54 protein-coding genes (2 of these 54 running past the window's edge) are annotated in these 56,810 nt (G+C 70.3%); 15 read left to right on the top strand and 39 right to left on the bottom strand.

What is annotated here, in order from left to right; translation table 11 throughout:
• Positions 1-376, top strand: partial view of an alpha/beta hydrolase gene (locus AB0F81_RS02710; RefSeq protein ID WP_360189805.1) — the end only. 551 nt of this gene lie to the left of the window's left edge; only the last 376 of its 927 coding nucleotides appear in the window; its start codon lies beyond the left edge, outside the window; its stop codon occupies positions 374-376.
• Between the two features lie 4 nt (positions 377-380).
• Here the strand turns inward: AB0F81_RS02710 and AB0F81_RS02705 are convergent, their stop codons facing one another.
• From AB0F81_RS02705 to AB0F81_RS02690, 4 genes are all read right to left on the bottom strand, one after another.
• On the bottom strand, positions 381-746 hold the full coding sequence (locus AB0F81_RS02705; protein ID WP_360189802.1) for a hypothetical protein: 366 nt from the start codon (positions 744-746) through the stop codon (positions 381-383).
• Positions 743-1,903, bottom strand: coding sequence for an SseB family protein (locus tag AB0F81_RS02700; RefSeq protein WP_360189799.1), 1,161 nt, complete (start codon positions 1,901-1,903; stop codon positions 743-745). Before AB0F81_RS02700 ends, AB0F81_RS02705 begins: the two co-directional genes overlap by 4 nt.
• Before the next feature lie 3,209 nt (positions 1,904-5,112).
• Positions 5,113-5,406: a WXG100 family type VII secretion target gene (locus AB0F81_RS02695; RefSeq protein ID WP_360189796.1), complete on the bottom strand. Its 294-nt coding sequence runs from the start codon at positions 5,404-5,406 to the stop codon at positions 5,113-5,115.
• Between the two features lie 18 nt (positions 5,407-5,424).
• Positions 5,425-5,742 (bottom strand): WXG100 family type VII secretion target, encoded by a 318-nt coding sequence (locus AB0F81_RS02690; protein WP_360189793.1) that lies wholly within the window; start codon positions 5,740-5,742, stop codon positions 5,425-5,427.
• Positions 5,743-6,045: 303 nt separating this feature from the next.
• On the opposite strand from AB0F81_RS02690, the gene AB0F81_RS02685 reads away from it, so the two are divergent.
• The 3 genes from AB0F81_RS02685 to rarD all read left to right on the top strand — a co-directional run bounded on the left by AB0F81_RS02685 (position 6,046) and on the right by rarD (position 9,760).
• On the top strand, positions 6,046-8,154 hold the full coding sequence (locus AB0F81_RS02685; RefSeq protein ID WP_360189790.1) for a type VII secretion protein EccE: 2,109 nt from the start codon (positions 6,046-6,048) through the stop codon (positions 8,152-8,154).
• A gap of 100 nt (positions 8,155-8,254) precedes the next feature.
• Positions 8,255-8,632 carry a phage holin family protein gene (locus tag AB0F81_RS02680; protein WP_360189787.1) on the top strand — a complete coding sequence of 126 codons (378 nt, stop codon included), beginning with the start codon at positions 8,255-8,257 and terminating at the stop codon, positions 8,630-8,632.
• 174 nt (positions 8,633-8,806) lie between these two features.
• A complete protein-coding gene (rarD, locus tag AB0F81_RS02675; RefSeq protein WP_360189784.1) occupies positions 8,807-9,760 on the top strand; it encodes an EamA family transporter RarD in 954 nt (317 codons plus the stop codon).
• 15 nt (positions 9,761-9,775) lie between these two features.
• On the opposite strand, the gene AB0F81_RS02670 is transcribed toward rarD, so the two are convergent.
• Both AB0F81_RS02670 and AB0F81_RS02665 read right to left on the bottom strand, forming a co-directional pair.
• Positions 9,776-10,456, bottom strand: a complete 681-nt coding sequence (locus AB0F81_RS02670) for a zf-HC2 domain-containing protein (protein ID WP_360189781.1) — start codon at positions 10,454-10,456, stop codon at positions 9,776-9,778.
• Positions 10,457-10,571: 115 nt separating this feature from the next.
• Positions 10,572-11,366, bottom strand: coding sequence for an IclR family transcriptional regulator C-terminal domain-containing protein (locus tag AB0F81_RS02665; protein WP_196417033.1), 795 nt, complete (start codon positions 11,364-11,366; stop codon positions 10,572-10,574).
• Positions 11,367-11,519: 153 nt separating this feature from the next.
• Between AB0F81_RS02665 and AB0F81_RS02660 the strand changes: the two genes are divergently transcribed.
• Complete coding sequence (locus AB0F81_RS02660; RefSeq protein ID WP_360189777.1) at positions 11,520-12,713, top strand: MFS transporter; 1,194 nt, start codon at positions 11,520-11,522, stop codon at positions 12,711-12,713.
• Between the two features lie 123 nt (positions 12,714-12,836).
• Here the strand turns inward: AB0F81_RS02660 and AB0F81_RS02655 are convergent, their stop codons facing one another.
• The 21 genes from AB0F81_RS02655 to mqnC all read right to left on the bottom strand — a co-directional run bounded on the left by AB0F81_RS02655 (position 12,837) and on the right by mqnC (position 35,808).
• A complete protein-coding gene (locus AB0F81_RS02655) occupies positions 12,837-13,796 on the bottom strand; it encodes a polyprenyl synthetase family protein (protein WP_360189991.1) in 960 nt (319 codons plus the stop codon).
• A 279-nt stretch (positions 13,797-14,075) separates the two neighbouring features.
• Positions 14,076-14,309, bottom strand: coding sequence for a hypothetical protein (locus AB0F81_RS02650; RefSeq protein WP_360189774.1), 234 nt, complete (start codon positions 14,307-14,309; stop codon positions 14,076-14,078).
• 66 nt (positions 14,310-14,375) lie between these two features.
• The gene (gene nuoN / locus AB0F81_RS02645) at positions 14,376-15,908 is read right to left on the bottom strand and encodes an NADH-quinone oxidoreductase subunit NuoN (protein WP_360189771.1); all 1,533 of its coding nucleotides are present in this window, start codon (positions 15,906-15,908) and stop codon (positions 14,376-14,378) included.
• A 3-nt stretch (positions 15,909-15,911) separates the two neighbouring features.
• Complete coding sequence (locus tag AB0F81_RS02640; RefSeq protein WP_360189768.1) at positions 15,912-17,450, bottom strand: NADH-quinone oxidoreductase subunit M; 1,539 nt, start codon at positions 17,448-17,450, stop codon at positions 15,912-15,914.
• Complete coding sequence (gene nuoL, locus AB0F81_RS02635; protein WP_360189766.1) at positions 17,447-19,375, bottom strand: NADH-quinone oxidoreductase subunit L; 1,929 nt, start codon at positions 19,373-19,375, stop codon at positions 17,447-17,449. The genes AB0F81_RS02640 and nuoL overlap by 4 nt, the downstream gene beginning before the upstream one ends.
• A gap of 11 nt (positions 19,376-19,386) precedes the next feature.
• Positions 19,387-19,686: an NADH-quinone oxidoreductase subunit NuoK gene (gene nuoK / locus AB0F81_RS02630; RefSeq protein ID WP_360189763.1), complete on the bottom strand. Its 300-nt coding sequence runs from the start codon at positions 19,684-19,686 to the stop codon at positions 19,387-19,389.
• Positions 19,683-20,423, bottom strand: a complete 741-nt coding sequence (locus AB0F81_RS02625; RefSeq protein WP_360189760.1) for an NADH-quinone oxidoreductase subunit J — start codon at positions 20,421-20,423, stop codon at positions 19,683-19,685. Before AB0F81_RS02625 ends, nuoK begins: the two co-directional genes overlap by 4 nt.
• Positions 20,423-21,004 carry an NADH-quinone oxidoreductase subunit NuoI gene (gene nuoI / locus AB0F81_RS02620; protein ID WP_360189757.1) on the bottom strand — a complete coding sequence of 194 codons (582 nt, stop codon included), beginning with the start codon at positions 21,002-21,004 and terminating at the stop codon, positions 20,423-20,425. The genes AB0F81_RS02625 and nuoI overlap by 1 nt, the downstream gene beginning before the upstream one ends.
• Before the next feature lies 1 nt (position 21,005).
• Positions 21,006-22,382 (bottom strand): NADH-quinone oxidoreductase subunit NuoH, encoded by a 1,377-nt coding sequence (nuoH, locus tag AB0F81_RS02615; protein WP_360189988.1) that lies wholly within the window; start codon positions 22,380-22,382, stop codon positions 21,006-21,008.
• Positions 22,383-22,393: 11 nt separating this feature from the next.
• Entirely contained in the window at positions 22,394-24,892 is a 2,499-nt protein-coding gene (locus tag AB0F81_RS02610; protein ID WP_360189755.1) for an NADH-quinone oxidoreductase subunit G, read from the bottom strand.
• Complete coding sequence (nuoF, locus tag AB0F81_RS02605; RefSeq protein ID WP_360189752.1) at positions 24,892-26,208, bottom strand: NADH-quinone oxidoreductase subunit NuoF; 1,317 nt, start codon at positions 26,206-26,208, stop codon at positions 24,892-24,894. Before nuoF ends, AB0F81_RS02610 begins: the two co-directional genes overlap by 1 nt.
• The gene (nuoE, locus tag AB0F81_RS02600) at positions 26,205-27,341 is read right to left on the bottom strand and encodes an NADH-quinone oxidoreductase subunit NuoE (RefSeq protein ID WP_360189749.1); all 1,137 of its coding nucleotides are present in this window, start codon (positions 27,339-27,341) and stop codon (positions 26,205-26,207) included. The genes nuoF and nuoE overlap by 4 nt, the downstream gene beginning before the upstream one ends.
• The gene (locus AB0F81_RS02595) at positions 27,341-28,666 is read right to left on the bottom strand and encodes an NADH-quinone oxidoreductase subunit D (RefSeq protein WP_360189746.1); all 1,326 of its coding nucleotides are present in this window, start codon (positions 28,664-28,666) and stop codon (positions 27,341-27,343) included. Before AB0F81_RS02595 ends, nuoE begins: the two co-directional genes overlap by 1 nt.
• Positions 28,663-29,382, bottom strand: a complete 720-nt coding sequence (locus tag AB0F81_RS02590) for an NADH-quinone oxidoreductase subunit C (protein ID WP_360189743.1) — start codon at positions 29,380-29,382, stop codon at positions 28,663-28,665. Before AB0F81_RS02590 ends, AB0F81_RS02595 begins: the two co-directional genes overlap by 4 nt.
• Positions 29,379-30,050: an NADH-quinone oxidoreductase subunit B family protein gene (locus tag AB0F81_RS02585; RefSeq protein WP_360189740.1), complete on the bottom strand. Its 672-nt coding sequence runs from the start codon at positions 30,048-30,050 to the stop codon at positions 29,379-29,381. Before AB0F81_RS02585 ends, AB0F81_RS02590 begins: the two co-directional genes overlap by 4 nt.
• 5 nt (positions 30,051-30,055) lie before the next feature.
• Complete coding sequence (locus AB0F81_RS02580; protein ID WP_360189985.1) at positions 30,056-30,415, bottom strand: NADH-quinone oxidoreductase subunit A; 360 nt, start codon at positions 30,413-30,415, stop codon at positions 30,056-30,058.
• 89 nt (positions 30,416-30,504) lie between these two features.
• Complete coding sequence (locus AB0F81_RS02575; protein WP_360189737.1) at positions 30,505-31,800, bottom strand: geranylgeranyl reductase family protein; 1,296 nt, start codon at positions 31,798-31,800, stop codon at positions 30,505-30,507.
• A 121-nt stretch (positions 31,801-31,921) separates the two neighbouring features.
• Positions 31,922-32,179, bottom strand: coding sequence for a hypothetical protein (locus tag AB0F81_RS02570; RefSeq protein ID WP_360189734.1), 258 nt, complete (start codon positions 32,177-32,179; stop codon positions 31,922-31,924).
• 50 nt (positions 32,180-32,229) lie between these two features.
• Complete coding sequence (locus AB0F81_RS02565; RefSeq protein ID WP_360189731.1) at positions 32,230-32,925, bottom strand: demethylmenaquinone methyltransferase; 696 nt, start codon at positions 32,923-32,925, stop codon at positions 32,230-32,232.
• Between the two features lie 337 nt (positions 32,926-33,262).
• Entirely contained in the window at positions 33,263-34,498 is a 1,236-nt protein-coding gene (locus tag AB0F81_RS02560) for a hypothetical protein (RefSeq protein ID WP_360189728.1), read from the bottom strand.
• A 68-nt stretch (positions 34,499-34,566) separates the two neighbouring features.
• On the bottom strand, positions 34,567-35,808 hold the full coding sequence (mqnC, locus tag AB0F81_RS02555) for a cyclic dehypoxanthinyl futalosine synthase (RefSeq protein ID WP_360189725.1): 1,242 nt from the start codon (positions 35,806-35,808) through the stop codon (positions 34,567-34,569).
• A 106-nt stretch (positions 35,809-35,914) separates the two neighbouring features.
• Between mqnC and AB0F81_RS02550 the strand changes: the two genes are divergently transcribed.
• From AB0F81_RS02550 to AB0F81_RS02540, 3 genes are read left to right on the top strand one after another with little or no spacing between them, the layout of a single operon-like run.
• Positions 35,915-38,959, top strand: coding sequence for a DEAD/DEAH box helicase (locus AB0F81_RS02550; RefSeq protein WP_360189722.1), 3,045 nt, complete (start codon positions 35,915-35,917; stop codon positions 38,957-38,959).
• The gene (locus AB0F81_RS02545; RefSeq protein WP_360189719.1) at positions 38,959-39,780 is read left to right on the top strand and encodes an SWIM zinc finger family protein; all 822 of its coding nucleotides are present in this window, start codon (positions 38,959-38,961) and stop codon (positions 39,778-39,780) included. The genes AB0F81_RS02550 and AB0F81_RS02545 overlap by 1 nt, the downstream gene beginning before the upstream one ends.
• 21 nt (positions 39,781-39,801) lie before the next feature.
• The gene (locus tag AB0F81_RS02540; protein WP_360189716.1) at positions 39,802-40,758 is read left to right on the top strand and encodes an aldo/keto reductase; all 957 of its coding nucleotides are present in this window, start codon (positions 39,802-39,804) and stop codon (positions 40,756-40,758) included.
• 53 nt (positions 40,759-40,811) lie between these two features.
• Here the strand turns inward: AB0F81_RS02540 and AB0F81_RS02535 are convergent, their stop codons facing one another.
• The 4 genes from AB0F81_RS02535 to AB0F81_RS02520 all read right to left on the bottom strand — a co-directional run bounded on the left by AB0F81_RS02535 (position 40,812) and on the right by AB0F81_RS02520 (position 45,090).
• The gene (locus AB0F81_RS02535) at positions 40,812-42,350 is read right to left on the bottom strand and encodes a hypothetical protein (protein ID WP_360189714.1); all 1,539 of its coding nucleotides are present in this window, start codon (positions 42,348-42,350) and stop codon (positions 40,812-40,814) included.
• 61 nt (positions 42,351-42,411) lie between these two features.
• Entirely contained in the window at positions 42,412-43,263 is an 852-nt protein-coding gene (locus tag AB0F81_RS02530) for a menaquinone biosynthesis protein (protein WP_360189711.1), read from the bottom strand.
• Entirely contained in the window at positions 43,260-44,480 is a 1,221-nt protein-coding gene (locus tag AB0F81_RS02525) for an MFS transporter (protein WP_360189708.1), read from the bottom strand. Before AB0F81_RS02525 ends, AB0F81_RS02530 begins: the two co-directional genes overlap by 4 nt.
• Before the next feature lie 40 nt (positions 44,481-44,520).
• Positions 44,521-45,090, bottom strand: a complete 570-nt coding sequence (locus AB0F81_RS02520; protein ID WP_360189706.1) for a helix-turn-helix domain-containing protein — start codon at positions 45,088-45,090, stop codon at positions 44,521-44,523.
• Between the two features lie 227 nt (positions 45,091-45,317).
• On the opposite strand from AB0F81_RS02520, the gene AB0F81_RS02515 reads away from it, so the two are divergent.
• Together AB0F81_RS02515 and AB0F81_RS02510 are read left to right on the top strand one after the other, a co-directional pair.
• Positions 45,318-47,324, top strand: coding sequence for an AAA family ATPase (locus AB0F81_RS02515; protein WP_360189703.1), 2,007 nt, complete (start codon positions 45,318-45,320; stop codon positions 47,322-47,324).
• Positions 47,324-48,190, top strand: a complete 867-nt coding sequence (locus AB0F81_RS02510) for an LLM class flavin-dependent oxidoreductase (protein ID WP_360189700.1) — start codon at positions 47,324-47,326, stop codon at positions 48,188-48,190. Before AB0F81_RS02515 ends, AB0F81_RS02510 begins: the two co-directional genes overlap by 1 nt.
• A 9-nt stretch (positions 48,191-48,199) precedes the next feature.
• Here AB0F81_RS02510 and AB0F81_RS02505 read toward each other — a convergent pair whose 3' ends face one another.
• Complete coding sequence (locus AB0F81_RS02505; protein WP_360189697.1) at positions 48,200-48,667, bottom strand: GNAT family N-acetyltransferase; 468 nt, start codon at positions 48,665-48,667, stop codon at positions 48,200-48,202.
• 53 nt (positions 48,668-48,720) lie between these two features.
• Here AB0F81_RS02505 and AB0F81_RS02500 point away from each other — a divergent pair, with 53 nt between their 5' ends.
• The 5 genes from AB0F81_RS02500 to AB0F81_RS02480 are packed head-to-tail and all read left to right on the top strand — an operon-like array spanning position 48,721 to position 52,105.
• Complete coding sequence (locus AB0F81_RS02500) at positions 48,721-49,353, top strand: transporter (protein WP_360189694.1); 633 nt, start codon at positions 48,721-48,723, stop codon at positions 49,351-49,353.
• A complete protein-coding gene (locus tag AB0F81_RS02495) occupies positions 49,350-49,667 on the top strand; it encodes a transcriptional regulator (protein WP_360189692.1) in 318 nt (105 codons plus the stop codon). The genes AB0F81_RS02500 and AB0F81_RS02495 overlap by 4 nt, the downstream gene beginning before the upstream one ends.
• Entirely contained in the window at positions 49,664-50,542 is an 879-nt protein-coding gene (locus AB0F81_RS02490; RefSeq protein WP_360189689.1) for an ABC transporter ATP-binding protein, read from the top strand. The genes AB0F81_RS02495 and AB0F81_RS02490 overlap by 4 nt, the downstream gene beginning before the upstream one ends.
• An 11-nt stretch (positions 50,543-50,553) precedes the next feature.
• On the top strand, positions 50,554-51,294 hold the full coding sequence (locus AB0F81_RS02485; protein ID WP_360189686.1) for an ABC transporter permease: 741 nt from the start codon (positions 50,554-50,556) through the stop codon (positions 51,292-51,294).
• A gap of 52 nt (positions 51,295-51,346) precedes the next feature.
• Positions 51,347-52,105 (top strand): VOC family protein, encoded by a 759-nt coding sequence (locus AB0F81_RS02480; protein ID WP_360189683.1) that lies wholly within the window; start codon positions 51,347-51,349, stop codon positions 52,103-52,105.
• A 43-nt stretch (positions 52,106-52,148) separates the two neighbouring features.
• On the opposite strand, the gene fliQ is transcribed toward AB0F81_RS02480, so the two are convergent.
• The 7 genes from fliQ to mqnE all read right to left on the bottom strand — a co-directional run.
• On the bottom strand, positions 52,149-52,418 hold the full coding sequence (fliQ, locus tag AB0F81_RS02475) for a flagellar biosynthesis protein FliQ (protein ID WP_360189680.1): 270 nt from the start codon (positions 52,416-52,418) through the stop codon (positions 52,149-52,151).
• 63 nt (positions 52,419-52,481) lie between these two features.
• Entirely contained in the window at positions 52,482-53,249 is a 768-nt protein-coding gene (locus AB0F81_RS02470) for an ABC transporter ATP-binding protein (protein WP_360189677.1), read from the bottom strand.
• Entirely contained in the window at positions 53,246-54,487 is a 1,242-nt protein-coding gene (locus AB0F81_RS02465; protein ID WP_360189675.1) for an iron ABC transporter permease, read from the bottom strand. Before AB0F81_RS02465 ends, AB0F81_RS02470 begins: the two co-directional genes overlap by 4 nt.
• Entirely contained in the window at positions 54,484-55,410 is a 927-nt protein-coding gene (locus AB0F81_RS02460) for an ABC transporter substrate-binding protein (protein WP_360189672.1), read from the bottom strand. The genes AB0F81_RS02465 and AB0F81_RS02460 overlap by 4 nt, the downstream gene beginning before the upstream one ends.
• Positions 55,411-55,755: 345 nt before the next feature.
• Positions 55,756-56,088: a DUF4229 domain-containing protein gene (locus AB0F81_RS02455; RefSeq protein WP_360189670.1), complete on the bottom strand. Its 333-nt coding sequence runs from the start codon at positions 56,086-56,088 to the stop codon at positions 55,756-55,758.
• Positions 56,089-56,100: 12 nt separating this feature from the next.
• On the bottom strand, positions 56,101-56,529 hold the full coding sequence (locus tag AB0F81_RS02450) for a hypothetical protein (protein WP_360189667.1): 429 nt from the start codon (positions 56,527-56,529) through the stop codon (positions 56,101-56,103).
• A gap of 21 nt (positions 56,530-56,550) precedes the next feature.
• Positions 56,551-56,810 carry the end of an aminofutalosine synthase MqnE gene (gene mqnE / locus AB0F81_RS02445; protein WP_360189664.1) on the bottom strand. The gene runs 910 nt beyond the window's last position, so 260 of the gene's 1,170 nt are visible here — the last part of the coding sequence; its start codon lies beyond the right edge, outside the window; it ends in the stop codon at positions 56,551-56,553.

The following is a 56,810-nucleotide window of genomic DNA, read 5'->3' as shown; positions in this document are numbered from 1 at the left end:
GACCGGCTGGAGCAGCCCGCGGTGGGCGGTCACGCCCGAGTTCGGTGAGTACTCGGCACGCTGCCGGCAGGCCATGCAGATTCCGCAGGCGGCGTTCTGCGCGCTGGAGGCATACCGGTGGGTGGCGCGCAGCGCACTGCGGTTGCAGGGATACCGGTTCGTCAAGCTGATGCAGCGGCCGTCAAGCGTGCCGACGCTGCAGTTGCACGGAGCCCTCGACACGGCAGTGCTGCCGCGCACCGCGCAGGGCTCAGGCCGTTACGTGACCGCGCCCTACGAGTGGCGGCTCATCCCGGAAGCCGGGCATTTCCTGCACCAGGAGGCGCCGGACGTGGTGACCGGGGAGATCCTCCGGTGGCTCAAGACCCCGACCTGACGTCTCAGATGCGGTGCTCGTAACGGTCGCGCACCTCGTGGGCCGGAGCCCAGCCCTGGTAGACGCCGTAGTCGAACTCCTCCAGCCCCAGCCGGCGGGCCACCGGCGCGCGGCCACCCGTGTACTCCAGGCGCAGCCAGCTGTCCGCCTCGGCGAGCACGATGAACGGCTCACCGCGCCACGTGCAGAGCGTCCGCACGTACGCGATCTCCTCGTACTCGTCCGGCTCCAGCACCCGCACGTAGCGGCCCGGCTTGACCTCCTGGAAGCCCTCGGCCGGGTTGGTCGTGTAGACGCGGACCCGGTCGCCGTCGGGAGCGGCGTCGTACTCCTGCCCCTGCCAGGTCACCACGTAGCCGTCACGCATCACTGCTCACCCACCCGGCGCCACAGCGGGCCGTCCGCGTCGAAGATCGCCATCATCCGCTCGTTGCCGTCCGCATCGACGCGCCACAGCTGCGCCCCGTGGGGCAGCCGGACGCTGTCCACCTTGAACTCGGCGATGACGTCGCGGCCCTCGCCCGGCGCGAACCCGTTGCCCCGGAACGGCGGCCGCTCGATCACCCAGCCGTCCATCGCCCGCAGCGCCTGCTCGTTCTGCCCGCCGTACGGAATCCGGTACAGGCTGGGCCGGTAGGCCGGCCAGCGCAGCACGAACGCCTCCTTGGCGTCCGGCTGGAACGGCGACGAGTCGTAGTAGAGACCGAGCGCGCCGAACAGTTCCGACGGCGTCCGCAGATGCTCGACCTCGGAGGCCCGGTGCACGAACCCGGCGACCCGGTCGTAGCCGCGGTCCAGGTAGTAGTCGACCTGCTCGGCCGAGATGGTCTTCTGCATGACCGTCGCGGACTGCGCCTCGTCGCTGGCCGGCTCCGGAGCCGGGATCGGCGCCGTCATGTCGTCAGCGATCGGGCCGTCGGCCGGCTCGGCGCCCAGACCGGCCTCGGTGGCCCAGTTGGCGAGGGCGATGATCTGCGTCCCCGGGTACTTCGCGCCCACCGGCGTGCCCGGGTTGACCGCGAACGACCAGGCCGGGTCCGGCCAGTTGCGGATCAGCTCATAGAACCGCACCCCGACCGTACGGGTGGGCTCGCCGAAGTGCTCGGAGAGCCGGTCCTTGCTGGTGAAGACGATCAGGAAGCGTTCGCCGTTGACCTCCTCGGGCAGGAACGCGAAGCCGGACTCGCCGGGCGCACTGCCCGGGCGGGAGTGGTTCGCGACCGGCACGAGAACGTTCGCCAGCAGCAGCGTGGAGAGGAAGACGTCGGTGTTGCCGGCGTCGGCGGCCTCCCGGAGGTCCCGCTCGACGTCGTTGGCCGGCACGAAGTCGGCCACCATCTGGTCCCGCTGCGCGGAACTGGGCGCCTGCCCCCGGGAACCGGTCGCCGAACCGTCGATGCCCATGCCGGAGGTCGCCCCGGCCTGCCCGTAGCCACCGGCCGCGATCGGCAGAGCCTGGGTGGCGAAGGCGTTGGAGCCGTAGGACTGCGTCGCGTAGGCGGCGGCTGGGCTCCCCTGCGGAGGCATCCCGGGTATGGAGGGCGCGGGGTTGCTGTAACCGGCCGCGGCGCCGGCCTGAGCCGCACCGAACGCCCCACCAGCAACTTCCCCACCATGCGGCGAGGCACCGGCCGGCGCGCCGAAACCAGGCGCCGAACTACCCGAAGCCGCACCACCGAACCCGGACGCCGGGCTCCCTGAAGCCGAACCGCCTGTCGCCGGGCCTCCCGAGGACGGGATGCCGGAGACCGGCGAGCCGTAGCCGGCGGCCGGGCTGCTCGAAGCGGGACCCACGAAGCCAGCGGCCGGGCTGCTCGAAGCGGGAGCCCCGAAGCCAGCGGCCGGGCTACCCGGCGCTGAGCCGTTTGAGGCCGCACCATAGCCCGCAGCGGGGCTACCCGGCGCTGAGCTGGTCGGAACCGGGCCGTAGCCCGCGGCAGGGCTACCCGGAGCCGGGCTCGCGGAGACGGGCGAGCTGTGGCCGGAGCTTCCCTGACCGCCTGATGCCGAGCCGCCGAAGCCGGAGTCAGCGCTTCCCGGACCACGGCCACCGGGCGCCGGACTTCCCGGCGCGAAGCTTTCCGGGCCGGCACTACCAGCCGACCCACCGGGCCCGAAGCCACCAGCAGGACCGCTCTGACCGAAGCCGCCAGCAGGTCCGGACGCACCAGCAGCGGATCCACCCGGCCCGAAGCCGCCCGCCGACGCGGCGGGGCTGTCCGCACCGAAGCCACCAGCCGGACCGCCGCCGTAGGCCGGGCTGTTGGGACCGAAGCCGCCGCCCCGGCTCGCCGATCCGCTCGGGCCGAAGCCTCCAGCCGGGCTACCTGGCGAAGCTGAGCTGCCGAGGCCGCCAGCCGGTGCGCCATAGGAAGGCGTTCCGTACCCGGGCGTGCCGGGCCCCTGCCCGGGATAGCCGGCGCCACCGGAGACCGGCGCGTTCCGGTCCACTCCGGGAGCGCCCGGAATGACCGGCGGCACCAGCGCCGGCTTGACGGCCGGCGCGGGCGGCTGCTCACTACCAGGAGCCGTGGAGTGCGGCTGGATCGAGGGCGCCGGGCCGGACGGACCGAACCGATCGTTTCCGGTCGACGACCCCTGGCGATCTTGCGGATTCGCGGTCGGTTCGGAGGTCGGCTGACGGCCTGAGCCGAGCGCCTGGGCCGCGGCGGCCATCGTGGTCGGCCGCTCCGACGGCGGGGTCACCTGGCGCCGCGGCAGCGGACTGCCGGGACCACCCGAACCCGGAGCACCGGAACCGCTGGTGGGCGCAGACCCACCGTGGGCGGCAACCGCCTGCGGCGAGGCCGGCCCCTGCGGGAAGGACGGCTCCGACGGAGGAGTCTGAGGCGTCGCGGCATTACCCGATCCGGTGGGCACGAAGCCCGCCATGCTGGAGAACTGCCCCGCACCGGCCGACTGACCCGGCTGACGCCGTGGGAGAGCGTCGCGTGCGGCACCCCCGGCGGCCGAACCAGCGCCAGACGCCCCGCCCTGCCCCGAAGCGGAGGCCCCGCCGGGCATTGACGACGGGGTTCCGCCGGGCATTGACGCGGAAGTTCCGCTGGGCAGCGCCCCCGAGGCTCCGCTCTGCCCCGGCCCGGAAGCGCCGGCCTGCCCCGACGTAGCGGCGCCGACCGGTCCCGCCCAGGTCGGGGCGAACGACGTCTCCGCCGGGTCATACGGCGTCACATGCTCGGGCACCGGCGGCGTGTTGGCCATCGGAGTCCGGACCGGCAGCGGCCCCTTGGGGTCCTGCAGCGGCCCACGCGGATCCTGGTCAGCGTTGAACGGCATGCTCGGCTTGTCCCAGCCGGGCGTCGCCATGCTCGCCCCAGAACCGGGACGCGTGGCGCCCGGCCCGCCCGCGGGCATCGGCGCACCGCTGGACGGCATCGCAGCAGACGACGAACCACTGGGCGGTCCCGCGAACGAGGGCCGGCCGCTGGGTGGCAGCGCCGACGGAGGACCGCTCGGGGGCGCCGCAGGCGAGGACGGGCCGCTGGGCGGCACCGCGGGTGGCTGGTATGCCGCAGGCAAGGACGGGCCGCTGGGCGGCACCGCGGGTGGCTGGTATGCCGCAGGCGTGACCAGCCCAGACGGATCGACCGGGGCCGGCGACCGCAGCGACGGACCTGCCGGGTCAGCGGGAGTACGCGACGGCAGACCGCTCGGCGCTGGAGTTCCGGGGGTCCGCAACGGCAACCCGCCCGGCCCGACCGGCGGCTGGCCGCCGGTCGGAGCGCCCGGGCCAGGGAAGCCACTCGGAGCACCCACACCCGGACCAGCCGGGATAGCGGACACCGGTGGCGCACTCATCGGCGCGGCAGGAGCACCACCCGGCGGGACCGGAGCGATTGCCGGAGAGACCTGAGGAACACCCCCCGGCCCGGGCATCGCAGCCGCACGAGCCGGGCCGGCAGCAGACGGCGCGGGTGCACCGGACGCTGCCGGATCGTAGGTGGGCCCACCGGAAGCATCGGTGCCCCGGCTTGCCGCGAGGGCCGCCGCACCGATCTCCTGGATCTTCGAGCCGCCCTGGGCATCCCGACCCGGACCCCGGGTAGGCAGGCGCAGGTCACCGCGAGCGAGCTGAGCGACGAACCAGGCCGGCAGGTAACCCTCGATCGGCAGGCCGGGGTTGACCGCCAGCCACCACTCGAGGTTGGGCCAGGTGTTGGCAAGCTCCGCATATGGCACACGGCGGGCTGAGCCGGTGTAGTCGGAGAGGCACGACCGAAGCGCCTCCTGCGAGGTGAACGCCAGCACATGCGTGCGCCCACCTGTACTCCATGTCCCCCAGCCCAGAGGTGCCAAGCCGGCTAGCGCATCGGCCGAGACTGGTAACAGGAGGTCGACACCGGCGAGAATACGGAAGTAGGACTCCTGGTCATCGGTGCGCAACGCATCGCGCATCGCGACCTCGGCGTCCGTAGCCGGTTCCCACTCGGACACGTCCACCTCTCCCCACGCGTGCGAACGAGCCAACTCAACGCGTATAACCTACAAGGTCAGGCCGCAATCACAATGGGCGGCGGCATGCTGACGGCCGAGTCGGAAGTATGGCCCACCCGGTACGAGATCGCGCAGGGCCCGCAGGCACCTATCAGCCACTCGCAGCGATCATCCAACAACCGATGGTAGCCGTGACACGCGCCCCGGCCATTACGCGAACGGGCGACCTCAACCCCAACGGAACGGACCAAAACGGATCGCCCGTGAGGGTACGGCAAAGCTCACAGGAACCGCTGAGTGGCCGCCCGCTCGGTGTCGACATAATCCGCCGCCGACTCGTGCACCGCCATCTTGATCTGCCGCAGAATGTTCTGCAGATCCTCGGACGCCGCCCGCCAGGTCGCCTGACGCTGTGAATACGCCTCACGGGCCTCGCCGGCCCAGGACTCGACCAGCGGACCAGCGTCACGCTCGAGCTGGTCGAGCTGGGTCCGCAGAGCGTTCAGAGCCTTTTCGATGTCGGCGCCCGCCTGCTGCAGGGCACCGAAGTTGACCAGTAGAAGACCGTCGTTCATCGATTTCTCCAGGAGAGTTCAGAGCGGGAGCGTGAAGGTGCCACCGGTCCGGGTGACGCGGGAGGCGGCGTCGGTGTCAGCGGCCTCGTAACTGGCTCCGGACGAGCGGATGGCGGTGGCGGTTTCCGCGAGCGCGTCGTTGAGGCTTTTCAGGTCTGCCGCATACTGCGTCTTGACCTGCTCGAACGCCGTCGCACCCAGCCCTTTCCAGGCGCTGCTGAGAACCGACAACTCGGTCATCAGTGTGTTCAACATGCCTTGAAGGTCGGTGTTGACCTGTTCGAATTTCGTGGCCGTATTCGCCATCACCGCGGCTTCAGCCTTGGTTTGCGCCATCGGCGGATGCACCCCCACTCTTCTGCAGATCTGTTGTGGACTGTGGAATTCATCGATGTGGGTCACTAGGTTAGCCGCTCGGCAACGCCCGCGTAGCCCGCCACGAACCCCCGTCAAGAACCCCGCCGACGGTAGTGGCACGGTGACGCGGTGCGGTAGTCCCTGATCGCCGCCTGTGGATAACTCGAAGGGCCGTGACCGGAACTGTGGATAACTCCGGGCCGGCATGCCCACTGCCCTACGATGAGGCACGCATGACGATCAATGCCTGCTTCACGGACGGGGGTCCACGTGAGCATCGAGATGGCCGCGCCGCCGTCCAGCGGTGCCCCTGCGGCGACGCGGGGCAGACGGCGATTTGGCGTATGCCTCAATCAGATCGTCGCCAGCCAGGCCGCGCTGGTGCTGGTGCTGGTCGGGCTCCTGCTCGGCGGCGCCGCACTGGTCGCCGCCGCGGGCTGTGCGGCCTGCCTGTTGGCCGTGACCTGGGTGCGCGCTCGCGGTCGGTGGGCCTTCGGCTGGCTCGGCACGCTGATGCGGTTCGCCCTTCGCCGGCGTGCGGCCAGGATCGAAGGGTCGGCAGCAGCGCTACGCTTCGCCGCTCCCCGGACCGTGGTGACCACCGCCGAGCTGGCGGGCGCCCCGGCAGCGGTGATCGCCGACGAACTCGGTCTGATCATGGTCTTCGAGATCGGCGGTCGATCTGCCGAGATTCCACCACTTCCGCCTCTCGCGACCCTTCTTCCGGCACCTGATCGGAATCAGCCTTCGGCCCGGATGCAGCTGGTGCTGTCCGGGGCCCCGGCCTCGGCCGGGCGGAGCGGACCCGCTACCAGCTCTTACCGCGCTCTTTGCGAGGGCGCCACTCTCGGACAGCACAGCGCGACGCTGGCCGTCCGCGTGCTGCGGACCGGGGGATGGACCGACGACGAACTCAGGCGCGAGCTGCTGGGTCTGGGGCGCCGGCTGATCCGCCGACTGGCGAAGGCGTCAGCTCGCCCACTGGACGCGGCCGCTGCGATCCATGCGATCGCCGACCTCGCCCATGCCGGGGAGCCCACACAGGCGCGCGAGTCGTGGAGTGGGCTGTGGCTCGGCGGCCTGATCCAGGCCACGTTCCAGTGCCATCCGAGAGCCGGTGATCCGCTGCCCGCGCACCTCCCCTCCCGGCTGCTGCACCTCCCGGCGGTGGCGACAACCGTGGCCGTGACCTCGGACCTGCACACCGGGCAGGCCAACAGCCTGCTGGTCCGTCTCGCGGCCGTCGACACCACCGGTCTCAGCACGGCCGTCCAAGCGCTGCATCGGCTGCTCGCCGCGGAGAGCGTTGAGGTCCAGCGCTGGGACGGTGCCCATCTGCCAGGGCTCGCCGCGACGATTCCTCTAGCCGGCTGGTCCGATGCCGAGGGGTCGTTCGACAGCCCGGACCTGCCGGCCGTGCCCGCCGGTCTGATGCTGGGCCGCAACCGGCAGGGCAACCCCGTGCAGGCGCGGTTGTTCCGCCCGGAACGGACGCTGGTCCTGCTTGCCGGCGGCCTGCCCGCAGCACAGTTACTGGTGTTCCGGGCCTTGGCGACGGGTGCTCGGGTCATCGTGCAGAGCACACGCCCGCAGGCGTGGGAGCCCTTCGTCCGTGGGGCCGCCGCACCCGGCGAGTCCATAACTGTGATGCCACCGAACCGGCTGCTCGACATCCCTGCCGGCTCACCCCTGCACCCCACACTCACCGTCGTCGACACCAGCCGGCCGGGCCCCGCTTCCCCCAACACCGGCCCAGCGACCACGCTGACAGCCACCGACGGGCGCGGACGCCCAGCAGGCACCACCGGCCCAGCGACCACGCTGACAGCCACCGACGGGCACGGACGCCCAGCAGGCACCACCGGCCCAGCGACCACGCTGACAGCCGCCGACGGGCGGGGACGCCTATCAGGCGCAGGCACAAGTGCCTCACACGCCCGCGGCGCAGGCACGAAGCTCGCGCACGCCCACGGCGTCGACGCGGACATCGCGCACGCCCACGGCGTCGGCGCAGACACCACGCACACCCACGGCTTCGGCACAGACACCGCGCACGCCCACGGCGAGCGCCGGCAGAAGGCCGGCAAGCGTAGGGAGACGAGTGGCGAGCGTTGGCAGACGACGCTGGTCGTGCGGGAGACGATCGAGGCCGCCGACGTGGAGACGGCGACCGCGGCCGATCTGCTCGTCCTCCAGGTGCTCGGCTCGGCCGAGGCCGCCCTACTCGGCGGTGCGTTGCGTCTCGGGGAGGCCGCTGACTACCTGACGCGGATGCGCCCCGACATGATCGCGGTGGTGAGCAAGCAACGGGTCCGCTGGGCCACGCTGGCTCAGACACAGATCGAGGCGGGACTGATCGGCGACCCGGCCCGCACGGTCGCTGGATTTTGAAACGATAAGTCTCGATAAGAGGGTTTCTTCTGCGACGGGTGGATGAAGATCGCGGGGTGTCGTACCCGCAGCTTGTCCGGCCGTGGCACGATCCCCAGCCATGGGCATCCTCATCCGGCTGGTGATCACCGCCATATCGCTGTGGATCGCGACCCTGGTGATCGACGGAATCAGCCTCACCGCCGACACCACGGCCGGCAAGGCCGGCACGCTGCTAGCGGTCGCCGTGATCTTCGGTCTTGTCAACGCGATCCTGCGGCCGATCATCAAGCTGCTCGGCTGCGGCCTCTACGTTCTTACGCTCGGCCTGATCGCGCTGGTGGTGAACGGCCTGCTGTTCATGCTGACCAGCTGGATCGCCGGCCAGCTCGACCTGGGTTTCCACGTCGACAACTTCTGGCCCTCGGCGGTCCTCGGCGCGCTGCTCGTCGGCGTCGTCAGCTGGGTGCTCAACATGCTGGTTCCCGACGGCGACTGACCGGCGGGCTGCGACAACACTGTGGGGACGCTGGGCCGGCGTCCCCACATGCATTTCCCGACCATGACCGGAAGCCGGCGACCTGCGAGAAAGGGCCGCCCACCCGGAATTGGCCTCGTGACCTGGCCCATATATGCAAGGACCGCTCTGCTGCACTCCCCTTACGGTTGAGCTATGACCGACGAGCAGCGTGGATACGTGTACGGCTTCACGGCGTACGCGATCTGGGGTTTCTTCCCGATCTACTTCAAGCTGCTCCGCCCGTCCCCGGCCCTCGAGATCCTCGCGCACCGGGTGCTCTGGTCGGTGGTCTTCGTCGCCCTCCTGCTCACCGTCATGCGTAACTGGCGCTTCCTCGGCCGCATCCTGCGCACACCACGACTGCTCGGTGGTGTCGTCACGGTCGCCCTGCTGATCGGGGTCAACTGGGGCACCTACATCTATGGCGTCAATTCCTCTCGCGTCGTCGAGACAGCGCTGGGCTACTTCATCACCCCGCTGGTCGTCGTCCTGCTCGGCGTCACCGTCCTGCGGGAGCGGCTCCGCCTCTGGCAGTGGGTGGCGGTCGGCGTCGGCACCCTCGCCGTTGCGATCCTGGCGATCGACTACGGGCGCCTGCCCTACATCGCTCTCATCCTGGCCGTGTCGTTCGGCTGCTACGGCCTCATCAAGAAGCGCATGTCGCTTCCGCCGGCCGAGGGCCTGTTCGTCGAGTCGGCTGTCCTGGCCGTCCCCGCGCTCGCCTATCTGACCTGGCTGAACCTGTCCGGCGGCGCCCAGTTCGGGCACGTTTCCGCCACGCACACGGCGTTGATGCTGTTCGCCGGCGTGGCCACCGCGATTCCGCTGCTGCTGTTCGCCGGTGCCGCGAACCGGGTGCCGCTGGTCGGGCTCGGCATCCTGCAGTACATCGCACCGATCCTGCAGCTGGCCTGCGGCGTGCTGATCTACCACGAGCCGATGCCGCCGGCCCGGCTTGCCGGGTTCGGCCTGGTCTGGCTCGCCCTAATGATCTTCACGGTGGACGGGATCCGCGGCGCCCGTGCCGCGGCGAGGGTTCGTGCGGCGGCCGGCGCAACGGCCGCCACCGTCGCGGAGCCGGCCGCCGCCGCCCTACCCACCCGCTGACCGGGCGGGGAATCCTCAGTTGCCGGAGCTGAAGCCCGGCAGGTCGTATTCGAGCATCGCCTTGCCGTCGAAACGCACGACTTCCAACCGCGCCAAGCTGCCCTCGGCGAAGTGGGTGGCCCCCTGCATCGTGAACGTCGCGCCCGGTTTCGCCTGCCACGAACCCAGCTGTTCCTGCTGCTCGTCAGGGCCGTAGGCGATCATCCGGAATGTGTACGGCCGATCCGCCGACTTGCTGTAGGAGCACACCATCTCCACCTGGGTGCCACCCGCGGTGCTGGTGACCCGGACCGTGGCGGTGATCGGTGAGACATCCTCCACCGGCGCCATCGCGATCGCCGGGCCGGGCGGCGGGCTGACCGGCGCCTGCTGGTCCATGCTCCACGCCACGACACCGCCGCCGAGCAGAAGGACGAGCACGGCCGCGACGGCAGTGCTGAGCAGCCGGATCGGGAAGGCCCGGACGCGAGGCCGCGGCCGCGGATGCGGGCCGGGCGAGGTCAGCGTCGGGTCGAGCAGTTTCGCGAACTCGTCGGCGTCGAGCCGGTCGAGCATGTCCGGCACGCGGGACAGATCGGCGACGGCTTCCCGGCAGAACGAACACGTCGCCAGGTGACTCTCGTACGCCGCCCGTTCCCCCGGCGACAGCGCGCCGAGGACGTAGGCCGCGTCGTCGTGCCCGTCCTCGCATCGCATTCGTATCGCCTCCAACCGGCTTTCCGTCCCGGTCTTTGGTACGCGGTACGTGACGCGAAGGTTCAACGGCTCCTTAACGGTCCTCGTCAAAACGTGGCGGCCCGGGGACGGAGAGTCAGGCGGTCGCAGACTCCCCTCCGGAGAGCGCCTCGGCGACGTTGCGGGCGGCAGCGGTCAGTTTCGCCCGCACGACCCGAGCGGACGTCAGCATCTCGGCGGCCGGCATCGAGCAGGCCAGGACGAGCCGGCGCTCCATGTCCCGGTCGGCGACGACGATCACCGCGGCCGAGGCGAGCCCCTGGCGGAACTGTCCCATTTCGATCTGCATGCCGCGCCGCTCGCCGGCGGCCAGGTCGGCCTCCAGCGCCTCCGGTGTGGTCAGTGTCGCCGGCGTGAACGCCCGCATGCCGTAGTCACGCAGATAGCGGGAGCGCTGGTCGGGCGTGAGCGTGGCGAGCAGCGCCTTGCCGAGCGCGGTGGCGTGGCCGCCCTCGTCGAAACCGGGGGCGATGTCGTCGAGGAACGGCGACCGGGCGCCCTCGGCCGAGGCGGTGACGGCGATCCGCCCGCCGACGAACCGGCCCAGGTAGTGGCTGTATCCGGTGTCGAGGGCGGCCCGGCGCAGCGCCTCACCGACCGCGGGCGGACCACGGAAGGCGGAGACCAGCTCCCGATAGCGGTCGGCGATCTCCAAGCCGACGATGTAGGTGCCGTCCTCGCGGCGGATCACGTAGCCCTCATAGGCCAGAGTGCGCACCAGATGGTAGGTCGTCGCGACGGTCAGCTCGCACCGTCGGGCGATCTGTTTCACGGTGAGTCCGCGCGGCGCGCGTCCGACCGACTCCAGCACGCGCAGGGCGCGCGACACGCTCCGGATGAGATCTGACGGCTCCGCTAGGGGGTCACGCACAGCTACCTCCGAGGCCAGGGACTTACACCATATGAAGAAACGTTCGTGGACGGAATGCCAAAAGCATGTGGATCACGATCGATTTACACAGCGGGTGTGATCAATGGGACTGTCCGCATCCACCGGCGGCCTGGGCGGCATAGTCTTCGGGTAATGCACAAGCCCGCAGCCGGAGCCGACGGAACCGGTTTCACCAGCGCAAACGCTAGGGTGGCCACGCTCGGCGCACTTACCACGACGATCGCTGTTTCGATACCGGTCTTTCTGGTCGCGGGACTCGCCGTCCAGATTGGAGACCAACTCGGCTTCTCGGCGGCAGGGCTCGGACTCGTAGTCTCCGCCTACTTCGGAGCGAGCGCGCTGGCCTCCGTACCCGCTGGGGCTTTGGTGGAGCGTTACGGCGCGACGCGCGTCGCCCGGCTGGGTGCCGCTCTGGCCGCGCTCGTCCTGATCGGCATCGCGGTCGCCACGAGCTCGCTCTGGACGCTGATCGCGATCCTGGCACTGGGCGGCGCGGCCAACGCGATGGGCCAGCTGTCCAGCAACGCCAGCCTGTCGCGTTACGTCCCGGTCGGCCGCCAGGGCCTGACCTTCGGCATCAAGCAGGCCGCCATCCCGATCGCCACGCTGCTGGCCGGCGCCGCGGTGCCGGTCGTCGCGCTGACCGTCGGGTGGCGGTGGGCGTTCGTCCTCGCCGCGCTGCTCGCGGTGGCCGTGATACCGCTGGTGCCGACCGATTTCGCACATCGACGGCAGTCTCGTGAGCCGGGCCGGGCGACCGGTGCGCTGGTCGTGCTCGGCATCGCCGGAATGCTCGCAGCTGCCTCCGCCAACGCCCTCGGCTCGTTCCTGGTGTCGTCCGCCGCGGACAACGGCATCTCCCCGGGGCCGGCCGGGCTCGCGCTGACCCTCGGCGGGGCGGTCTGCGCCGTCGCCCGCCTCATCGGCGGCTGGCAGGCCGATCTGCGGCCCGGCGCGCAGGTCGGAGTGATCGCGGGTCTGCTGATCTTCGGCGCTGCCGGTCTCGCTCTGCTGGCGATGCCCGGCGAGGTCGCGCTGCTCGCCGGCGTCGTGCTGGGTTTCGGTTTCGGCTGGTCATGGCCCGGCCTGATGAACTTCGCCGTGGTCCGGCTGCATCCGCAGGCGCCGGCGGCGGCCACTTCGATCACCCAGGCCGGCATCTACGCCGGGGGCTGCGTGGGCCCGCTCGGGCTGGGCACCATCGCCCACGTCGCCGGCTATCCCGCGATGTGGCTGACCGGCGCGGTCGCGATGCTCACCGCAGCCGCCCTGATGACGCTCGGCAGCCGGCTGCTGAGCCACCACACGAGCCAGCAGCCACACTGAAGACGCCGCCAGCAGCCGCATCAAGGACGCAGCCAGCAGCCGCACTGAAGACGCCGCCAGCAGCCGCATCAAGGACGCAGCCAGCAGTCGCGCTGATGACGTCACCGGACGACGAGGAAACGCTCACCCCGTCCGGTCGGCGATGACGTCGCAGAGCGCCTCCATGGCCCGCCGCGCCTCGCCGGCCGGCAGCGGCGCCAGCCGCGCCCGGGCCTCCTCGGCATAGGTCCGCACCGTCTCGCGGGCCCGTTTCATCGCCGCGGACTCCCGCAGCAGCGTCAGCGCCTCGGCGTGCAGCGCGTCGTCGGTGATCGGCCCGGCCGACAGCAGCTGCCGCAGCCGCACCGCGGACGCGTCGCTGTCATCGTCGGCCAGCGCGTAGAGCACCGGAAGCGTCGGCACACCCTCACGCAGGTCGGTGCCGGGCGTCTTGCCGGACTGCACCGACTCGGAGGCGATGTCCAGCAGGTCGTCGGAGAGCTGGAACGCGATGCCGATCGTCTCGCCATAACCCGCCAGCGCCTCGACGAACTCCGGCCGGGCGCCGGAGAACAGGCCGCCGAAGCGGGCCGCGGTGGCGATCAGCGACGCGGTCTTCTCGGTGATGACGTGCAGATAGTGCTCGATGGGGTCGCTGCCGCGCGGCCCCACCGTCTCGGCGATCTGGCCGTGCACCAGACGCGAGAAGGTCTGCGCCTGCAGGTGCACCGCCTCGGTGCCGAGCGCGGCGGCCAGATCGGCGGCCTGCGCGAAAAGATAGTCACCGACGAGAATGGCCACCGAGTTGCCCCAGCGCGCGTTGGCGCTGGGCGCCCCGCGCCGGACGGCGGCCTCGTCCATCACGTCGTCGTGGTAGAGCGTCGCGAGGTGCGTCAGCTCGATCACGTTGGCCGCATCGACGATCTGCGGCGACGACGGGTCGCCGAACTGGGCGCCGAGCGCCACCAGCAGCGGCCGGAACCGCTTGCCACCGGCATCGGCGAGATGGCGGGCGGCCTCTGCCACCAGCGGATCGGCGCTGGCCACATGGCCGCGCAGCGCCTCCTCCACAGCGACCAGCGTCGCTGACACCGACGCGTCCATCGCGGGATCCACGTCGAGGCCCAGCGACGACAGCGCCAGTTCGGGCTGGGCCGGAGCAGGCTGAGTCAGATCACCGGTGCTCACCACGCTTTCACGATGCCATACCGGTCCGACGGTTTCTGTCCCAGGGTGGCACGCGACAAGATCAAAAATCCGACAGCGATCGTACGAGCAGCGCACGGCCCCGTGGCTACCCAGCGGCCTGGGCACAACACCGGGCCGTCGGGGCCGCCGCCGGGCTGATGCGGTGGTCGAGGTCGTGGGGATTCCGGGCCCGGGCTAGCCGCGGACCGAGGCGCGAATGGCGCGGTACTCAGCCCACGGAACGGCCGGCCGCGGCACGACCTCGTCCGGGGTCACGGTGATCAGCAGCCGCATGTAATAGAAATCGGTCAGCATCGTCATCGTCCAGTCCAGGTAGGCATGCGAACCCGGCTGCCGCGCCATCAACCGCTCCCCGAGCACCGCCAGGTCGCCGGTGGGCTCGGTGTGCACCTGATTCCCGGGCGTCATCCTAGGTGGACGGCGAACGACGAGGGCCCCGGCACATGACCGGGGCCCTCGACAGCGAACAACGGGCTATCTGACGAAGCCGGCCGCCTGCTCGGTGAGCTCGATGAGCGGCGACGGCGCGACACCGAGCGCCAGCGTGGCGATCACGCCGATGCCGAGCACCGCCGAGGTGAGGAAGCCCGGGATCGAGACCGCCGGGGTGGACTCGCCCGGTTCGGAGAGCCACATCAGCACCACGACCCGCAGGTACGGGAAGGCCAGCAGCATGCTGGTGATCACGCCGAAGATCACCAGCCAGGTCTGCCCGCCCTCGATCGCCGCCCCGAACACCGCGAACTTGCTGGTGAAGCCGCTGGTCATCGGGATGCCGGCGAAGGCGAGCAGGACGAACGTGAAGGTGGCCGCGAGCAGCGGGCTCTTGCGGCCGACGCCGGCCCACCGGGACAGGTGGGTGGCCTCGCCGTCGGCGTCGCGCACCAGGCTGATGATCGCGAACGCTGCGAGCACCGAGAACCCGTACGCCACCAGGTAGAACATCGTGCTGCTGAGACCCTGCTCGTTGAGCGCCAGGACACCCACCATGAGGTATCCGGCGTTCGCGATGGAGGAGTACGCCAGCAGGCGCTTCAGGTCGGTCTGGGTGACCGCCAGCACCGCGCCGATGAACATGGTGAGCACCGCGATCGCACCGAGGACCGGCTGGAAGTCCCAGCGCACCCCCTCGAACGCCACGTAGAGCACCCGCAGCAGGGCACCGAAGGCCGCCACCTTGGTGCAGGCGGCCATGAACGCGGTGACCGGCGTCGGGGCGCCCTGGTAGACGTCCGGGGTCCAGACGTGGAACGGCGCGAGAGCCGCCTTGAACAGCAGGCCGATCGCGAGCAGGCCCAGCCCGGCATAGAGCAGCACCTGGCTCTGCGTCGGGTTGGCGACCGCCGCGTGGATCCTGTCCAGCTGGATCCCGCCGGCAAAGCCGTAGAGGAAGGCGACACCGAACAGGAAGAAGGCGGAGGCGTACGAGCCGAGCAGGAAGTACTTGAGCGCGGCCTCCTGGCTGAGCAGTCGCCGGCGGCGGGCCAGCGCGCAGAGCAGGTAGAGCGGCAGCGAGAAGACCTCCAGCGCCACGAACATGGTGAGCAGGTCGTTCGCGGCGACGAACAGCAGCATGCCGCCGAGTGCGAACGTGGTCAGCGGGTACACCTCGGTGGAACCGGGCTGCCCGCCGGCCTGCTCCATGTCCTTGCGCGAGCCGACCGTGACGGCGGCCTGCGAGACGAACGCGCCGCCCTTCTCGATCGAGCGCTCGCCGATCAGCAGCAGCGAGACCCCGCCGAGCACCAGGATCGTGCCCTGCAGGAAGAGGGTCGGCCCGTCGACCGCGACCGCCCCGCCGATGGTGATCGTACGAGTGCCCCGTTCCAGCACCACCGCGGTCAGCGCCGCGACGACCGCGAGCAGCGCCAGCCCGAGCTGGACGCCGTTACGAACCTTCCGGGGGGCGATGATCTCGACGAGAACGCCGACGCACGCCGCCCCGAAGAGGATCAGCATGGGCAGCAGTGCCCCGTAGTCGATCGAGGGCAGTTCGAGTTGTTCCATGGCTCAGCCGCCCACCTTTCCGTCGGCCACCGCGGTGGGAGCCGGGTCGGTCTTGCCGACGTCCTGCAGGGTCGCCTGCACCGCCGGGTTGATCACGTCGGTGATCGGTTTCGGATAGAAGCCGAGCACCAGCAGGAGCGCGATCAACGGGGCGACCACGACCTTCTCCCGCAGGGTGAGGTCCTTCTGCATGGCCGGCACCTCGGTCAGGGCCGGGTTGAGGGTGCCCTGGGTGGTGCGCTGGATCATCCAGAGCACGTACGCCGCGGCCAGGATGATGCCCAGCGTCGCGATCACCGCGATCGGCTTGTTCGTGCTGAACGTGCCGATCAGCACCAGGAACTCGCTGACGAACGGCGCCGTGCCGGGCAGGGCCAGGGAGGCCAGACCGGCGAAGAAGAACACCCCGGCCAGCACCGGCACCAGCTTGCCGGCCCCGCCGAAGTCGCTGACGAGCGCCGAACCGCGCCGGGCCACGAACATCCCGACCACGATGAAGAGCAGGCCGGTGGCGAGGCCGTGGTTGACCATGTAGAGCACCGCGCCGGTGCCCGCCTGGGTGGTGAAGGCGAAGATGCCGATGCCGATGAAGCCGAAGTGGGCGATCGACGTGTACGACACCAGCCGCTTCAGGTCGTTCTGGCCGACCGCGAGCAGCGCCGCGTAGATGATGCCGATGACGGCCAGGATCAGCGCGGCCGGCGCGAACCAGCGCGACGCCTCCGGGAAGAGCGAGAGGCAGTAGCGCAGGATGCCGAACGTGCCGACCTTGTCCATCACGCCGACGAGCAGCGCGGCCGCACCGGCCGGGGCGGCGCCACCGGAGTCCGGCAGCCAGGTGTGGAACGGGAAGAACGGCGCCTTGATCGCGAACGCCACGAAGAATCCGAGGAACAGCCAGCGTGCGGTGTTCGTGTCCAGCGAGGCGGCACCCTGTGCCAGCTCGGCGAAGTCGAACGTGTTGCCGCCGACCACCCACAGCCCGATCACGGAGGCCAGCATGAACAGGCCGCCGACCAGGCTGTAGAGGAAGAACTTCACCGCCGCGTACTGCTTCTGGCCGCTGCCGAAGGACCCGATGATGAAGTACATCGGGATCAGCATGACCTCGAAGAACACGTAGAACAGGAAGACGTCCGCCGCGGCGAACACACCGATCATCGTGAACTCGAAGGTGAGCAGCAGCGCGAAGTAGGCCGGGGCCGACCGCGTGCTCTGATCCACGTCGTGCCAGGACGCCAGGATGACGACCGGGAACAGCACGGCGATCAGCATCAGCATGACGAGCGCGATGCCGTCGGCGGCGAAGGTGAAGTTGACACCCCAGGCCGGGATCCACGGGTAGGACTCGTGGAACTGGAACCGGTCGCCGTCGATGGTGAACGCGGTCCACATGACGATGCTCAGCACGAGCACCACCAGCGACCAGATCAGCGCGACAAGCTTCGCCAGCTCGGCCTTCGTCCGGGGGATGAAGGCCACCACCGCGGCCCCTACCAGAGGCAGAAGCGTCAGGATGGAGAGGAAAGGAAACTCGCTCACACCAACCACCCCAGCTGGATCGCGATGAAGGCGCCGACGACGAGCATCGCGCCGGTGAGCATCGACAGGGCGTACGAGCGCACGAACCCGGTCTGGAGCCGCCGCAGCCGCCCGGACCCGCCGCCGACCGCGGCCGCGATGCCGTTGACCACGCCGTCGACGCCCCGGTTGTCGAGGAAGACCAGGAACCGGGTGAGGTAGATGCCCGGCCGCTCGAACACCGCCTCGTTGAACGCGTCGGTGTAGAGGTTGCGCCGGGCCGCGGTGACCAGCACCCCGGCCGGTTCCGGCTCCAGCGCCGTACCCCGGCGGAACAGCGACCAGGCCAGACCGGCGCCGATGACGGTGACCAGCAGGGACAGGATCGTGATCACCGTGTGCGACAGCACGCCGTGCGGCTCCGCCTGCTCCGCGCCGAAGACCGGCGTCAGCCAGTCCGCCACGCTCGTGCTCATCAGCCAGCCGGCCGCGACCGAGCCGACCGCCAGCAGGATCAGCGGAATGGTCATGATCGGCGGGGACTCGTGCGGGTGCTGGTTGTCCTCGGTCCAGCGGGCCGGGCCGTGGAAGGTCAGCACGAAGAGCCGGGTCATGTAGAAGGCGGTCAGACCCGCGCCGAGCAGCGCGGCCAGGCCGAACACCCAGGCTTCCCAGACCACCTCACGCTCGAAGGCGGCCGCGATGATCGGCTCCTTGGAGAAGTAGCCGGAGAGCGGCGGGATGCCGATGATCGCCAGCCAGCCGGTGGCGAACGTGATCCAGGTGATCTTCATATGCTTGGAGAGCGCACCGAACCGGCGGATGTCGACCTGGTCGTGCATGCCGTGCATGACCGAGCCGGCCCCGAGGAACATGTTCGCCTTGAAGAAGCCGTGCGCCAGCAGGTGGATGATGGCCAGCGCGTACGCGCCACCGCCCAGCCCGACGCCGAGGAACATGTAGCCGATCTGGCTGACCGTCGACCAGGCCAGGACCCGCTTGATGTCGTCCTTGGCCGCGCCGATGATGCAGCCCATCAGCAGGGTGATCGCGCCGACCGCGACCGTGACCAGCTGCAGGGTCTCGTTCGCCGAGTAGACCGGGTTGGACCGGGCGATCAGGTAGACACCGGCGGTGACCATGGTCGCCGCGTGGATGAGCGCCGACACCGGGGTCGGGCCCTCCATCGCGTCCGGCAGCCAGGCCTGCAGCGGGAACTGACCCGACTTGCCGCAGGCACCGAGCAGGAGCAGCAGCCCCAGCACCAGCACCGTGGTCGCGGAGAGCCCGCTCAGGCCGTTGAAGACCGCGGCGTAGTCGGTGGTCCCCAGCGTGACGAACATGATGAAGATGCCGATGGCGAGGCCGGCGTCGCCGACCCGGTTCATCAGGAACGCCTTCTTGCCGGCGGTGGCCGCCGACGGCCGGGTGTACCAGAACGAGATCAGCAGGTACGACGCCAGACCGACGCCCTCCCAGCCGAAGTACAGCATCACGTAGTTGTTGCCCAGGACCAGCAGCAACATCGCCGCGACGAAGAGGTTGAAGTAGCCGAAGAACCTCCGGCGGCCGGGGTCGTGCTCCATGTAGCCCACGGCGTACAGGTGGATCAGCGAGCCGACGCCGGTGATCAGCAGGACGAAGACACCGGAGAGCGGGTCGAAGAGCAGGCCGAAGTCGACCTGCAGCCGGCCCACGGCGATGAATTCCCAGAGGCTGAGCTCGGCTGAGCGCCGCCCCTCCTCCAGGCCGGAGAGCGAGATGAAGAAGATCAGCCCGAGCACGAACGAGGCGGCGACCGAGAGGACGCCGAGCCAGTGCCCCCACCGGTCGGCGCGCTTGCCGAGCAGCAGCAGGACGGCCGCGCTGGCGAGCGGGATCGCCACGAGCAGCCAGATGAGGCTCAACACTCCCGTCGCGGGGGCGAACTCCACAGTTCTTTCCACGTGAAGGCCCTTCAGTACTTGAGGAGGTTCGCGTCGTCGACGCTCGCCGAGCGCCGCGTACGGAAGATCGACATGATGATGGCGAGGCCGACCACGACCTCGGCTGCCGCGACGACCATCACGAAGAACGAGATGATCTGGCCGTCCAGGCTGCCGTTGATCCGGCTGAAGGTGACCAGCGCCAGGTTCGCCGCGTTCAGCATCAGCTCGATGCACATGAACAGCACGATGGCGTTACGGCGGATCAGCACCCCGGCGGCGCCGATGGTGAACAGGATGGTCGCCAGGACGAGGTAATAATCCGGGGTCATTTCTCGGTTCCCTTCGGGGCCGCCTCGAGCTCGCTCAGCTCACGGACCGGGAGGATCGGCGAGATGCTGCGTTCGGCGCCGTTGCCGTCCGGCAGCCGGGCCGGCGCGGCCACCGACATGGTGTTCGCGTAGACGCCGGGGCCCGCCTTCGGACCGGGGTAGTTGCCCGGCCGGAAGCGCTCCTTCATCCGGGTGACCTGGTCGCGGACGTCCTCCTTCACCTTCTCCACGTGCGCCATGATCATCGCGCCGACCGCGGCCGTGATGAGCAGCGCCGACGTCACCTCGAAGGCGAAGACGTACTGGGTGAAGAGGAGGGCGGCCAGGCCCTGGACGTTGCCGTTGGCGTTGGCCTCGGTCAGCCCGGCCACGAACGACGTGCCGAGCGACCGGGCCAGTCCGGTGGCGATCAGCGCGGCGAAGCCGACACCGAGCACGATCGCGGCCAGTCGCTGACCGCGCAGTGTCTCGATCAGTGAGTCCGAGGCGTCCCGGCCGACCAGCATCAGCACGAACAGGAACAGCATCATGATCGCGCCGGTGTAGACGATGACCTGCACCATGCCGAGGAACGGCGCCGAGTTGATCACGTAGAAGACGCCGAGGCAGAGCATCGTCACGACCAGCCAGAGCGCGGAGTGCACCGCGTTGCGGGCCAGGACCATGCCGAGCGCGCCGATCACCGCGACCGAACCGAGGATCCAGAAGGCGACCTGTTCGCCGGTCGACACCTCCATCACGCCGCACCCCCCGTGGCGTCGGTCGCCTCGTTGGTGGCCCACGGCGCCCGCTCCGCGCCGACCGAGGTGCCCGGGTTGGTGAGAGCGCCGACGTAGTAGTCCTTGTCGGTCTCACCCAGGCGCATCGGGTGCGGCGGCTGCTCCATGCCGGGCAGCAGCGGGGCCAGCAGTTCCTTCTTCGTGAAGATCAGGTCCTGCCGGTTGTCCCGGGCCAGCTCGTACTCGTTGCTCATGGTCAGCGAGCGGGTCGGGCAGGCCTCGATGCAGAGCCCGCAGAAGATGCACCGGGCGTAGTTGATCTGGTAGATCTTCGCGTACCGCTCGCCTGGCGAGAACCGCTGCTCGTCGGTGTTGTCCCCGCCCTCGACGTAGATCGCGTCGGCCGGGCAGGCCCAGGCGCACAGCTCACAGCCGATGCACTTCTCCAGGCCGTCCGGGTGCCGGTTGAGGATGTGCCGCCCGTGGTAGCGCGGCGCCGGCTTCGGCGGGGAGAACGGGTAGTCAGTCGTGATCACCTTGCGGAACATGTGCGCAAAGGTCACGCCGAAGCCCTTGAAGGAACCGGTGAACGTGCCCACGTCACACCTCCATCCCTCGTTCGGACCGAGATTCGGACTGAGATTCGGACTCGCCGCCGACGGTGGCCGGGGTTCGCTCGGCCACGGCTCGGCGGGCACGTGGGCTCGGCGGCACCTGCAGGTCCATCGGTGGCACCGGGAAGCTGCCCGGCGGCCGCTGGTGGATCTGCTCCTCCAGGGACAGTTGCCGCGGCTTCTTCTTGGCCGGCCAGCCCCAGGCGACGGCCAGCACCACCACCGCGATGGCGACGGCGGAGATCAGCCGGGCCTCGGTGGTGAACCCGCGGGCCACCTTGAAGTACGCCAGGAAGAGGATCCAGACCAGGTTGACCGGGATCAGCACCTTCCAGCCGAACCGCATGAACTGGTCGTAGCGCATCCGCGGCAGCGTGGCCCGCAGCCAGATGAAGCCGAAGAGCAGCGCGAACACCTTGAGGAAGAACCAGATCAGGCCGAAGTAGCCGGCGTTGGCGCCCTCCCAGACCGCGGTGATCGGCCACGGGGCCCGCCAGCCGCCCAGGAACAGCGTCGTGCAGAACGCCGAGACGGTGATCATGTTGATGTACTCGGCGAGGAAGAACAGCGCGAACTTGAACGACGAGTACTCGGTGTGGAAGCCACCGACCAGCTCGGACTCCGCCTCGGGCAGGTCGAACGGCGCCCGGTTGGTCTCACCGACCGCCGCGATCATGTAGATGATGAAGCTCGGCAGCAGCTGCACCGCGTACCAGCCGGGGGCGGTCAGCTCGACGCCGCCGATGGTCACCGGGCTGCCGTCGGCCTGCGCCGCGACGATCTGCGAGGTGCTCATCGTGCCGGCGGTCATGAACACCGCCACGATCGACAGGCCCATCGCGACCTCGTACGAGATCATCTGCGCGCTGGACCGGAGACCACCGAGCAGCGGATAGGTCGAGCCGGACGCCCAGCCGGCCAGCACCACGCCGTAGACGCTCATCGAGGAGCAGGCGAGCAGCACCAGCACCGAGACCGGCACGTCGGTGAGCTGCAGCGCGGTCTGCTGACCGAACATGTTCACCACGCCGCCGAACGGGATCACCGAGAACGCGGTGAACGCCGTGGTCGCGGAGATCACCGGCGCGATGAAGTAGACCACCTTGTCGGCGGTCTTCGGGATGATCTCCTCCTTGAACGGCAGCTTCAGGCCGTCGGTGAGGCTCTGCAGCCAGCCCTTCGGGCCCACCTGGTTGGGGCCCGGGCGGACCGCCATCCGGGCCACGACCTTGCGCTCATAGTTGATCGTGAACAGCGTCATCAGCAGGAGCAGCACGAACACGCCGAGCAGCTTGATGAGCGTGATCCACCAGACGTCGTTCTCGAACGTCTCGAGCGTCGGATCGACGGCGTGCGCCGCCAGGACTACGGAGTTCACTGGGTAGCTCCCTCGGCCAGGATCGGACCGGGCACCCCGGCCGTCAGCTTGACCACCGCGCCGGCGGTGACGCCGAGGCTGCGGCGCACCGTCGAGCCCGGCGAGTTGGTGGGCAGCCAGACCACCCGCGGCGGCAGGTCGGTGATCGCGGCCGGCAGCGTGACCGCACCGCGGCCGGTGCCGACCGTGACCAGGTCACCGTCGACGACACCGAGCTCCTCGGCCAGGTCCTTGCCGAGGCGCACCACCGGCGGCCGGGCCGTGCCGGCCAGCACCTGGTCGCCGTCGAGCAGCGAGCCCAGGTCGATCAGCTGGTGCCAGGTGGCGAGAACGGCCTCGTGCTCACCCGTACGCGGAAGGTCTGTCGTCACGGCGGCAGGCTGCGCCGGTCGCGGCGCGCTGCTCGCCGGCATGCTGCCCAGCTCGCGCCGGACGGCAAGGACGTCGCCGGTGTTGAGGGTGACGTCGAGCAGCGCCGCGATCGCCTCCAGCACCCGGCCGTCGGTCATCGCGGCGCCGGGCAGCACCGCGGCGAACGACCGCAGCCGGCCCTCCCAGTCCATGTAGGTGCCGGCCTTCTCGACCGCCGGGGCGATCGGCAGCACCACGTCGGCCCGGCGGGTCACGGCGCTCTGCCGCACCTCCAGGCTGACCAGGAACGGAACCGCGTCGAGCGCCTCCTCGGCCAGCCGCGGGTCGGCCAGGTCGGCCGGGTCCACGCCGCCGACGAGCAGGCCGCCGAGCGTGCCGTCCGCGGCCGCCGCGATGATCCGGTCGGTGTCCCGGCCGGGGGTGCTCGGCAGCACACCCGGCTCGGTCCGCCAGGCCAGCGACAGCTCGGCACGGGCCGCCGCGTCGGTGACCGGCCGGCCACCGGGCAGCAGGTTGGGCAGGCAGCCGGCGTCGAGCGCACCCCGGTCACCGGCCCGGCGAGGCACCCACGCGAGACGAGCACCACTGCGGGCGGCCAGGTCGGCCGCCGCGGTGAGCCCGCCCGGCACGGTGGCCAGCCGCTCACCCACGATCAGCAGTGCGCCGGGCGCGCTGAGCGCGCCGGCGACGGCCGCGTCGGTGTTGAGCAGCCGGGCCTCATCGCCCGGCACGGCCGCGATCAGCGCGGCGCCGAGCTTCTCAAAACCCCGGGAGAGGTACGGGGCGACAGCCGTCACCGTGAGCTTGCGCTTCACGTGGCCCTTGCGGAGCCGCAGGAAGAGGATGGGGCACTCCTCCTCCGGCTCGAGTCCCACGATCACGACCGACGGGGCGTTCTCCACGTCGGCGTAGGTGACCTCGGAGGATCCGGCCACCGTGGCGGCGAGGAAGTCCGCCTCCTCGGTCGACGACAGCGGCACACCGGAGGCGCGCACCGGACGGGCCCGGAAGTCGATGTCGTTGGTGCCGAGGACGGTGCGGGCGAACTTCGCGTACGCGTAGGCGTCCTCGACCGTGAGCCGCCCACCGGTCAGGACCCCCACGCCACGCTCGCGCGCGGCCCGCAGGCCCTCCGCCGCCGCGAGAAGCGCCTCGCTCCAGGAGGCCTCGCGCAGCTCACCGGTGGCCGCGTCGCGGACCAGCGGGGTGGTGAGCCGGTCGGTGGCGGTCGCGTACCGGAAGCCCCAGCGGCCCTTGTCGCAGTTCCACTCCTCGTTCACCGCCGGGTCGTCACCGGCCAGCCGGCGCAGCACCTTGCCGCGGCGGTGGTCGGTGCGCTGAGAGCAGCCGGCGGCACAGTGCTCGCAGGCGCTCGGCGAGGAGACCAGGTCGAACGGGCGGGCGCGGAACCGGTACTGCTCGCCGGTGAGCGCGCCGACCGGGCAGATCTGGATGGTGTTGCCGGAGAAGTACGAGTTGAACGGGACGTCGCCCTCGCCCTCACCGACCTGACCGTCGCCGGTGCCCTCGCCGCCGAAGAAGTCGTCCCGGTAGACGTTGATCTGCTCGCCGGAGGAACGGTCCATCAGGTCGATGAACTTGTCGCCGGCGATCTCCTCGGAGAACCGGGTGCAGCGCTGGCACAGAATGCAGCGCTCCCGGTCCAGCAGCACCTGGCTGGAGATGTGGATCGGCTTCTCGTACTCCCGCTTGTGCTCGTGGAAGCGGGAGTCCGCGCGGCCGCTGCTCATCGCCTGGTTCTGCAGCGGGCACTCGCCGCCCTTGTCGCAGGTCGGGCAGTCCAGCGGGTGGTTGATCAGGAGCAGCTCCATCACGCCGGCCTGCGCCTTCGCGGCGACCGGCGAGCTGAGCTGGGTCTTGACCACCATGCCCTCGGCCACCGTCTGGGTGCACGAGGCGACCGGCTTGCGCTGGCCCTCCACCTCGACGAGGCACTGCCGGCAGGCGCCGGCCGGGGCCAGCAGCGGGTGGTCGCAGAACCGCGGGATGGCGATGCCCATCCGCTCGGCGACCCGGATGACCAGCTCACCCTTCTCCGCAGTGACCTCGACCCCGTCGATGGTGAGGGTGACGGTGTCCGCCCTCTTCTGAACGTCCGTCATCAGTGCGCTCCTACAAGGGACTTCTCGGAGAGCCGCGGCGCGGTGCGGCCCTCGATGTAGCCGAGGTAGTCGTCCCGGAACCACTTGAGCGTCGACACGACCGGCGTCGCCGCGCCGTCGCCGAGGCCGCAGAAGGACCGGCCGAAGATGTTGTCCGCGGTGTCCTGCATGGTGTCCAGGTCGGCGTAGGTGCCCTGGCCGGAGAGGATCCGCCGGTAGGTGCGGACCAGCCAGTAGTTGCCCTCCCGGCACGGGGTGCACTTGCCGCACGACTCGTGGTGGTAGAACTCCAGCCACCGCCACGTGTTGTAGACCGGGCAGTCCTGGTCCGAGAAGATCTGCATCGCCGTGGTGCCGAGGATCGACCCGGCCGCCGCCACCCCCTCGAAGTCCATCGGGGTGTCGATGTGATCGGCGGTCAGGATCGGCGTCGACGAGCCGCCCGGCGTCCAGAACTTCAGGTTGTGGCCCGGCTTCATGCCGCCGGCCAGCTCGATCAGCTCGCGCAGGGTGATGCCGAGGCCGCACTCGTACTGGCCCGGGTTGACCACCCGGCCGGAGAGCGAGTAGATCATCGGGCCGGCCGACTTCTCGGTGCCCATGCTCTTCCACCAGTCCGCGCCGCCCAGCACGATGTACGGCACGCTGGCGATGGTGCCGACGTTGTTCACCACGGTCGGGCTGGCGTAGAGGCCGGCGATCGCCGGGAAGGGCGGGCGCAGCCGGGGCTGGCCACGGAAGCCCTCCAGCGAGTCCAGCAGCGCGGTCTCCTCACCGCAGATGTACGCCCCGGCGCCGCTGTGCACCACCAGGTCCAGGTCGAACCCGGACTTGAGGATGTTCTTGCCGAGGTAGCCCTTGGCGTACGCCTCCCGGACCGCGTTGCGCAGCCGCCGGGCGGCGTGCACCGCCTCACCGCGGATGTAGATGAACGCCCGGTTGGCCCGGATCGCGTACGAGGCGATGATCGCGCCCTCGATCAGCGAGTGCGGGTCGTAAGTCATCAGCGGCAGGTCCTTGCAGGTGCCCGGCTCGCCCTCGTCCGCGTTGATCACGAGGTAGTGCGGCTTGCCGTCGCCCTGCGGGATGAAGCCCCACTTCAGGCCGGTCGGGAAGCCGGCGCCGCCCCGGCCGCGCAGTCCGGAGTCCTTGACCAGCTGGATCAGGTCGTCCGGGTGCACGTCGAGCGCCTTGCGGAGTGCCGCGTAGCCGTCGAGCCGCTCGTAGACCCCGATCTGCCAGGCGTCCGGCGAGAGCCAGCGCTTGGTCAGGACGGGGGTGAGCTTCTGGAGGACCTCCGGCCGTGGCTGGGTCACTTCTCCTCCTCGGTAACGCTCGGGACGTTGCTGGTCGGCTCCTGCGCAGCGCTGCGCTGGCTGACGATTCCCCGGGTGCTGTCACCGGCGGGTTTGCCGTCGCCGGCCGGTTCGTTGCCGTCGACGCCGGCTTCCTCCGCGGAGGCGGTGGCTTCGGGGCGCCCGGGCTCGTCCGCGGTGGGGTTGCGAGACTCCGCCGCGCGTACCTCCGGGTCTTTGACATCACCGGTGTCAGTGGTCCGCCCGGCGTGCCGGCGCTCCTCCACCTTGTCGGCGACCGCGCCGGCCGCCGCCTTGACCGCGCCGGCAGCCTTCTTGGCCACCGTCGTAATGCGGCCCTCCGGCTTGGCCTCGACCGGCTTGTCGGCGTCATCCGTCTTGGGCGGGAGCGCGCTCTCGTCCCGGGCCGGCTTGGTCTTGGTGATCGGGCTCTCCGGGTCGAACCCGGCGACCGCGATGCCGTGCTCCTGCGCCAGCCGGACGCCGCGCAGCGTCGGCGCCCCGGCCACCCCGTCGGCGACCGCGCCGTCGCGCGGGTCGGCGAAGCCGGCCAGCTGGAACTGCATCTCCTTGAGCGAGCAGATGCGCGCGCCCCGGCTGGGCGTGGGCCGCTCGCCCTGGCGCAGCTTCTCCACCAGCTCGACCGCGCTCTCCGGGGTGGCCTCGTCGACCGTGAAGTCGTAGTTGACCGTCACCACCGGGGCGTAGTCGCAGGCCGCCAGGCACTCGGCGTGCTCCAGCGTGATCTTGCCGTCGGCCGTGGTCTGGTCGTGGCCGACGCCGAGGTGCTCGCTCAGCTGGTCGTAGACCTCCTGGCCGCCGAGCACGTTGCAGAGGGTGTTGGTGCAGACGCTGACCAGGTACTCACCGGTGGGCCGGCGCTTGTACATGGTGTAGAACGTCGCCACCGCGCCGACCTGCGCCTTGTTGATCCCGAGGATCTCGGCGCAGAAGGCCACGCCGGTCGGGCTGACGAAGCCCTCCTCGGTCTGCACGAGGTGCAGCAGCGGCAGGAGCGCCGAGCGCTCCCGGCCCGCCGGGTAGCGGGCCAGGATCTCGAGCGCGGGCTCCAGCAGTTTCTCGGCCAGCGGTGCCGCGGCTGGGGAGAAATCCACCGTGGTTTTCGCGGACATCAGCGGTCACACCCACCCATCACGGGGTCCAGCGAAGCGCCGCCGGCGATCACGTCCGCCAGCAGTGCTCCCTCGGCCATCGCGGGGATGGCCTGCAGGTTGACGAAGCTCGGCTCGCGGTAGTGCACCCGGTACGGATGCGTCCCACCATCGGAAACCGCGTGTACGCCGAGTTCGCCACGCGGGTGCTCGACCGCGACATAGACTTGGCCAGGCGGAACCCGGAAGCCCTCGGTCACGAGCTTGAAGTGGTGGATCAGCGACTCCATCGACTGACCCATGATCTTGGCGACGTGCTCGAGCGAGTTGCCGAGCCCGTCGAGACCGAGCGCGAGCTGCGACGGCCAGGCGATCTTCTTGTCCTCGACCCAGATCGGCCCGGGACGGAGCCGGTCCAGCGCCTGCTCGACGATCTTGAGCGACTCCCGGATCTCCGCCACCCGGACCAGGTAACGGCCCCAGACGTCGGCGGTCGTCGCGGTCGGCACGTCGAACTCGTAGTTCTCGTACCCGCTGTACGGCATCGTCTTGCGCAGGTCCCAGGGCAGGCCGGCGGCGCGCAGCACCGGGCCGGTGATGCCCAGGGCCAGGCAGCCGGTGACGTCCAGGACGGCGACGCCCTGCGTCCGCTGCTGCCAGATGACCTGGCTGGAGAGCATGGCCTCGTATTCCTTGAGCTTCTTCGGCAGGTACTTCAGGAAGTCGCGGATCTTGCGAACCGCGGAGTCCGGAAGGTCCTGGGCGAGGCCGCCCGGGCGGATGTACCCGTTGTTCATCCGCAGGCCGGAGGTCTCCTCGAAGATGTCGAGGATGTACTCACGCTCACGGAAGCCGTAGAGCATCATCGAGATCGCGCCCAGCTCCATGCCGGTGGTGGCGAGCCACACCAGGTGCGAGGCGATCCGCTGGAGCTCCATGAACATGACCCGGATGGTGTTGGTCCGCTCGGTGATCTGGTCGGTGATGCCGAGCAGCTTCTCCACCGCGAGGCAGTAGGCCGCCTCGTTGGACATGTTGGACAGGTAGTCCATGCGGGTCACGAAGGTGACGCCCTGGGTCCAGTTCCGGTACTCGAGGTTCTTCTCGATCCCGGTGTGCAGGTAACCCACGACGGGCCGGCACTCGGTGACCGTCTCGCCCTCGAGCTCCAGCACCAGCCGGAGCACGCCGTGCGTGGACGGGTGCTGCGGACCCATGTTGACGACGATCTTCTCGTTGCTGAGCGGGTCGACGCTGGCGGTCAGCGTGTCCCAGTCGCCGCCGGTGACCGTGAAGACCCGGCCCTCGGTGGTTTCGCGCTCGGTTGCGTACTCGGATGTCGTCACTGGTAGACCCTCCGCTGGTCGGGCGGCGGGATCTCGGCACCCTTGTATTCGACCGGCACGCCGCCGAGGGGGTAGTCCTTGCGCTGGGGGTGGCCCTCCCAGTCGTCCGGCATCAGGATCCGGGTGAGGTTCGGATGCCCGGCGAAGACGACGCCGAACATGTCGTAGACCTCCCGCTCCTGCCAGTCGGCCGTCGGGTAGACCTGGGTGACGCTCGGGACGGTCGTGCCGTCCGCCACCGCGACCTCCAGACGCACCCGCCGCCGGTACGTCATCGAGGTCAACTGGTACGTCACGTGGAACCGACGCTCGTCGGTGCCGAGGTAATCCACCGCGTCCACCGACGAACAGAGCTCGAACCGCAACGACTCGTCGTCGCGCATTACCTGACACACTTCGGCGATACGTTCGGGACGTACGTGAAGTGTGAGTTCCGCCCTATCCACGACCACCTTCTCGATGGCTTCGTTGATGGCCGGATAAGCTTCCTCCAACGCGTCATAGACGTCGTCGAAATAACTGCCATAAGGCCGTGGGCTGTCAAAAACAGCAGGTCGCGGGCGGACCAGACGACCGAAGCCGGAGACGTCGCCGGTTCCTTTGACACCGAACATGCCCTTATCCGGGCTGGGCGGTGTCTGCGCGGGTGCACCAATCTCCGCACCTACCGGTGCGGTAGTCGGAACACCACCCTCAGTTCCCGACTGAATTGTCATTTGCCCACCTCCCGCAAATGCGGCTGGAGCTTCATCCAGTTCTCGATCCGCAATTGCTCCTCACGGCCTTCCTTGACGGCCTGGGTCCACTCGGCGCGACGGGCCTTGTCGACCCGGTACGACGACGGCATGGCGCCCGGAGCAACGATCGGGACGTCGCCCTGAGCCTTGCGGGCCTCGAGCATCTTGCGCCCGTTCGGTCCGAGCGGCTGGGCCATCACCTTCTCGCGCATCTTGAGGATCGCGTCGATCAGCATCTCCGGCCTGGGCGGACAGCCCGGCAGATAGATGTCGACCGGGATGATGTGGTCCACGCCCTGGACGATCGCGTAGTTGTTGAACATGCCGCCGGACGAGGCGCAGACACCCATCGAGATCACCGAGCGGGGTTCCGGCATCTGGTCGTAGATCTGCCGCACGACCGGAGCCATCTTCTGGCTCACCCGGCCGGCGACGATCATCAGGTCGGCCTGCCGGGGCGAGGCCCGGAACACCTCCATCCCCCAGCGACCCAGGTCGTAGTGGGGTCCGCCGGAGGCCATCATCTCGATGGCACAGCAGGCGAGGCCGAAGGTGGCGCCCCAGAACGACGACTTGCGGGCCCAGTTGGACAGCTTCTCCACGCTCGTCAGCAGGATGCCTGACGGGAGCTTCTCTTCGATTCCCATGCTTATCAGTCCCAGTTCAGGCCGCCGCGCCGCCACACGTACGCGTAGGCGATGAAGACGGTGAGGATGAACAGGACCATCTCCACGAACCCGAACAGGCCGAGCGCGTCGAAGGACACGGCCCACGGGTACAGGAAGATGGTCTCGATGTCGAAGATGATGAAGAGCATCGCGGTCAGATAGAACTTGACCGGGAACCGGCCGCCGCCGATCGGTTGTGGTGCGGGCTCGATGCCGCATTCATAGGCGTCGAGCTTTGCCCGGTTGTATCTCTTCGGCCCGACGATCGGTGCGACGGACACCGAGAACAACGCGAAGAGGGCGCCAAGGATCAGCAACCCGACGATCGGGACATAAGGGTTGATCGTCATCACTACTCCCGTACGACTGTTAGCCGCTTCACACTAGTTACTGTGGTTCTGTAGTCCTTTGGTCGGGGTGCCCTAATTCGCCGTCAGACGGCGGGCGCCACCTTGGTGAGGCCGTTGATGATGCGGTCCATGGCGTCGCCACCCCGGGGGTCGGTGAGGTTGGCCAGGAGCTTGAGAACGAACTTCATGAGCAGCGGCTGGGGCATGCCGTACTTCGTGGCGAGCCGCATGATCTGGGGGTTGCCGATCAACTTCACGAATATCCCGCCGATCCGGTAGTAACCACCGAACCGCAGACTCAATTCGGCGGGATACGCACGCAGCGCGCGCTCCCGCTCCGGGCCGGCCGGGCGTGCCAGGGCCTGCACGGCCACCTCGGCCGCCATCTCGCCGGACTCCATCGCGTACGCGATGCCCTCGCCGTTCATCGGGTTGACCATGCCACCGGAGTCGCCGACCAGCATCACCCCGCGGGTGTAATGGGGCACCCGGTTGAAGCCCATCGGCAGCGCGGCGCCGAGAGTCTGACCCTCCGCATTGGCCTCGTCACGCAGGCCCCAGTCCTCCGGGGTGGTGCCGAGCCAGTCGGTCAGCAGGGCGCGGTAGTTGGTCTTGCCGAACGCGTCGGACGAGTTCAGGATGCCGAGCCCGACGTTCACCCGGCCGTCGCCGAGACCGAAGATCCATCCGTACCCGGGGAGGAGCCGGCCCGGGTCCTGCGCACTGCGCAGCTCCAGCCAGGACTCCAGGAAGTCGTCGTCCGCCTTGACCGCGGACCGATAGTAGCGGCGGACCGCGACGCCGAGCGGACGGTCGTCGCGCTTGGCCAGCCCGAGGGCGAGCGGGAACTTGCCGGAGACGCCGTCCGCGGCGATCACCAGTGGGGCGCGGAACTCCACCGGCTCCCGCTCCGGCCCGGTCTTCGCCTGGACGCCGATCACGTAGCCGTCGTCGTCGAGCACCGGCCCGGTGACGTTCACGCCGGTGCGCAGCAGCGCGCCCGCCTCGGTGGCGCGCTGGGCCAGCATGTCGTCGAAGTCGAGCCGGGTCCGGACCAGGCCGTAGTTGGGGAAGCTGGCCAGCTCGGGCCAGTCCAGCTCCAGGCGGACCCCGCCGCCGATCACCCGCAGCCCGCGGTTGTGCAGCCAGCCCGCCTTCTCGGAGGTGTCCACACCCATCCGGATCAGCTGGCGGACCGCACGCGGGGTGAGACCGTCGCCGCAGACCTTCTCGCGGGGGAACTCGGTCTTCTCCAGCAGCAGCACCCGCACGCCGTGGCGAGCCAGGTGATAGGCCGCGGCTGACCCGCCCGGACCGGCTCCGACCACGATCACGTCCGCCTCGTCGGCGACGATCCCACCTGCTCCGTGGTCGCTCACGGTCCCACCTCCGGTCTCGCGCGAGGCTCGTGAATTAGTTCACAAGCATGCCTCGATCGGAGTGTAGGCCGACAATCGAAGATCTTTGCGCTTAGGTTCCCCTAATTTCGGGGAACGGGCGTCAGACCTGGTCGGAGTCGCGTAGAACCCGGTCCGCCACGCCGAGCGCGGGCCCGTCCAGGTGGTCGCGGATCGTGCCGTCCATGGCCCGGTCCAGCGCGACGATGAGCTCCTCCACCAGATCCTGGGCGAGCAGCGGGTCCTGTGCCGCGACCATCCGCAGGCGGGTGGCCAGCTCGGTGGCGCGCCGCTCGCCGGCCTCGCCCTCGTCGATCGCGATGTCGATGTCGGTGTCCTCGAGATGCCCGATCTTCGTCATGAAACCGAGCTAAACAGCGAGTTCGCCGCCTTGTATGCCGAATGCCGGATTTATACCCGAGTGGCGCGATGCAGCGCGACGATGCCGCCGGTCAGGTTGCGCCAGCCCACCCGGTCCCACGGCCCGGCCTCGGCGATCCGGGTCGCCAGACCCTGCTGATCCGGCCAGGCCCGGATCGATTCGGCGAGATAGACATACGCCTCCGGGTTGCTGGAGACGCCGCGCGCCACCGCCGGCAGCGAGCGCATCAGGTACGACAGGTAGACCGTCCGGAACGCCGCGTTGGTCGGGTGGCTGAACTCGCAGACCACCAGCCGGCCACCGGGCCGGACCACCCGGCCCAGCTCACGCAGCGCAGCCGAGGTGTCGACCACGTTACGCAAAGCAAAGGAGATGGTCACCGCGTCGAAGGCGGCGTCGGCGAACGGCAGCCGCAGCGCGTCCCCCGCGAGCAGCGGCACCTCCGGCCGGCTGCGGCGCCCCGCCCGCAGCATGCCCACCGACAGGTCGGCGCCGACCGCGAACGCGCCGGACCGGCCCAGCTCCTCCGTGGAGACGCCGGTGCCCGCGCCCACGTCCAGAACCCGCTCGCCCGGCCGCAGAGCCAGAGCGGCCCGCGTGGCCCGGCGCCAGCCGCGGTCCTGTCCGAAGGAGAGGACCGTGTTGGTCAGGTCGTAGCGGTCGGCCACGCCGTCGAACATCTCGGCGACCTCGTGCGGCTGTTTCCCCAGATCTGCGCGCGTCACAACACCAACAATGCCCCATCCGACCGCCCCACCCGCCACCCATAAACCGGAAGAGACTGCCTTCACAAACAGAACGAGCGGGATGGTCACCCATCCCGCTCGCGCCTTGTGCGTTATATATACGACCGCCATCGGTCGGGTCCGACATCCCGTCACCGGCGCTGACCGCGGCGGGCGACGACTGAGTTGTTCCGTTGCCTTACGCAGGCAACCTAACCAGCCCACACCCGCCGGGACAGTCAACCGGCGGCCTCGTTACGAAGGAGCAACCCGCCCTCAACGGTCCGGTGATCCGACCCCTGGCCGAACGGCGGAGTCGCACCCCCCGTTCAGGGGATCAGGACTCGTCGTCGGGCGCGACGACCACGATCCGGCGCCGCCGGGCCGCCAGGAACAGCAGGAGTCCGGCAACGACCACGGCCGCACCCGTCGCGGCGACACCGGTCGCCACCGGTCCGGTGATCGGCAGGGTCGGGTCGTCCTCGCCGCCCTCGCCGCCACCGGAGCCGGCACCGGCGCCCGCGGTCGCGCTCGGGCTGGAGGTGGGGCTTACGCTCGGGCCGGCGCTGGAGCTGGAGCTCGGGCTGGGGCTGGCGGACTTGACGAGGGCCGCGAAGTTGTCGGTCTCCAACTGGCCGTCGTTCGGCCCCATCGGGACCACGTCCGACGGCTCCAGCACACCACGGGTGACCTGCTCGGCCCGCTCGCCGGTGACCCCCGCACCGACGACGGTGGCGGTACCACCGGTGGCCCTCCCCTTGGCGGTACCGCGGGCATACACCGGCAGCCCCATCGCCCACGTCGAGGCCTCCTGGCCGGCCGACTCCGGCTGCAGCACCAGGCCCTTGAATGAACAGGTGATGTCCTCCGAGCTGTAATAGCACCCGGCGAACCGCGGATCCGACCGCATCACGTCCTGGTCGAAGAGGATGTGCGAGTTGGGCAACTGCACATCGAGCGACAGAGCCCCGGCCGGCTCCTTGCCGCGGTTGGCGAAGGCGACGATCAGCATGCCCTTCTCGCCCGGCGCCAGCTCGCCCACCGTCACCCCGGAATCGGTGACCTTGGCCGGTACATCCCAGGCGTGCACGGCCACGCTCGCCCGCTTGCCGACCGTGAGCGGGAAGCTGAACCGCTGCGGCGCCTGCGGGTTGTAACCGTCGAACATCGGCCACATGACGAGCCGGCCGGCCGGGGTGATCGGCTGGTCCGCCTCCGCCGACAGCGTGGCGCGCATCTCCGCCGACTCGCCCGGCTGCAGCGTCGACTTGCTCAGATGACAGTCCGACGTCCGAATGGGGCCGGGATCGCAGACACCGGCCGGACTGAAGTGGATCTTCTCCCACGCGTAGGACTCGTGATCGACCGTCAGCTTGACGTTCTTCATCGCGCCGGGACCGTTGTTGGTCACCTTCACGACGACGTTCTTGGTCTCGCCAGGCTCCACCTCGCCGCTCGACAAGGTGACCGTCGCCTGCGGCACCGCCGCGGCCTGTGCCGCCGGAACGCTCGTCAGCCCAGCGACCACCAGCGACGCCACCGCGGCGACGCCGAGGCGCAATGCTCCCCGCATCTCATTGACCTCCGTCTTCGATGAAGCATCGAAGGTAGCGGTGATCACAAAGGAGGGCGACCCCGGGTTCAGTTCACCTCGACGAGCGGCAGCTCGGTGCGGCCCGCCCCACCACCGGGAATAGCGATCGAGGAGAAGTGCGACACCACGCGCTCGTCCGTCGGGTCATCCGCCGGCGTGTGGTGCACGGCCAGATGCCGATACCAGGTGTCACGCTGCGCCGGGATCCGGTCAGCGGTGCGGATCATCGAGATCAGCTCCTGCAGGTTCGACCGGTGCCGGGCGCCGGCCGAGGAGATGACGTTCTCCTCCAGCATGATCGAGCCGAGGTCGTCGACACCCATGTGCAGCGAGAGCTGACCGATGTCCTTGCCGGTGGTGAGCCAGGACGCCTGCAGGTGCGCGACGTTGTCGAAGAACAGCCGGGAGACCGCGATGAACCGCAGATACTCCATCGTGGTGGCCTGGGTGCGGCCCTTCAGGTGGTTGTTCTCCGGCTGGTAGGTCCAGGGGATGAAGGCGCGGAACCCGCCCACGTCGTGCGACTGCTCGACGGCGTCGTCACGGTAACCGTTCCCGACGGCGAGGTCCTGCACCTCCCGGATCATCCGGATGTGCTCGATGCGCTCGGCGTTGGTCTCCCCCGTACCCATCATCATGGTGGCGGTGGAGGAGAGGCCGTTGCGGTGAGCAACGGCCATGACCTCGAGCCAGCGCGCACCGCTCTCCTTGAGCGGGGCGATCGCCTTGCGGGGCCGGTCCGGCAGCATCTCGGCGCCGGCGCCGGCGATCGAGTCCAGGCCGGCCGCCTTGATCCGGACCACCGCCTCCTCGATCGAGACGTCCGAGACCTTCGCCATGTGCAGGATCTCGCTCGGGCCGATGGAGTGGATGGCGAGCTGCGGGAACGCCTGCTTGACCGAGGAGAAGAGCTCCTCGTAGTACTCCACCCCGAAGTCCGGGTGGTGGCCGCCCTGCAGCATCACCTGGGTGGCGCCGAGGTCGACCGCCTCGCGGCACCGGTGCAGGATCTCCTCGGTCGGGTGGGTCCAGCCCTCTTTGTGCTTGGGCGCCCGGAAGAACGCGCAGAACTTGCACGCCGTGACGCACACGTTCGTGTAGTTGATGTTCCGGTCGATCAGGTAGGTGACGATCCCGTCCGGGTAGCGACGGCGCCGGACCGTGTCGGCCGCCTCGCCGAGCGCGTGGAACGGGGCCTGCGTGTAGAGCAGCAGCGCCTCCTCGGGCGTGATCCGCCCACCGTCGGCACCGCGCTGCAGGATGCTGTCGATCTCCGGGTTCGCCGTCACGACCAGAAGCGTACGTCCAGTCGGTGTCAACCGTCAGCGGCGAGGGTCACGGCAGGCTTTCGGCTGCCCCGGCGGCTAGTCTCGACAGGTCGTTCAGGGGGTGGAAGTGCTCGTCGTTCATGGCGGCTGGGTTCCGGGCAGGGGCCGGCCGGGCCGGCTGGTGCTCTGGGCCGAGGACCCGGAGTTGCCGTTGACCACCACCTCGCGGGCGAAATCCCGGCCGCATCCGTTCGCCGCTTCCGCCGAAGCCCTCCTCGAGGCGATCGGCGGCGAGTTCGCGGAGGCCGATGCAAACTCAGCCGATCGGCGCCGGCTTCCCAGCGGGTCCGGCTTGGTTCACCTTCCCGGTACGGCACGCGGACCGCTCCCCTCACCCGAGACCGGGGCCGAGGCGCCCACCCGGGGCATCCGGCTGAGCGCCTGGACCGTTCCCCTGCTCTCGGTGCCGGGGCACGCCGCCGCGGCGGTGCTGGGCACGCTGGCCGAGCCGGACCCGTCCGCACCCTGGGTCGCCGGCTCGTCGCTGCGCTATCTGGCCCTGCTCGCCGGCTATGCCTGCGACCTGGCCCGGCGCGGCCGGATGCTGCCCCAGCTGGTCGTCGAGGACGGCGTCCCCACCGCGCGCTGGCGCCCGGTGCTGACCGGGGCCGACGCGGCCACCTACCGGGACTTCGCGGCCGGGATGCCGCCGGTGGTCCGCGCGCTGGACACGCCGGACGGGCATCCGCTGGGGCGGACCGTGCGGGACGCGCTGGACACGCTGCTCGACGGCGCGGCCCGCCAGGTGCTGCCGGACCGGCTCATGGTCGGCCAGCGCCCCGGCCCGAAAGCGGCACTGCCGGACCGCTGGGTCGCCGCTCTCACCGCGGCGGATCCGGCCCTGCCCGGCGCCGCCGCCGACGACGTCCGTGAGCTGCGCCAGGCGCTCGACGACTGGATGCGTGCCGCCAACGAGGCGAACGGCCCGATCCGGGTCAGCTTCCGGCTGATCGAGCCGGAGCCCGGCGAGGACGGCTGGGGCCTGGAGTTCGCCGTGCAGTCGGCCGAGGATCCGAGCCTCTACCTGCCGGCCGCGGACCTGTGGGAGGGCGAGCGTTTCCCCGGCCTGCCCCGGCGCCCGGACGAGACCCTGCTGGCCGGGCTGGGCCGGGCGGTCCGGCTCTTCCCGCTGCTGCACGTGGCCCTGCTCGAGCAGCGCCCGGCCGCGATGGAGCTGAGCACCGGCGAGGCGTACGAATTCCTTCGCCAGGTCGCGCCGCTGCTGCAGGCGGCTGGCTTCGGCGTGCAGCTGCCGTCGTGGGCCGGCCGCAAGGCGGTCGGGCTCAAGCTCACCACCCGCTCCAAGTCGAAGGGCCCGGCGTCCCGCGCGGTCGCCGACTCCGGTTTCGGCCTGAACGAGCTGGTCGACTTCCGGCTCGACCTGGTGATCGGCGACGGTGCGGTGAGCGCCGACGAGCTGGCCGAGCTGGCCCGGCTCAAGGTGCCGCTGGTCCGGGTCCGCGGTCAGTGGGTGGAGCTGGACGACCGCCAGCTGAAGGCGGCGCTCAAGGCGGTGAGCCGGCGCCGGGAGGGTGAGCTGACCGCCGCCGAGGTGCTCCAGCAGGTGGTCGACGGCGGCGAGGAGGACCTTCCGCTGGTCGAGGTGGACGCCGACGGCATGCTCGGCGATCTGCTGTCGGGCCAGGCCGCCGACCGGCTGACGCCGCTGCCCACCCCGGCGGGGTTCCAGGGCACGCTGCGGCCGTACCAGGAGCGGGGTCTTTCCTGGCTGCACTTCCTCAGCCGGCTCGGGCTGGGCGGGATCCTCGCCGACGACATGGGTCTCGGCAAGACGGCGCAGACCCTGTCGCTGCTGCTGACCGAGGGCACCACCGGCGAGAAGACCCTGCTGATCTGCCCGATGTCGCTGGTCAGCAACTGGCAGAAGGAGGCCGCCCGGTTCGCGCCGGCGCTGCGCGTCTACGTGCACCACGGTGGCACCCGGCAGCGCGGCGAGGATTTCGACGCCGCGGTCGCCGGCGCCGATCTGGTCCTCACCACGTACGGAACTGCGCTCCGTGATCTTGAGACGTTACGCAGGGTCACCTGGGGCCGGGTGGCGTGCGACGAGGCCCAGGCGATCAAGAACAGCGGCACCCGGCAGTCCCAGGCGGTCCGCGCCATCCCGGCCCGGACCCGGCTGGCGCTCACCGGCACCCCGGTCGAGAACCACCTGGCCGAGCTCTGGTCCATCATGGACTTCTGCAACCCGGGGCTGCTCGGTCCGGCGAAACGGTTCCGCCGCCGCTTCCAGGAGCCGATCGAGGTCCGGCAGGACGCCGACGCGACCGCCGCGCTGAAACGGGCGACCGGGCCGTTCGTGCTGCGCCGCCTCAAGACCGACAAGAGCATCATCTCGGACCTTCCGGAGAAGAACGAGATGAAGGTGTGGTGCTCGCTCACCCCCGAGCAGGCCACCCTCTACCAGGCGGTGGTCGAGGACATGATGTCCGAGATCGAGAGCAGCGAGGGCATCCAGCGCCGCGGCAACGTGCTCGCCGCGATGATGAAGCTCAAGCAGGTCTGCAACCATCCTGCGCACCTGCTCAAGGACGGTTCCCGGCTGCCCGGCCGCTCCGGCAAGCTGGCCCGTCTGGAGGAGCTGGCCGACGAGATCGTCGAGGACGGCGACAAGGCCCTGGTCTTCACCCAGTACGCGGAGTGGGGTTCGCTGCTGCAGCCCTATCTCGCCGCCCACCTCGACCGGCCGGTGCTGTGGCTCCACGGTGGACTGAGCAAGGCACGGCGCGACGAGCTGGTCGAGCGTTTCCAGACCGAGAACGAGCCGATGCTGTTCCTGCTCTCGTTGAAGGCAGCCGGAACCGGCCTCAACCTCACCGCCGCGAATCACGTCGTCCACTTCGACCGGTGGTGGAATCCGGCGGTCGAGGATCAGGCCACCGACCGCGCTTTCCGCATTGGACAGTCGCGCAACGTGCAGGTGCGCAAGTTCATCTGCACCGGCACGCTGGAGGAGAAGATCGACGCGATGATCGAGCGGAAAAAGGCGCTGGCCTCGTCGGTCGTCGGCACCGGCGAGCAGTGGATCACCGATTTGAGCACGGATCAGCTGCGCGAGCTGTTCTCCCTCGATCCCGCGGCGGTGAGCTGATGGCGCAGCGCTTCTTCGAGTCCGGGCGTCCGATCGAAGTGGACGGTGGGCTCGCCGTGCGGTCGAAACGCGGCAAGATCGGCGAGCAGTGGTGGTCACGCCGGTTCGTCGACGTCCTGGAAGACATCTGCGATGCGGGGCGCCTCGCCCGCGGCCGGAACTACGCCCGAAAAGGCCAGGTGATGGACTTCTCCCTGGCGCCGGGCAGGGTCGAGGCCCGGGTCCAGGGCTCCCGTCCGACTCCCTACCACGTCACGATCACCATTTCGGCGTACGACGAGGCACTGTGGACGGAGATCACCGAACAGCTCGGCGCCCGCGCTCTCTACCGGGCCGCGCTGCTCGCCGGCGAGATGCCGCACGAGATCGTCGACCTGTTCACCGAACTCGGCGCACCGCTCTTCCCGTCCGAACTGGACATTCACTGCTCCTGCCCGGACTGGGGCGTCCCCTGCAAGCACGGCTCCGCGGCGCTCTACGTGCTGGCCGAGGCCTTCGACGACGACCCGTTCCTGGTGCTGGCCTGGCGTGGCCGCAGCCGCGACGAACTGCTCGATGCGCTGCGCGGCACGCCGGAGCCGGGCGACGAGGCCGTGGTCGATCCGCTCGCGGTTCCGGACGAGCCGCTGGACACCCGCCTGGCCGACTTCTACAGCCCGGCGATCAGCCTCGGGCGGCTGCGGGAGCGTCCGCCGCGCAACACCGCGCCTCCCGAGCTGCTGCTGCGGGCCCTCGACCCGCCACCGGTGAAGATCCGGCACGTCCCACTCGTCGACATTCTCCGCAGCACCTACCGCGACCTGGGCAAGACCGAGGAGTGAGCGGAGACATAGGGTCGGAACATGAGTGAGATGAGCTACCGCCGCCTGGGCGACTCGGGCCTCGTGGTGTCCGTGGTCGGCATCGGCTGCAACAACTTCGGTCGCAAACTCGACGCCGAAGGCACCCGCGAGGTCGTCGACGCCGCGCTGGACGCCGGCATCACACTTTTCGACACCGCCGACATCTACGGCACCCCGCACGGCACCTCGGAGGAGCTGCTCGGCGCCGCGCTCAAGGGCCGGCGTGACGAGGTCGTGCTGGCCACCAAGTTCGGCATGAACATGGAGGGCCTCAACGGCCGCGACTTCGGCGCCCGCGGTTCCCGGCGCTACGTCGTCCGGGCGGTCGAGGCGTCGCTGCGCCGGCTGGAGACCGATTACATCGACCTCTACCAGATGCACGAGCCGGACCCGGCCACCCCGATCGACGAGACCCTGGCCGCGCTGGACGACCTGGTCCGCTCCGGCAAGGTGCGCTACCTGGGCAACTCCAACTTCGCCGGCTGGCAGATCGCCGACGCGGACTGGACCGCCCGGACCAGCGGGCTGACCCGCTTCATCAGCGCGCAGAACCGCTACAGCCTGCTGCACCGCGAGGTGGAGACCGAGGTGGTCCCGGCGTGCGAGCAGTTCGGCCTCGGGCTGCTGCCGTTCTTCCCGCTCGACTCCGGCCTGCTCACCGGCAAGTACCGGCGCGGCGAGCAGCCGTCCGCCGGCACCCGGATGGCGCAGGACCGCTACCGGTCGTGGCTGGACGACGCCGACTGGGACACCATCGAGGCGCTCACCGCGTTCGGCCGGGAGCGCGGGCACAGCCTGCTGGACGTGGCGATCGCCGGCCTGGCCGCCCGTCCCGCGGTGACCAGCGTGATCGCCGGAGCCACCAGCGCCGAGCAGGTGCAGGCCAACGTGGCGGCGGCGTCCTGGGAGCTCAGCGCGGCCGACGTCGCCGCGCTGGACGAGCTGCTGGGCAGCTGAGACGACTCGGGGCCAGGTGCGCTCACGCGCACCTGGCCCCGGTCATACGACGGTCACTCGACGACGGTGACGATCCGGCGGCGACGCGCCATCCGGTACGCGAGAAGCCCCGCCACCAGCAGCACCGCTCCCCCGCCCGCGACCAGCCCGGCCGGCGCGCCGGTGATCGGCAGCCCACCGCCCGATCCGCCGCCGGTCAGCTCGACGGTGAGGGCGGCCTTGTCGTTGCCGCTCTTCGAGTCCTGCACCCCGCCGTGGACGGTGACCCGGCCGGCCTTCTGCTCACCCTCGTCGACCTCGACGATCTCGCCGGTGAAGCCGAACAGGTCCTGCTCACCCTTGCCGACGCTCTCCAGCACCAGGCAGACCCAGTCCCGGCCGGTGAACGGCACCGTGGTGCCGTAGTCGATGTCGGTGGGTGAGGTGCCCGGCATGCACCGCCCGTCGGCCTCGCTCACCAGGATCCCGGCGGGCAGCCGGACCTGGACGTAGAGCAGGCCCTCGGGGCTCATCAGCGGCATCGGGACGGTGCCGGTCGGACCGTGGTTGCGCAGGCCGACCTTCACGGTGCTGGTGTCGCCGATCGCGCCGGTGAAGGCCCCGCCGACGGCGGCGCTGTCCGCGGACGACTTGGGCACCGAGACGGTGAAGTCGGTGAGGTTGTCGTCCGGGTTGAGGTCCTCGGCCTCCTTCGGCTCCTCCGCGGCGGTGCTGAGCGCCTCCAGTTTCAGCTCCGCGCCCTTGGCGGCGGCGCTCTTCGCGGCGAAGTCGAGCACGAACTTGTCGGTCAGCCCGACCGCCGCGACGAAGACCGGGTAGTCGTAGGGGCCGGGGGCGTCTGCCGGAACCTTGATCCGCAGCGGGCTCGACTCGGGCAGGGCGAAGGTGCCGCCGCCCGCGACCGGCTCGTTGAAGACGCACATCAGGCCGCCGAACTCCGGGTCGGCCTGGCAGTTGCGGTATTTCAGCACCGGCTCCACGCCACCGGCGACCGGCAGGACCAGCAGGCCGAGCGCCTCGATGGCCTGGTTGCCGACGTTGCTGACGGTGAACGGCACGTCCGCGGTCTGGCCCCGGCCCAGCTTCAGGTCTTTGATGTCGCCCATCTCCAGGTCGACACCACCCTTGGTGGTCCGCACCACGGTGATCGAGGTCTCGTCGCTCTCCCCGCCGGGGATGCTGGTGGACAGGTCCAGCATCGTCGCCGGGGAGGCCCCGGCGGGCGCCGCCGGCTTCAGCGTGAACGTCATGCTGCGCTGCTCACCCGGCTTGAAGTCGGCCAGCTCGCACTTCGTGGCCTGGCATCCGGCCGGCGCGGTGAATCCGAGGTCCGCGGCGACCGGCTTTCCGGCCGTGCCGAAATGGAGGACGGCGTTCTTGACGACCCGATTGCTGAAGTTGAAAAGGTCGAATTTAACCGTCTTCGATTGACCGTTGATGACGGTCACCGTCTCCGGGCCCAGAACGCCGATGATCGACAGTTCGAGTTCGTCAGGATCGGCAGCCTCGGCGGGCATGGCCAGGCCGGTCAGCGCGAGGCTTCCGGCGACGGCGGGCACGGCGAGACGGCGGAACAAAGCGCGCAGACGCATGGTCACCGACTTCGGGAATGCGGGAAAGTCCGAGGATCGTAAGGCCCGCCCACCCGGAAGATCAAACGTCGGCGAAAAGCAGGCCCGCAGCGGGCAACGGGGGCACTTCACCCCGATCAGCAGCACGGCGGGCGAATTCCCGCACCCCGGCCACCTGCCGCTCACCCAGCGAGAAGTCCAGCGCCCGGAAATAGTTGGCGAGGGTGGCCGCGTCGAACGGCTCCCACCGGGCGGCGGCCTCCGCGACCTCGTCGAGCTCGCCGAGGCAGAGGTCACGGGAGCGCTGGAACGCCTCGTGCACGTCCTTGACCAGGCCGGGGTGGGCGGCGGCGAACTCCTTGCGGACCGCCCAGACGGCGAACACCATCGGCAGGCCGGTCCACTCCTTCCAGGCCTCGGCCAGGTCGATCACCAGCAGCCCGCGGGCCGGCGCCTCATACATCGCCCGCAGCGCGGGGTCGCCGATGAGCACACCGGCGTCGGCCTCCTGCAGCATCTGGGACAGGTCGGGTGGGCAGCGGAAATACTCGGGCTCCGCGCCGTACCTCTCCGCAAGGAGCATCTGCGCGAGCAGCACGCCGGTCCGCGAGGTGGAACCGAGCGCGACCGGCCGCCCGTCGAGCTCGGCCGCAGGCCGGGTCGAGATCAGATTGACCGAGAGGACCGGGCCGTCGCTGCCGACCGCCAGGTCGGGCAGCAGCAGGAGCTCGTCGGCGTGCCGCAGGTACTCCACCAGGGTGATCGGCCCGATGTCCAGATCGCCCGCGACGAGGGCGGCGCTGAGCCGCTCCGGGGTGTCCTTGTGCAGATCGACGTCGAGCAGAGCGCCCGAGCGCATCAGACCCCAGTAGATCGGGAGGCAGTTGAGGAACTGGATGTGCCCGACCCGGGGCCGACGGACGCTGTCGCTCATCCTGCGACGTTATCCAGGATCTCCCCGCGATGGCCGGTCGGCGGCGTCACGGGTGGCTCACGTCGCACCAGCGGCACGCAGGCGAGCGCGGCCAGCAGGCCCATCGCACCGGCGCCCGCGACCAGCACCCGCGGCTCGAACTGCTCGGCCAGCGGACCGGCCACGATCAGGCCGAACAACCCGGCGCCCTGCACCGCCGCGCCGTAGACCGAGAACGCCCGCCCGTGCGCCTCGGCCGGCACCCGGCTCGCGATCGTCACCGTGGTGCAGACGTTGAGCGCGCCGTTCGCGATGCCACCGACGATCCAGAGCGGGATCAGCCACCCGGCCGCCGATGCGGTCGCGGCGGCGACCACGGCCAGGCAGGAGCCGGTGAGCAGCACCAGAACCATCCGAACGGAGATCAGCCGGCGCGGGACCCGCGCGAAGCCCAGCCCGCCGATCAGCATCCCGACCGCCCAGGACGCCATCACGAAGCCGTAGACCGTGGTGGAGGCGCCGAGCGTCTCGCGGATGAAGAACACCTCGAAGACGTTGATCGCGTTCACCCCGGCGACGACCGCCGCGACCGCGACCGTCATCACCATGAGCTCCCGGTCGGCGCGCAGGCGGAAGGTCACGTCATCGACCTGCGGCGCGGGCTTGTTGCCGCGCCGGGTGCGGATCAGCAGGCCGACCGCCACCAGCGCGAGATAGCTGGCAGCGTCCAGCAGCAACGGCACGCGGGCGCCCATCTGCCCGACCAGGACCCCGGCCAGGGCCGGGGCGATCAGCATGCCGACCAGCCCGGCGGTCTGCACGAGGCCGCTCGCCCTGGCCAGGTCGGCGCTGCGCACCATCCCCGGCAGCAGGGCGGAGAGCGTCGGCTGCGTGACGGCGAGGCCGCAGGAGAGCAGCGCGACCAGCGCCACGATCAACACCGGCTGGGTGACGAAGGCGAGCGCCAGGCACACGGCGGCCTGGGCGAGACCCACGACCACCAGCAGCGTACGGCTGTCCGCCCGGTCCACGAGCCGCCCGGCGGGTGCCGCGAGCAGGGTGATCGGAAGGCTGGCCGCCACGAGCAGTCCGGACACCGCAAACCCGCCGTGGCCGGCCTCCTGGAGCACCAGGGCGAGCGTGGTGGCGGCCAGCAGGTCTCCGCAGACCGAGATCGCCCGTCCGGCGGCGGCGAGCCGGACGTCCGCCCAGCGCGACTCAGCAGATGTGAAGGACATACTTCGAAAGTATTCCTTCACATCTGCTGAGGCAAGCCCCTCAGACCTTCGGGAAAGCCGCGTACTGCACGACGACCTCGCGCGAACCCTCCGGCGCCGTCCCCCGCCGCTCCCGCATCCGGTAGGGCTCCATCAGCGCCCGCACCTGCTGGCTGATCGCGGCCAGCTCCTCGGCCGTGACCAGCAGATGCTGCCCCATCATCGCGGCCGACTCCCGCCACTCCTGCGGCTCGTGCGCCTGCCGGCCGACCCAGTCCCGCAGGCGGTTCTGGTCACGGGTCAGATAGAGGTCGATCAGCGCCCGCTCCGCCGCCACCGCCTCCGGCTGCTCCACGTCACTCTCGATCCACAGGCTGGCGTTGGCGCTGCGCCACAGCCGCTCCCGCCCGTCACCCCGGCTGGGCGCCTGCTCGACCAGCCCGTACTTGGCGAGCTCGCGCAGGTGATAGCTGGTTGCGCTGGGCGAGAGCCCGACCAGCTCGGCACACTCGGTCGCCGTCACCGCCGCCCCGGTCGAACTCAGATGCTCCACGATCTCGATCCGCGCCGGATGCGCCAGCGCCCGCATCGTCCGCGCATCGGAGACCCGCCCCTGCGACAGCTCACTCATGCCCTCATTGTTTCCGGGCGGCGCGGGCACAGCAGCATCGGATCAGCGGGGCCGGCCGCGGCGGCGATAAATCGGTGGCGGACCGATGGGGGCTTCCGTAGCGTGGAGGGCCGCTTGACGGCCGTGGTGAGCATGCACCGCAGCGGACGTCCCCGCGCCGAGGGCGGCCGACCCGCCTTTCGGATACGCGAGCAAGCAGCCGTGATCAGCCTTGTTGGGGATGACCCGTGCCCGCTTCTGACCTGGACACCGAACTCACCGCCGAACGTCGCCACCTCACCGAGTCCCGGGCCGCGCTGCGCCGGATGCGCGACCGGGCCGAGTCGCTCTTCGCCACCGGCGACAAGGTGGCCGGTGACGCCTACACCGCCGAACAACTGGGCCGGCACATGGCCCGCCGGGTCAAGGAGCTGGCCGACGACCCGGACACGCCGCTCTTCTTCGGGCGCCTCGACATCGAGGAGTCCGCCTACCACGTCGGGCGCCGGCACGTCACCGACGACGCCGGTGAGCCGATGGTGCTGGACTGGCGGGCGCCGCTGTCGCGCAGCTTCTACCGGGCCAGCGTCCGGGACCCGCAGGGCGTCGCCACCCGGCGCCGGTTCGGGTTCGTCAAGGGCGAGCTGACCAGCTTCGAGGACGAGCACCTGGACCGCGGCGAGGAGCTGGGGACGAAGAGCCGGATCCTGACCGCCGAGATCGAGCGGCCCCGCGTCGGGCCGATGCGGGACATCGTCGCCACCATCCAGCCGGAGCAGGACGAGCTGGTCCGGGCCGAGCTGGCCGACTCGATCTGCGTGCAGGGCGCGCCCGGCACCGGGAAGACCGCGGTCGGCCTGCACCGCGCCGCCTATCTGCTCTACCTGCACCGGGAGCGGTTGCGCCGCTCGGGGGTGCTGATCGTCGGGCCGAACACGGCTTTCCTGTCGTACATCTCGGCGGTGCTGCCGACCCTCGGCGAGGTCGAGGTGCAGCAGTCCACCCTGGACGAGATGATCAGCCGGGTGCCGGTCCGGGCCGTCGACACGGCGGCGGCGACAGCGATCAAACATGACGTACGCATGGCCGACGTGCTCCGCAAGGCGCTGTGGGGCCGGCTGCGCAAACCCACCGAACCGATCATGGTGTCCGACGGGTCGTACCGATGGCGGATCGACACCGAGCCGCTGCGCCGGATCGTCGACGAGGCCCGCCGCGAGGGCCTGCCCTATGCGGTCGGCCGGGAGCGGGTCCTGGCCCGTGTGGTCGGCCTGTTGCAGCGCCAGTCGGAGTACCGCACCGGCAACTCGCCGAGCGACCCGTGGCTGCGCAGGATGAGCAAGGTCGCCCCGGTGACCGCGTTCCTGGAGGAGAGCTGGCCGGCCGTCACGCCGGAGGCCCTGGTGGTGAGCGTGCTCACCGACCCCTCGGTGGCCGACGGCATCCTCACCGAGGCGGAACAGGAGGCGATCCGCTGGGTGAAGCCGCCGAAGACGGTGAAGTCCGCGAAGTTCAGCACGGCCGATCTGCTGCTGCTCGACGAGGCGGCCGGGCTGCTGGAGCGAGAGACCAGTTTCGGTCACGTCGTCGTCGACGAGGCGCAGGATCTGTCCCCCATGCAGGCGCGGGCCCTGGCCCGGCGCAGCGAGCACGGGTCGGTCACGCTCCTCGGTGACCTGGCCCAGGGCACCGCGCCGTGGGCCACCACCGACTGGCGGGAGATCCTCGGTCATCTCGGTAAGCCGGACGCTTCGGTCGTACCGTTGACGGTCGGTTTTCGCGTACCGGAAGCGGTGGTGACCCTGGCCAACCGCCTGCTGCCGGCGCTCGGCGTGAACGTGCCGGAGGCCGTGTCGCTGCGCCGCGACGGCGATCTCGCCGTCGTCGAGGTGCCCGAGCCGGACGACCTGGACGCCCGGACCCTGGCCGAGGTGACCGCCGCGCTGGGACATGAGGGTTCGGTCGCGGTGATCGCGGCGGACGCCGCGGTCGAGCGGCTGCGCTCGCATCTCACCGCGGCCGGCATCGAGCACGCGACGCCCGACGACGTCGACTCCGAAGCGCGGGTCACGGTGGTGCCCGCCACGGTCGTCAAGGGCCTGGAGTACGACCATGTCATCGTCCACGAGCCGGCCGACATCGTGGCCGCCGAACCGAAGGGCCTGAACCGCCTCTACGTGGTGCTCACCCGAGCCGTGACCAGGCTTTCCGTTCTGCACGCCCGGCCGCTGCCTGAACCGCTTAAGATCGCTTGATGCCCCGTATCGGAGTGATGTTCGACCGCGACATTTCCCCTGAAGAGCTTCCCGGTTTCGCCCGGGCGCTGGAGCTGGCCGGCGCCGACGACCTGTGGGTGGTGGAGGACCTGGGCTGGAACGGCGGCGTCAGCGCCGCCGCGATCGCCCTGGCCGCGACCTCCCGGCTGCGGGTCGGCATCGGCATCGCGCCGGCCCCGCTGCGCAGCCCCGCGCTGTACGCGATGGAGATCGCCACTCTGGCCCGGGTCCATCCCGGCCGGGTGGTGGCCGGTCTCGGGCACGGCGTGGCCGAGTGGATGCGCCAGGTCGGCGTCGCTCCGAAATCAGCGCTGGCCATGCTGGAGGAGACCGTGACCGCGGTCCGCCGGCTGCTGCGCGGCGAGACCGTCAGCGTCGACGGCCGGGAGATCCACCTCGACGGGATCCGCCTGGTGCACCCGCCGCGGGTGGTCCCGCCGGTCGTCACCGGTGTGGTGCGCCCACGGTCGCTGGAGCTGTCCGGCCGGTCCGCGGACGGCACCATCCTGGTCGAGGGCCTGAGCCCGGCCCAGCTCACCGAGTCGATCGGCCACATCCGCCGCGGCGGCGCGGCCGAGGACCACGAGGTGATCGGCTTCACCTTCCTGCACATCGACGACGACGCAGAGCGCGCCGCGGCGACCAGCCGCGAGGCGCTAGCCGGTCAGGCGGGCTTCCTGGGTGTGTCCCCGGAGGAGGTGTTCGCCCTGGTCGGCCCGGCCTCGGAGGTCCCGGCGAAGGTGCGCACGCTGACCGACGCCGGGGTGAACACGGTGGTGCTGCGCCCCTTCGGCCCGGACCCGCTCGGCCAGGTGCGCGCGGCCCTCACCGCCCTGGGCCACTGACCCAACCGGTTATCCACAGCCGGGCTCGCCAGGCTGTGGATAACCGGTGGCGGGCGGGAGCGGCTTCACCCAGCGGGACCACTCCGGCTGCCGGCCGTATCCCTGGGCGGCCCAGATGCCGTGTGCCGCCTCGTTCTCGTCGAGGACCATGGCGTCGGCGCGCGTACCCCCGAAGTCGGTGAAGCGGCCCTCGGCCGCGGCGATCAGCCGGCCGCCGATGCCCTCGCGGCGCCGCCACGGGGCCACCGCGAGCCGGTAGAGATGGCAGCGCCAGCCGTCCCACCCGGCGATCACCGTGCCGACGATCTCGTCGCCGTCGACCGCCAGGATCAGCGCCCCCGGGTCTCGCCGGTGCAGCGCCTCGACAGCCGCCGTGGTGTCCGCCGGCCGGCTGTCGTTCTCCGCCGCCACCTGCCAGAACGCCAGGACCGCGGCAAGCTCGTCCGCTCTCGCCGCTCGATAGATCAGATCTGCCACGTCGCCAACTTTATGGCACAAAGTTCTTTGACTTTGCGCTGTAAAGTCGAAAGATGGCATCGATCAACGACGAATCCTCCTTTGAGGATCCGGCCGAGGCGCTGCGCCTGATCGAGCGTGAGCGGGCCAACCTCGAGCGCGAGCTGACCCCCGACCCCCGGTGGATGTACTGGCCGTGGGGCCTCGCCTGGCTGATCGGGTCGGGCCTGCTCTTCCTGCGCTACGGCCCGGACGGCCGGGTCCTCGCCGACGTGCCCGCCTGGCTGCCCCCGACGGTCCAGGCCGGCTCGGTGATCATCGCCGGGATCATCACCGGCGTCGTCGGTTTCCGTTCCGGCCGGCAGGTCGCCGGCCCGACCAGCCGGCAGGCCGCGATGTACGGTTTTGCCTGGTCGATCAGCTTCACCGCGCTCTCCGTCATCTTCGCGCGGCTCAGCCAGGTGCCCCCGGAGGAGACGCTGGGCATCCTCTGGGGCGGCGGCATGGTCGCGCTGGTCGGCGCTCTCTACATGGCCGGCGCCGCGGTCTGGAACGACCGGGACATGTTCGTGCTCGGCGCCTGGATCAGCGGTGTCAACGTCATCGGTGTCCTCCTCGGACCGGGCTGGCACGCGCTCGTCATCGCCGTCGCCGGTGGCGGCGGGCTGCTGGTCGCCGGGCTGGTCGGCTGGTTGCGGTGGCGATGAGCGACGAGACACTGCCGGACCTCGACCCGGTCATCCACGCCCAGGCCCGCCTGCGGGTGGTCTCCGCGCTCTCCCAGCTCAACGAGCCGGACCGGATCGCCTTCCCCCGGCTGCAGGAGATCCTGCGGATGACCGCCGGCAACCTCTCGGTCCACCTCCGCAAGCTCGAGGACGCCGGCTATGTCGAGGTCACCAAGACCCACCGCGGCCGCACCCCGGCCACGCTGGTCCGGCTCACCCGGCGCGGCCGGTTCGCCTTCGAGGAGTACGTCACCGCACTGCGCAGCCTGCTTCCCCCGGGAGGGACCCCATGATTCAGGCACGTGCCGAGAACGTCACCCGCCGCTACGGCAACACCCTCGCACTCGACGGCGTCGACCTGCGGGTGCGTGCCGGTGAGCTGGTCGGCCTGCTCGGGCCCAACGGCGCGGGCAAGAGCACCCTGGTCAACCTCCTGATCGGCATTCGCCGGCCGACATCGGGGCGGGTCGAGCTCTGCGGCGGCGACCCGCGCGACGCGGCCAGCCGGCGCACGCTCGGCGTCACCCCGCAGGAGACCGGCCTGCCCGCCTCGCTTCGCGTCGGCGAGGTCATCGATTTCGTACGAGCGCACTACCCGAATCCGCTGACCAGGGACGAGTTGCTGGAGCGGTTCGGCCTGACCGGCCTGGTCCGGCGGCAGACCGGTGGCCTGTCCGGCGGTCAGCGGCGCCGCCTCGCGGTTGCGCTGGCGTTCACCGGCCGCCCCGAGATCGTGTTCCTCGACGAGCCGACCACCGGCCTGGACGTCGAGGCCCGCCGCGCCCTGTGGGACGGTGTGCGCGCCTTCCACGCCGAGGGCGGCACCGTCGTGCTGACCAGCCACTATCTGGAGGAGATCGAGGCACTGGCCCAACGGGTGGTGGTGCTGGCGAACGGCCGGGTGCTCGCCGACGACAGCGTGACCGCGGTGCGCGGACTGGTCGGGATGCGCCGGGTCAGCCTGACGTCAGCCGTACCGTTGCCTGATCTTGAAGGTCTGGTGAGTGTGGAGCGTGCCGATGATCGCCTGCATCTGCTCACCGCGGACGCGGACCGGCTGGTCCGCGCGCTGGTCGCGCATGACGTGCCGTTCCGTGACCTGGAGGTGCGCCCCACCTCGCTCGAGGAGGCCTTCCTGGCCCTGACCCGCACGCCGGCTGCAACCTGATCGGAGCCGTCATGTCGTCGCTCGCCCTGACCCACGCCAAGTTCCAGATCATCGAGTTGTTCCGGATCCCGATCGCGGTCATCGGCAGCGCGTTCTGGCCGGCCGCGTCGATGCTCGCCTTCGTGGTGCCGTTCGTCGGTCACGAGCCGGTCTACGCGACCTATGCGACCGCGTCGATGGTGACGTTCGCGGTGATGAGCACCAACCTCTTCCAGTACGGCATCGGCGTCTCGGAGGACCGCGCGCAACCGTGGGATCCGTTCGTGCGCACCCTGCCGGCCGGCGCGGCGCCCCGGTTCGCCGGCCGCATCCTGACCGGCCTGGCGATGATGGCCGTGGCCCTGGCCCCGGTCGTCGTGATCGCCACCTTCTTCACCGAGGCGAGCGTCTCCGCGCCCGCCTTCCTCGCGGCGGTCCTGGCGACGGCAGCGATCTCGATCCCCTTCATCCTGATGGGCCTCGCCATCGGCTATTCGCTGCCGCAGAAGGCCGCGATCGTCGTCGCGCAGGTGCTGTTCCTGCCGCTGGCGTTCGGCGGTGGGCTGATGACGCCGCCCGGCGGCGCACCCGGGTTCGTCGAGGACCTCGCGCCCTATCTGCCGACCGGCGGCGCGGTGCGGCTGATGTGGGCGGCGGTCGGTGACTATCCGCTCGAACCCGGCTCGCTGCTGGCCCTGATCGCGTGGACCGGATTGTTCGGCGCGCTGGCGGTGTGGGCCTACCGGAGGGACGAGGGTCGCCGGTTCGGCTAGAACAATGACAGTTTCATTCAGTGACAGGCATGGGAATGCAACGATGCGACGCATGACCGTTCCGTTGCCCGGCGTGCCGAACTGGGTGGATCTGGCCACCGCCGATCTCGAGGACGCGATCCGTTTCTACACCGCCCTGTTCGGCTGGACCGCCGAGATCTCCGGCGACGACTTCGGTGGGTACACGACGTTTCTGCTCAGCGGCCTGCCGGTCGCCGGCGCCGGACCGCTGTTCGGCGAGGGGCAGCCGACCGCCTGGAGCACCTATGTGGCCGCCGACGACGCCGACGCGGTCGCCGCCCGGGTGGCGGTCGCCGGTGGAAAGGTGCTGGTCCCGCCCTTCGACGTGATGGACCAGGGGCGGATGGCCGCGTTCCTGGACCCGGCCGGCGCGCCGTTCAGCGTGTGGGAAGCCGGGATGATGCGCGGCGCCGAGGTCTTCGACCTGCCCGGCGCGCTCACCTGGGCCGAGCTGAACACCCGTGATCTGGAGGGGGCCAAGGGGTTCTACGGCACGGTGTTCGGCTGGACGTTTCGCGACACCCAGGTCGGCGGCCTGCCCTATGTGATCTGCGACCGCGACCATGCCCCGGTCGCCGGATTCCAGCCGATGATCGGCAGCGCCTGGCCGGATGATCAGCCGCCGTACTGGCTGGTGTACTTCGCGGTCGGCGACTGCGACATCGCATCGGATCACGCGTGCGCGCTGGGCGGGCGGATCGTCAGCCCGCCGACCACGATCGCGGTGGGCCGCTATGCGGTGCTGGAGGATCCGCAGGGCGCCACGTTCGCGATCCTCGCCGGGGCGTAACGGGAAAAGGCCGCCCAGTGGGCGGCCTTTTGCTTTCCGGCGCTCATCCGAGCAGCGTGGGCAGCTTTTCGAACAGCTGCGTCGTGTACGTCATCATCTCCCGCAACATCCAGTTTCCGGTGAGCAGCAACGCCGCACCGATCGCCACCGCCTTCGGGACGAACGAGAGCGTCGCCTCCTGGATCTGGGTCACCGACTGGAACAGCGAGATCGCGAATCCGACCGCCAGAGCGGTCAGCAGCACCGGCGCCGACAGCTTCGCCGCGATGCTCATGGCCTGCAGTCCGAGCTCCACCACCATCGTGTCCGTCATGCCCTTCCGTTCGGGCCTTTTCCGGATCCTCGGAGTGCAGACCGGTTGCCGTTCGGGTTCGCTCTAAAGTCGGACCGCGACCACCAGCGGTCCATGATCACCTTCGATGACGCGGACCTTCACCCGGTAGTGCTCGGCCAGGTTCGCCTCGGTGAGCACCTCGGTCGGGGCGCCGGCGGCGACCACCCGGCCACCGGCGAGCAGGACCATGCGGTCGGCGTACTCGCCGGCGGTGGAGAGATCGTGCATGGTGGCGAGGACCGTCAGGCCGCGTTCCGCGCGCAGCCGGTCGACGAGTTCCAGCACCTCCTGCTGGTGGCCGATGTCCAGCGCGCTGGTCGGCTCGTCGAGCAGCAGGATGCCGGCGCCCTGCGCGAGCGCCCGGGCCAGGAACACCCGCTGCCGCTCCCCGCCGGAGAGCGTGTCCAGGCGGCGGCCGGCGAACGGCGTCAGGTCCAGGGCGGCCAGGACCTCGTCGACCACCTCCAGGTCGGCGGCCGACTCACGGCCCAGCGGCGGGATGTACGGCGTACGGCCCAGCAGCACGTAGTCGAAGACCCGCATCGCCGGCGGAACCACCGGCGACTGCATCACGGTGGCGATCGCCTTCGCCCGTTCCCGCCGCGGCATCCGATCCACCGGGGTGCCGTGCAGCAGGATCGAACCGTCGAACGGCAGCAGCCCGCCGATCGCCCGCAGCGCCGTCGACTTGCCGGCGCCGTTCGGACCGATCACGGTCACCCACTCGCCGTCCGCCACGTCCAGGTCGACACCGTCGACGATCAGGGTGCCGTCGAGCCGCACCGTCAGCCCCTCGACCCGGATCGTCATGTCGGCACCGCCCGGCTGGTCCGCATCACCAGGATGAAGAAGGGCGCCCCGAGGAACGCGGTGACCACGCCGATCGGGATCTCCGCGTCGCCGCCGGCGGTCCGCGCCAGCAGGTCGGTCAACACCAGGAAAGCGGCGCCGAACAGCAACGACAGCGGCAGCAGCGACCGGTAGCTGGGCCCGGTCAGCAGCCGGATCGTGTGCGGCACGATGATCCCCACGAAGCCGATCAGCCCGGACACCGACACCGCGGCCGCGGTGCCCAGCGACGCCGCGATGATCAGCAGGTAGCGGCTCCGCTGCGGATGCAGGCCCAGGCTGATCGCCTCCGCGTCACCGACGGTCAGCACGTCCAGCTCGCGGCGCCGGGTCAGCACGATCGCGGCGGTGATCACCGCGTACGGCAGGATCACCAGCACGTCGTGCCAGCCGGCGGTGGCCAGCCGGCCGAGCAGCCACGAATAGACCTCGCGCAGCGACTCCACGTCCCGTTGCAGCAGATATGTCTGCGCCGCGGAGAGGAACGCCGACACCGCGACACCCGCCAGGATCAGCGTCGCCGTCGACCGGCCCCGGCCGCCCGCGGCACCGAGCAGACCGGTCAGCAGCACCGCCAGGATCGCGCCGGCGAACGCCGCCACCGGCACGCCGATCGGCAACTCGGCCGTGGACCCGGCCCGCAGCACGATCACCACGGTCACGCCGAGCCCGGCGCCGGCCGCCACACCGATCAGATGCGGGTCGGCCAGCGGGTTGCGGAACGCACCCTGATACGCGGCGCCGGCCAGGGCCAGCATCGCGCCGACCAGGAGGCCCAGCACCACCCGCGGCAGCCGTAGCTGGAGCAGGATCGAGGCTTCCCGTTCGGTGAGGCCGCTGTCCAGCCGTACCCCGGGAAGCAGGTTGAGGACCTCCGCCGCGACGCCGGCGGGGGGCAGTGAGACCGAGCCGAAGGCGAGGCCGGCGAGCGTCGCGAGCAGCACCGCCAGGATGCCGGCGGCGAGCCAGGCCGGCCGCAGGCCGGCGCGCCTCGGCCGCCTGCTGCTCCCCCGCGCGCCACTGCTCAAAGCATTGGTCACGGCGGCACTGCTCCGCGCCGCACCGGCCTCGGCCGCGCCGCTCTCCGCCGCGCCGGTCTTGGCCGCGCCACCTTCCGCCGCGCCGGTCTTGGCCGCGCCGCCTTCCGCCGCGCCGGTCTTGGCCGCATCGCCCTCCGCCGCGCCGCGGCGAAGGATCATGCCGGGATCCCGCTCACCGCGTCGGCGACGGCCTGCACAAGATCAACCGTGCGGGGACCCCAGCGCGACGCGATGTCGTCGTCGAGCGGGTAGATCTGCCCCTTCTGCACCGCGGTCACCGACGCCCAGCCGTCACGCGCCTTGACCGTCGCGGCGGACTGCTGGCAGCACTTGGTGTCGGCCAGGAACACCGTGTCCGGGTTCGCCTTGACCAGGGCCTCCTGCGCCATCTGCGGATATCCGCCGAGGGCGCCGTCCGGATCGGCGCTGTCCGCGACGTTGGTCATGCCGAACAGCGAGAACACCGAGCCGATGTAGGTCTTCGAGGTGGCCGTGTAAAGGTCCGGGCTGAGCTCGTGGAAGTAGCTGAGCGGCTTGCTCCGGGCCGGCACCGACTTGACGATCCCGTCGATCTTCGCAGCCATCTCGGCGTTGACCTTCTCCGCCTCGGCCTGGTGCCCGGTGAGCGTGCCGATCTCCCGGATCTCCCGGTAGGTGTCCTCCAGCGTGGCCGCCGCCGGCGTCAGATACACCGGAATCTTGAGTTTGCCCAGCTGAGCCACGATGTTGTCGGTGTCGTTGGAGAGCAGCACCAGGTCCGGGTCCTTCGCCGCGATCGCCTCAGCGTTCGGCTTGAACCCGGAGAGGTCGGTCTTGGGCGCCTCCGCCGGATAGTTCGACTGGTCGTCGACGGCGGTGACCTGCGCCCCCGCGCCGACCGCGAAGAGCATCTCGGTGGCGGTCGGGCTCAACGACACGATCTTCTCCGGCCGGGCATCCAGGGTCACGGTTCCCACCGTGACCGGGTACGCCGAACCGGCCCCGCCGCTGGAAGTGCTGGTGCTCGGTTCCTGGTTGTCCCCGGCACAGCCACCGGTCAGCAGAGCGGTGGCCAGCACCGCGGCGGTGAGCAGACGTTTCACGATTCCTCCTGTCGGCCGGGCATGTGGTGCTTCGCCGACAGGGGCCACTCTCGGCCCGCCGCCCGCGAGGCGCCCCTCCCCGAGAGCGCTTTATCGCGACCGACGCCCAGGCGACCTGGCTAGACCTCACGATCGGAGGGATCACAGTTGCGGGACAGCTCCGGTTTCACACCGGCTTCGCTGCGGCGCGGTCCTTGAAACGCTAACCCACGGCCGTCGGGTTCCCTCACCCGAGTAGCACGATCCGCACCTCAACGTCCCCCTGCAGAGCCCGCAAGACCTGCAAACCTCCACCGCTCCGGAGCAGCGGCGGTTGGAGGCCGCGCGGGGAGACGGGCCTGCGGGTCAGGCGCGGCCCTTCAAGGTCTGGTCGGGGGTGGCTGCCGGCTCGTCGGCGTCGGCTGCCGTGACGCGGTCGCCGGCGGCGGCTGCTGACTCGTCGCCGGCGAGGGCGGAGCGGAGGCGCTCCTTCTCGGCGGCGCGGCGGGAGGCGATCGAGCCGAGCTGCTCGGCCATCTCGTCGCGCCACTTGCGCAGCACGAGGAAGGAGAGGGCAGCTGAGGCGACGAAGGCGACCATCAGCTTGACCAGTGGGTTCAGCGGAACGGGCAGGAGCGCGGTGAAGGCGGCCGCGAACAGGCCCAGACGGCCCAGCGTGTACTTGACGGCGGCGCTCATGTCTTCTCTCCCTCAGCCGGCCCGGTGGCTCAGCCACCTCAGACCATAAAACCAGACCAGGCAATACACGACGGTACCGGTAGCGGCGCCGGCCGCGCCGCTGACCAGGGCGGGGACGAAACCGGCGATGAGGCCGGCGGCTGTCATGCCGGCGGCGACACCGAAACCGCCGCCGAGGCCGGCCACCAGCAGGCGGTGCGCGCCGAAGCCCTCGGCCCGGAACTCCTCGGTGAAGAGCCACACCGGCAGGATCAGCGCGAGCCAGCCGTTCGTGTCGCCGAACGAGCCGAAGCCGGTCAGCGACATCACCGCCTCGAAGATCAGCAGGACGGCGAGGCCGGCCGCCAGACCGGCGAACGCGGAACCCAGCAGGTCACCGATGGTCTCGAGGCGCCCACGGGCGTCCCGGCGCAGGCCGCGCACGTTTCTCTGCTGGGTCACGTCATCACCACCTGAAAGCCGTCAGGCCCAGACCTGCTGCGGTTCGCTGCGGCGGTCGGCCAGCGAGGGCGCCTTCTCATACTCCCGGACGACCTCGTAACGCGTGTTGCGCTCGACCGGCTGGAAACCCGCGTCCCAGATGAGGTGGAGCAGGTCGTCGCGGTGCATGGTGTTGGGCGTGCCGTACGAGTCGGCGTCGTGGGTGATCTTGTACTCCACCACCGAACCGTCCAGGTCGTCGGCACCGAAGTTCAGTGAGAGCTGGGCGACCGACAGGCCGT

This window comes from Actinoplanes sp. NPDC024001, assembly GCF_040638955.1.
Classification (GTDB): domain Bacteria; phylum Actinomycetota; class Actinomycetes; order Mycobacteriales; family Micromonosporaceae; genus Actinoplanes.
The sequence above is the reverse complement of the archived record's forward strand: the minus strand, read 5'-3'. Positions and strand labels throughout refer to the sequence as shown.

Coding starts and splice junctions, on each gene's coding strand:
- AB0F81_RS02700 (WP_360189799.1), bottom strand. CDS start 1,903: ATGCCTCCGCAGGGGAGCCCAGCCGCCGCCTACGCGACGCAGTCCTAC.
- AB0F81_RS02695 (WP_360189796.1), bottom strand. CDS start 5,406: ATGAACGACGGTCTTCTACTGGTCAACTTCGGTGCCCTGCAGCAGGCG.
- AB0F81_RS02690 (WP_360189793.1), bottom strand. CDS start 5,742: ATGGCGCAAACCAAGGCTGAAGCCGCGGTGATGGCGAATACGGCCACG.
- AB0F81_RS02685 (WP_360189790.1), top strand. CDS start 6,046: ATGGCCGCGCCGCCGTCCAGCGGTGCCCCTGCGGCGACGCGGGGCAGA.
- AB0F81_RS02680 (WP_360189787.1), top strand. CDS start 8,255: ATGGGCATCCTCATCCGGCTGGTGATCACCGCCATATCGCTGTGGATC.
- rarD (WP_360189784.1), top strand. CDS start 8,807: ATGACCGACGAGCAGCGTGGATACGTGTACGGCTTCACGGCGTACGCG.
- AB0F81_RS02670 (WP_360189781.1), bottom strand. CDS start 10,456: ATGCGATGCGAGGACGGGCACGACGACGCGGCCTACGTCCTCGGCGCG.
- AB0F81_RS02660 (WP_360189777.1), top strand. CDS start 11,520: ATGCACAAGCCCGCAGCCGGAGCCGACGGAACCGGTTTCACCAGCGCA.
- AB0F81_RS02655 (WP_360189991.1), bottom strand. CDS start 13,796: ATGGACGCGTCGGTGTCAGCGACGCTGGTCGCTGTGGAGGAGGCGCTG.
- AB0F81_RS02650 (WP_360189774.1), bottom strand. CDS start 14,309: ATGACGCCCGGGAATCAGGTGCACACCGAGCCCACCGGCGACCTGGCG.
- nuoN (WP_360189771.1), bottom strand. CDS start 15,908: ATGGAACAACTCGAACTGCCCTCGATCGACTACGGGGCACTGCTGCCC.
- nuoK (WP_360189763.1), bottom strand. CDS start 19,686: ATGACCCCGGATTATTACCTCGTCCTGGCGACCATCCTGTTCACCATC.
- AB0F81_RS02625 (WP_360189760.1), bottom strand. CDS start 20,423: ATGGAGGTGTCGACCGGCGAACAGGTCGCCTTCTGGATCCTCGGTTCG.
- AB0F81_RS02610 (WP_360189755.1), bottom strand. CDS start 24,892: ATGACGGACGTTCAGAAGAGGGCGGACACCGTCACCCTCACCATCGAC.
- nuoE (WP_360189749.1), bottom strand. CDS start 27,341: ATGTCCGCGAAAACCACGGTGGATTTCTCCCCAGCCGCGGCACCGCTG.
- AB0F81_RS02590 (WP_360189743.1), bottom strand. CDS start 29,382: ATGACAATTCAGTCGGGAACTGAGGGTGGTGTTCCGACTACCGCACCG.
- AB0F81_RS02585 (WP_360189740.1), bottom strand. CDS start 30,050: ATGGGAATCGAAGAGAAGCTCCCGTCAGGCATCCTGCTGACGAGCGTG.
- AB0F81_RS02570 (WP_360189734.1), bottom strand. CDS start 32,179: ATGACGAAGATCGGGCATCTCGAGGACACCGACATCGACATCGCGATC.
- AB0F81_RS02560 (WP_360189728.1), bottom strand. CDS start 34,498: ATGCGGGGAGCATTGCGCCTCGGCGTCGCCGCGGTGGCGTCGCTGGTG.
- AB0F81_RS02545 (WP_360189719.1), top strand. CDS start 38,959: ATGGCGCAGCGCTTCTTCGAGTCCGGGCGTCCGATCGAAGTGGACGGT.
- AB0F81_RS02540 (WP_360189716.1), top strand. CDS start 39,802: ATGAGTGAGATGAGCTACCGCCGCCTGGGCGACTCGGGCCTCGTGGTG.
- AB0F81_RS02535 (WP_360189714.1), bottom strand. CDS start 42,350: ATGCGTCTGCGCGCTTTGTTCCGCCGTCTCGCCGTGCCCGCCGTCGCC.
- AB0F81_RS02530 (WP_360189711.1), bottom strand. CDS start 43,263: ATGAGCGACAGCGTCCGTCGGCCCCGGGTCGGGCACATCCAGTTCCTC.
- AB0F81_RS02525 (WP_360189708.1), bottom strand. CDS start 44,480: ATGTCCTTCACATCTGCTGAGTCGCGCTGGGCGGACGTCCGGCTCGCC.
- AB0F81_RS02520 (WP_360189706.1), bottom strand. CDS start 45,090: ATGAGTGAGCTGTCGCAGGGGCGGGTCTCCGATGCGCGGACGATGCGG.
- AB0F81_RS02510 (WP_360189700.1), top strand. CDS start 47,324: ATGCCCCGTATCGGAGTGATGTTCGACCGCGACATTTCCCCTGAAGAG.
- AB0F81_RS02500 (WP_360189694.1), top strand. CDS start 48,721: ATGGCATCGATCAACGACGAATCCTCCTTTGAGGATCCGGCCGAGGCG.
- AB0F81_RS02495 (WP_360189692.1), top strand. CDS start 49,350: ATGAGCGACGAGACACTGCCGGACCTCGACCCGGTCATCCACGCCCAG.
- AB0F81_RS02490 (WP_360189689.1), top strand. CDS start 49,664: ATGATTCAGGCACGTGCCGAGAACGTCACCCGCCGCTACGGCAACACC.
- AB0F81_RS02485 (WP_360189686.1), top strand. CDS start 50,554: ATGTCGTCGCTCGCCCTGACCCACGCCAAGTTCCAGATCATCGAGTTG.
- AB0F81_RS02480 (WP_360189683.1), top strand. CDS start 51,347: ATGACCGTTCCGTTGCCCGGCGTGCCGAACTGGGTGGATCTGGCCACC.
- fliQ (WP_360189680.1), bottom strand. CDS start 52,418: ATGACGGACACGATGGTGGTGGAGCTCGGACTGCAGGCCATGAGCATC.
- AB0F81_RS02470 (WP_360189677.1), bottom strand. CDS start 53,249: ATGACGATCCGGGTCGAGGGGCTGACGGTGCGGCTCGACGGCACCCTG.
- AB0F81_RS02465 (WP_360189675.1), bottom strand. CDS start 54,487: ATGATCCTTCGCCGCGGCGCGGCGGAGGGCGATGCGGCCAAGACCGGC.
- AB0F81_RS02455 (WP_360189670.1), bottom strand. CDS start 56,088: ATGAGCGCCGCCGTCAAGTACACGCTGGGCCGTCTGGGCCTGTTCGCG.